We start from the raw sequence: 55,902 nt of genomic DNA, 5'->3' as shown, positions 1-55,902 counted from the left end.
GGTTCTCCGTGGCCGCCGCGGTGGTCGTCGTCGCCGTACACGAGATCGTCAGGCGGCGCGGCCGGGTCCCGCTCGGACTGTGGTTCGGCGCCGCCGTCGCACCCCTCGGCTGGGTGAGTTTCGTGCTGTGGGTGGGCGCCCATATGGGTGATCTGTTCGGCGGCTACTTCACCGTGCAGCGCGCCTGGGACTCCCGCTTCGACTTCGGTGCGGGCTCGCTGCACTTCCTCAAGGGACTGCTGGTGCACGGCGGCCGGGTCGTCTACCCCCTGGCGTTGGTGATCGTCGCGGCGGCCGTCCTGCTGTTCTGCCTGCTGTGCGTCGAGCGGGCGCCGCTGGCGCTGATCGTCTACGCCGGGATGCTGCTCCTGATCACGGTCGGCGGCTCCGGCCCCTACGCGTCGAAGCCGCGTTTCCTGCTGCCCGCGTTCCCGTTGCTGATCCCGCTCGCGCGGGGGCTCGTGCGGACCTGGCGGGTGCGACCGAAACAGGCCTGCCTGCTCGGCATCGCCCTGACCCTGCTCTCCGTGACCTACGGGACGTACCTCATGACGGCCGGGCACACCCCGTTGTGAGCGGGGCACTTCAGGGCCTGACGGCGACCGCACCGAACTGCGGGACCGTGACCGCGGAGGCGGAGACCGCGTCGGGCCGCCAGTGGGCGCACGAGACGAGGCCGGGGGCGAGGATGTCCAGGCCGTCGAAGAAGGACGTGACCTCAGCGCGGGTGCGGGCGGTGATGGGCGGGGTCGCGTTCTCGTTCCAGAACCGCATCGCCTCGACGTTGCCCTGCCCGCCGAGGTCGGCGTCCGTGGTGGGGTGGGTCAAAGCGAGGTAACTGCCGGACGGCACCGCGGACATGAGAGTGCGGACGATCTCCCGTGCCCGGTCGGTGTCGAGGACGAAGTTGAGGATGCCGAGCATCATGACGGCGACGGGACGGGTGAGGTCCAGGGTGGCCGCCGCGCGGCGGACGACGGAGTCCGGGTCGTGCACATCGGCGTCGACGTAGTCGGTGGCTCCCTCGGGGGTGCTGGTCAGCAGCGCGCGGGCGTGGACCAGCACGACGGGATCCTTGTCGACGTACACGATCCGGGACTCGGGCGCGATGCGCTGGGCGATCTCGTGGGTGTTGTCCAGCGTCGGCAGCCCGGTGCCGACGTCCAGGAACTGCCGCACCCCGCACTCGTCGGCCAGGAACCGGACCGCCCGCCCGAGAAAGGCACGGTCCGCGCGGGCCACTTCGCGGATCACCGGGAACATCGACGCGACCTGGTCGCCGACCCTCTGGTCGATCTCGTAGTTGTCCCGGCCGCCGATCCAGTAGTTCCACACCCGGGCGTTGTGGGCCACCTGGGTGTCCACCCTCGTCGGCCCGCCCGACTGGCGCTGGTGCTCGCTCACGTCCGTCTCCCCTCGGCCTCGGCGGCGACGCGCCGCCGGCCGCCATTGTGCCGTCGCCGCGGTGCCTCGGGGGCGGTTCCGCCGCTGTCTGGCCCGTGCAGCGGCGGGTACCCGCAGGGTGTCACGACTCTTTGGGGAGATGACTCGGATGCGCTTCCTCGGAATGCTCCTCCTCGCGGCCACCGCCGCCTTCACCGGGTTGGTGATCGCCGACAATCTGGGCGGCGGCCCGCACTACACCGTGTCGATGTTCGGTCAGAACATCGCCACGATGAACACCCTCGCCATCTTCTGCGCCGGTCTCGCCCTGGCCCTGATCTTCGCGCTGGCCCTGGCCACGGCGGTGAGCGGGGCGACGCACCGGCCTCGGGGCGCGCGCAGGACCCGCCGGACCACCGTGGTCGGCGATCTGGGGGGACCCGACACCCGGCGCTGACGTAAGACCCTCAACGGTTGGGCCGGGCGTTGCCGACGTCCGCCAGAACCGAACGCGGGTCCTCGGCCGCGGCGAGGTCGCCCAGGCTGACGATGCCGACCGGGCAGCCTCCCTTCTCGACGACAGGCAGCCTGCGCACGGCGTGGCGGCGCATCAGGGCGGCCGCGTGGTCGGTGGTGTCGTCGGGCGCGAGCGTCACCACGGGGGGACGGCTGCACACCGAGCCCGCCGTCGTGGTCTCCGGGTCACCGTTCTCGGCGATCATCCGGACCACGATGTCGCGGTCGGTGAGCACCCCGAACAGGTCGCTGTCGTACGTCACCAGAACATCGCCGACGTTCTCGTCGCGCATCAGGCGGGCCGTCCGCGCCACGGAGGTCATCGGCTCGACGGCGACCGTGCCGGGGGACATCACGTCGCGTACCTGCCTGGTCATTGGGATACCTCCTGGTTCGTCGTGTCGGAGTGCGGCTCCCGGTCGGCCGCCCCGGCCTCGGGACCGGCGCGCCAGCCGCTGAAGCGGTGGACGGTGACCACGACCACCGGTCCGTCCGGCGGGCTGTCGCGGTACTGGGGGTACTTCCGCGCCAGCAGGGCGAGCGCGGCCTCGTACTCGCCGCGGTCCTCGTCCTCGGACGCCTCCGGCGGCACGGCCCGGGCGCCTCCGTCCGCCCGTACCCACCACAGCCGCTCCCAGTCCTCGTCGTACGCATCCACCAGCAGGCTCACGGCCGGGTGGACGGCGATGTTGTGCAGCCGCTTCAGATGCCGGGAGCTCTTGGGCTTACGGTCGACGGCCATGACGATCCCGCCGTCGCCGCGCACGGCGAACACGACCGGTACGAGGTGGGGGCGCCCCTCGGCGTCCACCGTCGCCAGCCGCGCCACCCGGGCGTCGGCGAACCGTTGCCGTGCCTCCTCCTCTTGGATCCGCGGCACTCCCGCTCCTCCTCACGGTCGCGTGACACCGCCATGGGACGGCTCTCGGCGGGTACTCCTTCCGGCGCTGGCGGGTACCCGGCGTCCGGCGCTCTCACACGGTCGGCCCTCGGATGCCGCCGTGCGGGAGGCCGGGGCACACTGGAAACCCGGCCCGCGCCCCGGCCTGCCGACCGACCAGGCAAGGAGGCCGTCGTGGAATTCGACGTGATCGTGGAGATCCCGCAGGGATCGCGCAACAAGTACGAGATGGACCACGCCCAGCACCGCATCCGTCTGGACCGGATGCTGTTCACCTCCACCCAGTACCCGGCCGACTACGGCTACATCGACCACACGCTCGGCCGGGACGGCGATCCGCTCGACGCCCTCGTCATCGTCGGCGAGCCCACGTTCCCCGGCTGCGCGATCGAGTGCCGCGCCGTCGGCATGTTCGTCATGAAGGACGAGAAGGGCCCCGACGACAAGATCCTGTGCGTCCCGGCGCACGATCCCCGCTACGCGGGCGTCCAGGACATCGGTGATGTCCCCTCCTTCGACCGGCTGGAGATCACCCACTTCTTCGAGGTGTACAAGGACCTGGAGCCCGGCAAGTCGGTCGAGGGGTCCCACTGGGAGGGGCGGGAGCAGGCGTACGCGGAGATCGAGGCGTCCCGTCGGCGCGCCTCGGAGGGCTGACAGTCGTGCGGAGCTCTCAGCGCCGGACCCGCGCGCGGCCGGGCCGGGTGACGGCGAGCAGGAGCAGGGCGAGAGCCTGGACCACGGCGACGACCGTGATCAGGGCCGGGATCGAGGTCCCGTACAGGGCTCCGGTCAGTGCGCCGCCCACCAGGCTCGCCGCGCCGACCACCCCGGCGAAGATCCCGTACGCGGTCGCCCGCCGCCCGGAGGGCACGAGGTCGGCGACCGTCGCCCGCAGCGTGGACTCCTGCACGCCCATGGCGGCGCCCCACACCAGCGATCCGGCCACGGCGACCGTCACCGTGCGGGTGAACCCGAGCACCGGTACGGCCGCCGACAGCAGCGGCAGCACCACCAGCACCCGGGGCCCGTACCGGTCGTAGGCCCACCCGGTGGCCAGCGCGGCGACCGCGTCGACGGCCATGGCGGCCGCGTACAACAGCGGCACCCATGCCGTGTGCGCCAGGTGCCGTTCGACGAGGTGGTAGGAGAGCAGGCCGAAGGTGGTGAAGCCGGCGGTGGTGGCCGCGGTGAAGGCCGCATAGGTCCAGAACGCGGTGGGCAGGCGGCCGCCGGGGGTCCCGGGTACGGCCGAGGGCGGGGTGATCTCGCGCTCGTACGCCTCCGGGTCGGGCACCCGGGCCCGCAGCCACACCAGCAGCCCGAGCACCGCCGCGCCGGGCAGGGCCAGCACGCCCAGCGCCGGCCCGTAGTCCCCGCCCGTGAGCGCGAGGACCCCGGCGACGGTCAGCGGTCCGACGAGGGCTCCGACCTGGTCCATCGCCTCGTGGACGGCGAAGCCGCGGCCGCGTCCCGTGACCGCGGTGGCGTGCGACAGCAGGGTGTCCTTCGCCGGGGACCGCACCGCCTTGCCGACCCGCTCGGCGATCACCAGCGCGCAGGCCACCCAGAGCGTCCCGACCACGCCGAGCAGGGGTACGGAGACCACCGTGAGCGCGTACCCGGCGACGGCGAGGCCCCAGAACCGGCGCGTGCGGTCGGCGAGCGGTCCGGAGACCAGCCGCAGCCCCAACGCGGCGGCCTCACCCGCGCCGGTGACCACGCCGACGACAAGAGAGGAGGCACCGAGCGACGCCAGCAGCGGACCGGTGACGGAGCGGGCGCCCTCGTACACGAAGTCGGCGAGCAGGCTGACCGTGCCGAACCAGACCACGAACCGCCACGGCCCCATCCTGGCCCGCGCCGGCGCCTGTCGCGCCGATGTCACACCCACTGGGCCTCCCCCGGATCCGGACACCGCCGAGCCGGCGCGGTGTCTCCAACGAGCACGTCGACTGCATTATCGACTACACGTGTGTCGGCGTTGCCCGGGTAAGGTCTCGCTTCCGGGCCGTCGGTGGGCGGGGGCCTCGGCGCTCGTGGTGAAACCGGGCCGCGCGGAGCGCCCGCGGGTGCGCCTGCCCGTTGACGAGCCCGGCGGCGGTGAGCCGTCCGACGAGTGGGTCGCCGCGGAAGCCGGCGGCGCCCGGCCGGGCGTCAGTGGCTGAACCCGCTCGGGTCGAGATCGCGGGGCAGCAGCATGACGCGGTGGAGGTTGCAGGCGGCGGGCGCGTGGGACGCCGGTGGCTGAGAGGTCTGGTGGGCGTGCAGCGCCACGCTCACCAGACTCAGCAGCAGGTCGACGTCCGTGTCGCAGTCCAGACGCACGGTCACCCAGCGTGAGCCGGGCAGGATGCGGATGGCGGTCGACTCCGCGAGGTCGCCGGAGAAGCGGCGGATGGCCCCGGTGGTCAGGTGCAGGTCCGCCACGCGGTCGCCGTGGAAGTGGACGATCTCGCTGTGCGGGGTGCTGAGTGCCCGCCCCGTGCCGCAACTGGCCGGCCCCACCGTGAGGTCGGGCCAGGCGTCGAGCCGCTCCAGAGCGCGCTGGGCCAAAGTCATGCGCCCATCGTCGTCTCCTCACTCCGCCGCCACCAGAGGTTGAGGGTTCTGTAACCGGGCCGTGAGGTTGAGGCTTCGGAACGGGGGTGTCCAGGGTCGTCCCTGACGTGCGTGGCCGTGTGAGGACGGTGTCAAAAAAGCCCGAGCGACCGTCAGGGTCGTATCAAGGCCGGTCCTTTCGGCTCCAGGAGTGTCTAGCGTCGGCCGCATGGAAGGCCGCGACGAGACGCGACGCGAGCTGCACCAGGTCGCCGGCGACAACGCCCCCCAGCCCGGTGAGGTCGTGTACGACCACCGCTGGGCGCGGGAGCTGTACAGCTCGGTCCGCTGCGCGGTCGCGATGCTCGTCATGTTGCTGCTGATCGACTTGGCCTCCGGTGCCGCGACGGTGTGGCGCGCCGTCCTGTGGTGCGCGCTGTCCCTGCTCCTCTTCGTGGTGCTGTGCCCGCCGCGGGTCTTCGCGGGCGAGGGCTGGCTGGCCTCGCGCGGACTGCTGCGCACCCGGCGGGTCCGCACCGACCTTCTGGTGTCGGTCCACTGCGTGGAGGGCGTCTCCAGACGGCTGGTGTTCCGGGACGCCTGCGGCGGCCAGGTCGAGATCGACCCCCGGATGCTGGAGGAGAACCCCGCCCTGTGGTACCGCCTGTCCTACGACATGCACACGTCGGCGGCGCACGGCCCGCCGCTGTTCGACACGACCGCGCTGCACGACCTCGAGGAGAGGATCGACCGCGAGACCGCCCTGGCCGTGTTCAGGGTGTCCGGTCTGGAGTAGCCGGCCGTGAGCCGTCCCCGTCGGCCTCGATGAACACGCCCCGTCGAGTCCGCAGACCTGACCTACCGGCAGTCGCGCCGCCACCTGATCGCCGTGGAAGCGGCGCAACTCCGGCGCCTTACGACGAACACGCCATCAGTGACACGACATGCCGCCGCCTCCAGCGCTCGCTGGACATGGGGCCCGACGTGCCGACGTCTGATCCCGGGGGGCCTTCCGGGCGATCGGCCGTCTGCCGGCCGTTCTTAACGGAAGCTTGACGCCTCGACGCCGGTCATCCGTGGGCCCTGGCGTCACTCCTTGCTTACGCTGGTGCGGCCGTCCGTGTGAGGGCCGATTCCCGCACCAAGCCGCACATCAGGCGCAAGCCGCACAACAGGAGAGCACGCCCATGGCCGCGACCACCGAACACCCACCTGCGAGTCGATTGCGGGCGTGGATGCTCCAGGGGCTGTCCGACATGGGCAAGGGCACCGTGCAGGGCCCGCATGCCCAGCCCGAGCCCCCGCACCAGGGCCAGCGCTGGTGGCGCGTGATGTGCCTGACCGGCGTCGACTACTTCTCCACCCTCGGCTACCAGCCCGGCATCGCCGCCCTCGCCGCCGGCCTGCTCTCCCCCGTCGCCACCGTCGTCCTCGTCGCCGTCACCCTGGCCGGCGCCCTGCCCGTCTACCGCCGTGTCGCCGAGGAGAGCCCGCACGGCGAGGGCTCCATCGCCATGCTGGAGCGCCTGCTCTCCTTCTGGCAGGGCAAGCTCTTCGTCCTCACCCTGCTCGGCTTCGCCGCCACCGACTTCCTGATCACCATCACCCTCTCCGCCGCCGACGCCTCCACCCACCTGATCGAGAACCCGCATCTGACGGGTGTGCTGCACGGGAAGGGGATGATGATCACCCTCTTCCTCGTGGCACTGCTGGGCGCGGTCTTCCTCAAGGGCTTCCTGGAGGCGATCGGTGTCGCGGTCGCCCTGGTGGTGACCTATCTGGGCCTGAACGCCGTCGTGGTGGCCGTCGGCCTGTGGCACGTGGTCACCGCCGGGCATGTGGTGACCGACTGGAGCAACGCCCTGACCACCCAGCACGGCAACGTGATCGCCATGATCGGCGTCTCACTGATCGTCTTCCCCAAGCTGGCGCTCGGCCTGTCCGGCTTCGAGACCGGTGTCGCCGTCATGCCCCACGTCCAGGGCGACCCCGGCGACAGCGAGGACAAGCCCGCAGGCCGGATCCGCGACACCAAGAAGCTCCTCACGGCCGCCGCGCTGATCATGAGCGTCTTCCTGATCGCCACCAGCTTCATCACCACCGTGCTGATCCCGGCGAAGGAGTTCGAGCCGGGCGGCCAGGCCAACGGCCGTGCGCTGGCGTACCTCGCCCACGAGTATCTGGGCGGCGGTTTCGGCACCCTCTACGACATCTCGACGATCGCGATCCTGTGGTTCGCCGGCGCCTCCGCCATGGCCGGGCTGCTCAACCTGATGCCCCGCTACCTGCCCCGCTACGGCATGGCCCCGCACTGGGCCCGCGCCGTGCGCCCCATGGTCATCGTCTTCACCCTGATCGCCTTCCTGGTCACCTGGATCTTCGACGCCAACGTCGACGCCCAGGGCGGCGCCTACGCCACCGGCGTCCTGGTGCTGATGTCGTCCGCGGCGATCGCGGTGACCATCGCCGCGCGCAAGGCGCGTCAGCGGGGCTGGGCCATCGGCTTCGCGGTCGTCTCGACGGTCCTGCTCTACGTCACCGTCGTCAACGTCATCGAGCGGCCGGACGGTGTGAAGATCGGCGCCTGCTTCATCGCCGGGATCATCCTCGTCTCACTGCTGTCCCGGCTCGCCCGCGCCTTCGAGCTCCGTGTGACCAGCGTGACGCTCGATGACATGGCGGAACGTTTCGTCAGGGATATCGCCAGCCGCCGTATCCGCTTCATCGCCAATGAGCCGGACCGGCGGGACGTCGCGGAGTACCGCGAGAAGATCGAGCAGATCCGGGCGGACAACGACGTCACGGCCCAGGAGGACTTCGTCTTCGTGGAGGTGACCGTCGGCGACCCCTCGGAGTTCGAGGCAGGGCTGGTCGTGCGGGGAGAGGTGCTGCACGGCCGCTACCGCGTCCTGACACTGGAGTCGTCCTCGATCCCCAACGCCCTGGCTGCGCTGCTGCTCCACGTCCGTGACAGGACCGGCTGCATTCCGCACATCTACTTCGAGTGGACCGAGGGCGGCCCGTTCGCCAACTTCCTGCGCTTCTTCCTCTTCGGCCAGGGCGAGGTGGCCCCGGTCACCCGGGAGGTCCTGCGGGAGGCGGAGCCGGACCGCACACGGCGGCCGCGGGTCCACGTCGGCTGAGCAGGTGCGCGCCCGCCGACCGGGGCCACGTCGACTGCGCGGGGACGGGCGGCCGTCGGGGCAGAGGGCCTGGGCCGCCAGAGGGCGCGCCGCCGGGTGCGCACTATGAGTGTCGTGAGTGATGACGGCCTGGGCGAATTCTGTGTTCTCCGTCTCCACCGAGGTTCTCCGTCTCCACCGAGCGGTATGAGGCCGATCGGGTGACGATGGACGTGTAATGACGTGACCACGCTGCTGCCAGAAGGAGGCAGGTGTCATGACATCTCCTTCCGATTCCCCGGGCCCCCTCCCCTCACGCGGCACCGAACCGCGACCGCGAGAGACACCGCAGGCACAGGAGACGCCCCTGGCCGGAGGCATGGCCGCCCTGGCGAACATGGGCTGGCAGATCCTGCTCACCATGGGCATCGCCAGCATCGCCCTGGGCGTCGTCGCCTTGGTCTGGCCGGGCGCAACGCTACGCGTCGCCGGCATACTCTTCGGCGTCTATCTGCTGGTCACCGGCGTCTTCGAGCTCGCCGCCGCCTTCGGCGCCCACGTCCCCCGGCACCTTCGCGTACTGCACTTCATCACCGGTGCGGCTTCCATCCTGCTGGGGTTGATCTGCTTCCGGGGCCCCCTGGAGTCGATCCTGCTGCTCGCCCTGTGGGTCGGCTTCAGCTGGGTGCTGCGCGGCACCACGGAGACGGCCGCGGCGGCCTCCGTCCAGGACATGCCGGCGCGCGGCTGGCACGTGGCCTTCGGGATCATCGGTACTCTGGCCGGCATCGTGATGATCATCATGCCGTTCGCCTCGATCGCAACGCTCACCCTGGTCGTGGGCGTCATGGCCATCGTCCTGGGCCTGACCGAGGTGGTCCGCGCCATCAGGACGCGCGTCGACATCAGCCAACTCGCTCCAGGCACCGGCACTCAGCGGCGACCCCTGTTCCACGCCCGTCCGCACCCCCAGCACTGATCGGCGGGGCCGGGTCGGGCGCAGGGCTCGGCACGCCGCCAAGTGGTCACAGGCCCAGGGCGCTCAGCCCCGGGTGGTCGTCTGGTCTGCGTCCCGGTGGCCAGTGGAACAGGCGGTCCTGCTCCTGGATGGGCAGGTCGTTGATGGAGGCGTGTCGCCGGCGCATCAGGCCGTCGTCGTCGAACTCCCAGTTCTCGTTGCCGTAGGAGCGGAACCAGTTGCCCGAGTCGTCGTGGCACTCGTAGGCGAACCGGACCGCGATGCGGTTGCCGTCGGCGGCCCAGAGCTCCTTGATGAGCCGGTAGTCCAGCTCGCGGCGCCACTTGCGGGTGAGGAAGGCGACGATCTCGTCGCGGTCGGTGACGAACTCCGCCCGATTGCGCCAGCGGGAGTCCACCGTGTAGGCGAGTGCGACCCTCTCCGGGTCGCGGGTGTTCCAGGCGTCTTCCGCGAGCCGCACCTTCTCTGTGGCGGTGTCGTGGGTGAACGGCGGGAACGGTGGGCGGGGTGGGTGCGTCATATCGCCTCCGCGAAGGTGAGAACGGTGGTTGCCCACTTCGGGCGACCACGGTACGAGACCACTGCTCCTCCCGCGGCCACGACAGTCCGGACGCATGCGCGACACCCCACCCCGCCCCTTCGCTCTCACACGAGCGGAATGGTCACCTCGTCCTCGACGGGCGGGTCGAGTTCCTCCCGTCGGTTCCCGGTCGCCGCGAAGCAGCGCAGCATGATCGCCTCTGGGGTGACGTCCAGGCGCAGGAAGCTCTTGAAGAACGGCGGGCTGTAGGTGGCCGAACTCGGCGAGAAGAGCTGGGTGTAGATCTTGCGGACGGGCAGCCGGAAACGGGAGGTCCGGTCGGGGCGGCCGCCGGCGCCCAGCAGACTGGCGACCAGGCGGGGGCGCCAGGTGACCCGTGCGGGTGTGGCCCGGGTGCGGGTCGGGGGGATGCCCAGGCGCTCGGCGATGACGGCGGTCGCCTCGGCCTCGGTGAGGGTGAAGAAGCGGCGCAGCCGCAGCCGGCGTCCGTAGAGCCTGCTGTAGAAGGCGAGGGAGTCGCCGCGCAGCGGGTAGCAGCGGAAGTCCTTCTCGGTGACGTTCGCGACGGACACGCGCGGGATGGTGTGGGTGGCGTGCATGAACGCGCCGCCGCCGCCGGAGACCACGTACTGGATGGTGCGGCCGTCCACGTCCACCGGGTAGCGCTGGTAGTTGTGGATGTCGCCGCCGATCGCCGCGACGTAGTGGTGGTCCGGGTCGCGGACGATGTCGTCGACCGTGCCGCCGCCGTCGATGGGGCAGGGGTGGTGCTCGCCGTCCACGTACAGCGGTGAGCCGGTGACGAGGATCTTGGGGCGGGGGCCTCGGGAGACCTCACGCAGCCAGCGGCCCTGTTCGGCGTCGATGGCGCCGAGCAGGCCGGTGTCGATGCCGACGATGCGAACGGGTCCCGCGTCGATGGCCCAGTACGGGCCGGGCTGCACGGCCTGCTGTTCGGGTGCGGAGCGCAACGCGCGTGCTTCGGCGAGGCGTTGTTCGTCCTGTGCGCTCGGGCGGTGCCACAGCAGGGAGCGCAGCCGGGCACGGAGCGGCGGGCGGGGGGCCGGGTCCGGGGCGAGCGGCGGGGCGTCGCAGAAGACGCTCATGAACCCGTACAGGTCCTCGTACCAGTCATGGTTGCCGGGTATGGCGTAGATGGGTGCCCGGTAGTCCTGGTAGGGGCGGAAGAACTTGGTCCCGTAGTCGGCGGTCGCGCCGACCGGGTAGATCACGTCGCTGGCTATGACGGCGAAACTGGTGTCCTGACCCACCTTCAGGAAGCCCGGCACCACGGCGTACTGAGGGGCGTCCCCCTCGCCGGTGTCGCCGAGGACCATGAAGGAGAAGTGGTCCTGGTCGTCGCGCCGGATCACCCTGTCCGCCGGAGCGCCCGCCGCCTGGCACTGTTCTGCCCACCGGCTCCGGGTAAGACCGGTGGGGTCGCCGAACCAGGAGGCCAGCACGCCGTTGCGTGCCGCCCAGAGAGTCCTCGGGTTCAGCCAGGAGAGCTTTTCGACATGACCCGGCATCAAGTCCCGGTAACTGCCGCGTTCCAGGGCGCCCCAGCCGGCGCCCTCGGCGGTATCGCGTGAGGATTCGGACACCGGTGCACCGTAGCAATGATCGACGGCGCACCGGAGCGGCGAGGGTGCCTCACAGGTGCGCGTGCGGGTCCGGTTGCGCACGCTCCGGGAGTCCGACGGCTCGCTGGGCGGCCAGGGTGAGGGCGCGGCGGTCCGGCGCGCCGCCCGGCGCCAGCACCGGCATGACTCGGACCTCGGCGACGAGGCCGCGTGCCGTCAGGACCCGCCACACGGACGTCAGCAGGGAGTCGCTGCCCACGAACGCGGGCGCGGTGCTCGCCGGGCCCCCGTCGTACCGGTAGTGGAGCCGTACCGGCTGGACGGGCGCGCCCGCGTCCAGTGCCGCCTGGAAGGCGGCGCGCCGGAAGCGGCCCTGGGCCCTGCCGCACCAGGTGCTCCCCTCGGGGAACACCACGACCGCCGAACCACCGCGCAGGCCGTCCGCGATCCGGGCGACCGTGTCGGGCAGCGCCCGCAGCCGGTCGCGGTCGATGAAGAGGGCACCGCTGAGCGCGGTCAGGGGGCCCGCCACCGGCCACTGCCGGATGTCGGACTTGGCGAGCATCCGGCCTGGCCGCACGGCGGCGAGCAGCGGGATGTCCAGCCAGGAGATGTGGTTGGCGACCATCAGCAGGCCGCCGTCCGGCGGGGCGGCCCCGGTGATCCGCGCCCGGACGCCCGTGGCGCGCACGACCGACCGGCACCAGGCCCGGACGGCCCGTTCGCGCGGTGCGACGGGCATCCGGCGGACGACCGGGAAGAGCGCGAGCCCGGCGACCGTCAACGCCAGTACGGCCGCGAACCGCAGGACGGCGCGCGGTACGGCGGCCGCCGACGCCATGGCGTCCACGCAGGACTGCGGCGAACAGGGGGCGCTGGGCATCCAGGGGCTCGCCGGGGCGGGCGCCGGCACATGCACCTCGACGCGTCGCGGCCTGGGCATCGCCACCAAGGCCGACAGCGCCGTCGTGCTCGCGAGCGGGGTGCCGCGGCGCGGTCGCAGGGCAGAGCCGAGACGGGACACGTTCGTCACTCCGGTCCGGGGGGTGTTCATCACGCCGGGACGAGCGAGAGGAAGTGCCGCAGATAGCGCGCGTTGATCCGGCGCATCGACAGCAGCACGTACAGGTCGGCGACGCCGAAGTCCGGGTCGTGCGCGGGCTCCCCGCAGACCCAGGCGCCCAGGCGGAGGTAACCCCGCAGCAACGGGGGCAGCTCGGCGTGCCCTTCCGGGGCCGGCGTCTCGGGGCGCCAGGGCAGCAGCGGCCGTACCCGGTACTCCTCGGGCGCCAGGTACTTGGCCCGTACCCGCTCCCAGGTGGCCGCGGCGAGGGCCCCGCCGTCGGCGAGCGGCAGGGAGCAGCAGCCGGCCAGCCACTCGTGGCCGCCGTCCACCATGTAGCGGGCTATGCCGGCCCAGATCAGCCCGATGACCGTGCCGTCGCGGTGGTCGGGGTGGACGCAGGAGCGGCCCACCTCGACGAGTCCGGAGCGGATCGGTGCGAGCGGACCGAGGTCGAACTCGCCCTCCGAGTACAGCCGCCCGGCGATCGCGGCCCGCTCGGGCGGCAGCAGCCGGTAGGTGCCCACGACCTGGCCGGTCACCGTGTCCGTCACGAGCAGGTGGTCGCAGTACGCGTCGAAGGGGTCGATGTCCAGGCCGGGCTGCGGGGTGGACAGGAGGGCGCCCATCTCCCCGGCGAAGACGTCGTGGCGCAGCCGCTGCGCGGCCCGGACGTCGGCCTCGTCACGGGCGAGGGAGACGGTGTAGCGGGTGGGCGCCAGCGGCGGTGGGGGGCTGGCGAGGGTGGAAACGCCGGTCATGGCTCTCTCCTGGTCACGGGCCGGTTCGGCGGTGGGGCCGCAGACCTGAGCGGTTCGGTCTGCGCGCTCCTGTTCTTCCGATACCGGTTGGCCTGCGCGTGACCCACGAAGGGAGAACGGGTGTGAGGTTGTTGAATGCCAGGGGTGCCCGGACGGTGCCTGGCGGGACCGGATCTTGAGCACCACACCCGGTCCCGCCCGTCCGCACCCTGCCGGCGAACGTTTCCTGTATGGGCGGCCCTACCGCTTGGCCGCCTTGCGGGTGGCTCGCAGCCACTCCTTGTTCATGTTCGTGATGGAGACCAGCGGGATGCCCTTCGGGCACGCGGTGGCGCACTCGCCGGTGAGGGTGCAGCCGCCGAAGCCCTCCTCGTCCATCTGGGCCACCATGTCCAGTACGCGGGTCTCACGCTCGGGCGCGCCCTGCGGCAGGACGTTGAGGTGGTTGATCTTGGCCGAGGTGAACAGCATCGCCGCACCGTTGGGGCAGGCGGCCACGCAGGCGCCGCAGCCGATGCACTCGGCGTGCTCGAAGGCGTAGTCGGCGTCCGCCTTGGGCACGGGGGTGGAGTGGGCCTCGGGCGCGGAACCGGTCGGGGCGGTGATGTAGCCGCCGGCCTGGATGATCCGGTCGAAGGCCGAGCGGTCCACGACCAGGTCCTTGACCACGGGGAAGGCGGCGGCCCGCCAGGGCTCGATGTCGATGGTGTCGCCGTCCTTGAAGGACCGCATGTGCAGCTGGCAGGTGGTGGTGCGCTCGGGGCCGTGCGCGTCACCGTTGATCATCAGGCTGCACGCGCCGCAGATGCCCTCGCGGCAGTCGTGGTCGAAGGCGACGGGGTCCTCGCCGGAGAGGATGAGCTGTTCGTTGAGGACGTCCAGCATCTCCAGGAAGGACATGTCGGGCGAGATGCCGTCCACCTCGTAGGTGGACATGGCGCCGTCGGCGTCGGCGTTCTTCTGCCGCCAGACGCGCAGGGTGAGCTTCATGCGTAGCTCCGCTGGGTGGGGTGGACGTACTCGAAGACCAGGTCTTCCTTGTGGAGGACGGGGGCAGAGCCCGCACTTGTGAACTCCCAGGCGGCCGCATAGGAGAACTCGTCGTCCTTGCGGGCGGCCTCGCCGTCCGGGGTCTGGGACTCTTCACGGAAGTGGCCGCCGCAGGACTCGGTGCGATGCAGCGCGTCGAGGCACATGAGCTCGGCGAGCTCCAGGTAGTCGATGACGCGGTTGGCCTTCTCCAGCGACTGGTTCAGCTCCTCGCCGCTGCCGGGCACCTTGATCCGCCGCCAGAACTCCTCACGGATCTGCGGGATCCGCTCCAGGGCCTTGCGCAGTCCGGCGTCGCTGCGCGCCATGCCGCAGAACTCCCACATCAGTTCGCCGAGTTCGCGGTGGAAGGAGTCCGGGGTGCGGTCGCCGTCGACGGAGAGCAGCAGGTTCAGCCGGTCCTCGGTCTCGGCCAGCACCTCCTGCACGGCGGGGTGATCGGCCGTGACGGCGTCTTCATCGGCCCGGCGCGGGTTGCGGGCCAGGTAGTCGTTGATGGTCGCCGGGAGGACGAAGTAGCCGTCGGCCAGGCCCTGCATCAGCGCGGAGGCGCCGAGGCGGTTGGCGCCGTGGTCGGAGAAGTTGGCCTCGCCGATCGCGAACAGGCCCGGGACGGTGGTCTGCAGGTCGTAGTCGACCCACAGACCGCCCATGGTGTAGTGCACGGCCGGGTAGATCCGCATCGGCACCTCGTACGGATCCTCGTCGGTGATCCGCTGGTACATGTCGAAGAGGTTGCCGTACTTGGCCTCGACGGCCTTGCGGCCCATGCGCTCAATCGCGTCGGCGAAGTCGAGGTAGACGCCCTGCCCGCCGGGCCCGACGCCGCGGCCCTCGTCGCAGACGTTCTTCGCGGCGCGGGAGGCGATGTCCCGCGGGACCAGGTTGCCGAAGGACGGGTAGATGCGCTCCAGGTAGTAGTCGCGCTCGTCCTCGGGGATCTCGTTCGGCGGGCGGTTGTCGCCCTTGGCCTTGGGCACCCAGATCCGCCCGTCGTTGCGCAGCGACTCGCTCATCAGGGTGAGCTTGGACTGGTGGTCGCCGGTGCGCGGGATACAGGTCGGGTGGATCTGGGTGAAGCAGGGGTTGGCGAAGTAGGCGCCGCGCCGGTGCGCCCGCCAGATGGCGGTCGCGTTGGAGTTCATGGCGTTCGTCGACAGGTAGAAGACGTTGCCGTAGCCGCCGCTCGCCAGGACGACGGCGTCCGCGAAGTACGTGTCGATCTTGCCGGTGATCAGGTCACGGGCGACGATGCCGCGGGCCCGGCCGTCGATGACGATCAGGTCGAGCATCTCGGTGCGCGGGTGCATCTCGACGTTCCCGGCGGCGATCTGCCGCGACAGCGCCTGGTAGGCGCCGAGGAGGAGCTGCTGGCCCGTCTGGCCGCGGGCGTAGAAGGTGCGGGAGACCTGGACGCCGCCGAAGGAGCGGGTGTCGAGCAGGCCGCCGTACTCGCGGGCGAAGGGCACGCCCTGCGCCACGCACTGGTCGATGATCTCCACAGAGATCTGCGCCAGGCGGTGGACGTTGGACTCGCGAGCGCGGAAGTCACCGCCCTTGACGGTGTCGTAGAACAGCCGGTGGATCGAGTCGCCGTCGTTGCGGTAGTTCTTCGCCGCGTTGATGCCGCCCTGCGCGGCGATCGAGTGGGCGCGGCGCGGGGAGTCCTGGTAGCAGAACTGGACGACGTGGTAGCCCTGTTCGGCGAGGGTGGCGCCCGCGGAGCCGCCGGCGAGGCCGGTGCCGACGACGATGACCGTGTGCTTGCGGCGGTTGGCGGGGTTGACCAGCTTGGCCTCGAAACGGCGCTTGTCCCAGCGCTCGTGGATGGGGCCGGAGGGGGCCTTGTCGTCGACGAGCGGGTCGCCGGAGGTGTAGTTCACGTAGTCGGTCATGTCAGCTCACCACTCCGGTCATGACGCCCACGGGAATGGAGATGAATCCGGCCGTGAGCAGCAGCGCGAGGACGTTGGCGATGGTCTTCAGGGCGCGGTCGCGGGCGCGGCTGCCGACGCCGAGGGTCTGGGCGGCGCTCCAGAAGCCGTGCCGGATGTGCAGGCCGAGCGCCAGCATCGCGACGATGTAGATGACGTTGCCGTACCAGGTGGAGAAGGTGTCGACGATGTTCTCGTACGGGTGGACGTCCTGGAAGCCGCCGGGGTGCACGGTGCCGGTGGTCAGGTCGAGGATGTGCCAGACGATGAACAGCCCGAGGATGACCCCGCCCCAGCGCATGGTGCGGGTGGCGTAGGTCGCCCGCGGCTTCTTGTGCACGTACTTGCTGGGGCGGGCCTTGATGTCGCGCCGGCTGAGCTGGTACGCGGAGACGGCGTGGGCCACGACGGCGACCACCAGCACGGCACGCACCAGCCAGAGCGTCCACATGTGGGGCATGAACGGCTGCCCGACGTCACGGAGCCAGACGGCGTAGTCGTCGATCGCCTGGAGCCCGAAGAACACCTTCAGGTTCCCGTACAGATGGACGACCAGATACAGCAGCATGATCACGCCACTGACCGCCATCACCGTCTTCTTGCCGACGGTCGAGTCCCACACGGTGCGCGCCATGGACGGCCGTCGGTCCGTCCGCGTTGCCAGAGCCATGCCCATGACGCTAGGCCCGACGCTCCTCATCGGTCCAAGACATGGTCCGGCTTGTTTCGATAGGCCGCAGCTATGATGGACGGGTGCAGTTCCAGCAGCTCCAGTACTTCGTGGCCGTCGCCGAGACCCGGCACTTCACCCGGGCCGCGGAGCTGGTCCATGTCGCCCAGCCCTCGCTGTCGCAGCAGATCAGGGCGCTGGAGCGGGAGCTGGGAGCGGATCTGTTCCTGCGGGCGCGGGGCAACATCACGCTCACCGACGCCGGGGAGGCGCTGCTGCCGCTGGCCCGACGGATCCTGGCCGACGCGGACACGGCCCGGCACGAGGTGCAGGAGCTGGTGCAGCTGCGCAGCGGGCGGATCCGCCTGGGCGCCACCCCGAGCCTGTGCACCGGCCTGCTGCCGGATGTGCTGCGCGCCTTCCACGACCGCTACCCCGGCATCCGGCTGCTGATCGAGGAGGGCGGCTCCCACGACCTCGTACGGGAGCTCGCGCGCGGCGCCCTCGACCTCGCGCTGATCGTGCTGCCGCTGCCCACCCCCTCCCCCGCCCTGACCACGGTGGAGCTGCTGCGCGAGGACCTGGTGGTGGTGTCCTCCCCGGACGCGCCACGGCCCGGCGGCGGTCGGCGCACGGTCCGGATCGCGGATCTGGAGGGCGAGCGCCTGGTGATGTTCCGGCACGGCTACGACCTGAGGGAACTCACCGTGGCGGCGTGCCGCGCCGAGGGCTTCGAGCCGGTCTTCGCGGTGGAGGGCGGCGAGATGGACGCGGTGCTGGGCTTCGTGCGGGCGGGCCTGGGCGTGGCCGTGGTCCCGCGGATGGTCGCCACCCGTTCCGGGCGCGGGCTGCGGGTGACTCCGCTGGCCCGGCCCGGACTGTACCGGACGATCGCCCTGGCCCACCGCAGCGATGTGGCGCCCCCGCGGGCCGCGAGGGAGATGCAGCGCATGCTGCTGGAGCGGTGAGGCGGGACCGGCTCAGCCGAGCACGGCCGGCTTGAGCACCTCCTCGCACCACTGGCGGAAGGAGGTGGGCGCGGTGTCGGGGGTGCTCGGCTCGGCGGCGCCGTAGAAGCCCTGGTCTTCGAGTGCTCGCACCATGTCGGCCAGGCCCTGCGCCCAGGCTTCGGTCGCGCCGTGACGCAGGAGGATCGCCTTGTGGTCCTCGGCGCTGATCCGCTGGAAGCGGACGGGCCTGCCCAGCACCTCGGACACGATCCGTGCCATGCCTTCGGGGGTCAGTTCGTCGGGGCCGACCAGCGGAACATCCGCCTGGCCGGTCCAGGAGGCGTCGAGCAGCAGCCGCGCCGCGGTGGCGCCGACGTCACTGGTGGTGCAGGTGCGCAGCACCCGGTCGCCGTACGCCGCCATGGAGATCACACCACTGCTGCGGATCGCCTCGACGTGGTGGAGCAGGTTCTCCATGAGGAACGGCGGGCACAGCGCCCGGTGGTGGACGCCCGTGGCCCGGATCCGGTCGTCCATGGCCAGCGAGGCCGAGATCTGCCCGGCCTTCTCGGCGACCCCGCGGCCCAGGGTGGACACCGCGACGACGCGCCCTACGCCCTGGTTCTCGATCGCCTCGACGAGCGGCCGGGTGAAGTCGCGGAAGTGGCCCTCGACGCTGTCGGCGGTGGGTGTGGGGGGCACCAGCCAGAACACCCGGTCGACGCCCGCGCACGCCTTGGCGGCGACGTCGGGGTCGGCGTGGGATCCCCGGACGACCTCCACGCGGTCGCGGACGCGCGGGGTAAGGCGCGCGGGATCGCGGACGGTCACCCGGATCGGCCCGGCCGTGTCCCCTGCGTCGAGGAGGGCGTCGAGGACCCGGCTGCCGATCTGTCCGGTCGGGGTGGTGACGAGAATCATGGGAATCTCCTGGAAGTACGGGTTCGGAAGACGTGATCGAGACTGCTCCCCGGCCCACCGGAACTGAAGGACCGGTTCGCTCCCGGTTGTTACCCTCAAGGCAATACCGGGAGGGGGGAACCGTGGAGTCCCGTCCGCTGCGCTACTTCGTCGCCGTCGCCGAGGAACTCAACTTCGCCCGCGCGGCCGAGCGGCTGGGCATCTCCCCGCCGCCCCTGTCCCGTGCGATCCGGCGCCTGGAGGCGGAGCTCGGCGTCACCCTGTTCGAGCGGACCACGCACAGCGTCGCTCTGACGCCGGCCGGTGAAGTGCTCCTCACCGAGGCGCGGATCGCGCTGGACGCCCTGCAGGCCGCAGCTCGACGGGCGCAGCGCGCGGCCGCCCAGGAGAGGAAGCTGGTCCTGGCCGTCAAGGCCGACGGCGATGCCGGACTGCTGGAGCCGATCCTGGAGCTCGTCGCGGCCGAACCCGGAGCCGTACCCGTCACGGTCCGGCTGTGCGGATGGCAGGAACAGCCGCGGCTGCTGCGCCTGGGCGAGGCCGACGCTGCCCTGGTCTACGAGCCGTTCGACCGCACCGGCCTGGACGTCGAGACGCTGCTCGCCGAGCCGCGCGTCGCCGTCCTCTCCGCGGCGCACCCGCTGGCCTCCAAGGACCGGCTCGGCCTCGCCGACCTCGGCCTGCGCCCCGGCGACCTGCACCAATTCCTCGACCGGATACGGCGGGAGGGCCGCGATCTCGCCCAACTGCTCACGCTGATCCCACTGGGCGACCTGGTCGCCCTGCTACCCGCCTCCGTCGCCGCCCGCTACCCGCGCCCGGGTGTCGCCTACCGCCCCGTCGAGGACGCGCCGCCCGCGGTCCTGGCCATCGCCTGGCCGCAGCAGTCCCGTTCGACGGCCACCGCGGCGCTGGTCCGGGCCGCCGCCTCGGTGGCCGAGGCCGTGCGGGCACGCGTCGGGGGCGCACAGGCCGTACGACCGTGACGACTCAGCCGGTCGCGTCGACCAGGGCCAGTTCGTGCAGCCGCTCCGGTGGGCCGGGGCGGGCGTAGTACCAGCCCTGGGCCGTGTCGCAGCCCATCATCCGCAGCTGTTCGGCCTGGGCGCCGGTCTCCACGCCCTCCACCGTGACCGCGAGGTCGAGGCTGTGGGCCAGGGAGACGATCCCCTCGACGATCTTCAGGTCGACCGGGTCCGCCGGGTACTGCTGCATGCTCTGGGTGAAGGAACGGTCCAGCTTGAGGACCCGCACCGGCAGCCGGCGCAGGTTGGCGAGGTTCGAGTAGCCGGTGCCGAAGTCGTCGAGGGCGATGTCCACCCCCATCTCGGCCAGCCGGCGCAGCGGCTTGAGCAGATCGTCGTCCGCGCCGATGAGCGCCGACTCCGTGACCTCCAGGCAGAGCGCGTCCGGCTCGAGGCCGGCCCGCTCCAGGATCTCCACGGTGTCGGAGACCAGTCCCGGATGGGTGAGCTGACAGGGCGAGAGGTTGACGTTGATGCGCAGCGGGCCGGGCTGGTCCTGCTTCTCCTGCCAGGCGCGGGCCTGCCGTACCGCCTCCTGGAGCACCCAGCGGCCCAGCGGCACGATCAGCCCGGTGCGCTCGGCGAGCGGGATGAAACGGTCGGGGCCGAGCACCCCGTGCTGCGGGTGCAGCCAGCGCACCAGCGCCTCGGCGCCGCGCACCTTGCCGTCGCCGAGGTGCACCAGTGGCTGGTACTCGATGAAGAACTCCCCGCGGTTCAGGGCCGTGGGCAGCGCAGTGGTCAGTCCGTGCCGGGTGATGGTGCGGGCGTCGGCCTCGGGGTCGGCGAGCTCGTAGCGGTTGCCGCCCGCCGACTTCGCCCGGTACATGGTGATGTCCGCGCTGCGCAGCACCTCCGCCGGGCCGCGCTCCCCGACCGGGCCCTCGACGATGCCGATGCTGCCGCGCACGGTCAGCTCCCGCCCGTCGACGCTGATGGGGGTGACCAGCGCGTTCATGATGCGCCCGGCGAGTTCGTCGACCCCGCGCTCGGTGTCGGGCCCGGTGGTCAGCGCCACGAACTCGTCGCCGCCGAGGCGCGCGACCATCTCGCCGGGGCCGGTCGCGCAGGCCTGCAGCCGGTCGGCGACCTCGACGAGCAGCCGGTCCCCGGCCGCGTGCCCGAGGCTGTCGTTGATCGTCTTGAAGCCGTCCAGGTCGAGGTAGCACAGGCCGAACCGCCGGCCCTCCCCCGCTGCCAGGGTTTTCTCCAGCCGCTCGAAGAACAGGGTCCGGTTGGGCAGGCCGGTGAGCGCGTCGTGCGTGGCCTCGTACCGCAGCCGGAGGTTCAGCAGCCGCCGCTCGGTGGTGTCCTCCATGAGGGCGAGCTGGTACTGCGGGTTGCCGTCGGCGTCCCGCAGCAGGGACACCGTGAGGTTGGTCCACAGGACCGTTCCGTCAGGCCGGTAGAAGGCCTTCTCCACGTGGTAGTGGTCCCGCTCGCCGCGCACCAGCTCGTCGTACAGGCGCCAGACCTGCGGTGCGTCGTCGGGATGGGTCCACTCGGCGACGTTGCGGCCGCGCACCAGTTGCTCGGAGCCGCCGAACATGCGCAGCAGGGCGCCGTTGACCTGGAGGACGTTGCCGTCGAGGTCGGCGATCCCGATGCCGATGGCGGCGCCCTCGAAGACCGCGCGGAAGCGGGCCTCCGTGGCGTGCAGGGCCTCGGCCACCTCGCCCTGGGCCGTGAGGGCGGCCTGTGCGATGGCCTCCTGTTCGGCCAGCGTGCGCTCCTTGAGCGCCGCCGCGAACCCGGCGGCCATCGCGTGCTGCAACCGTGAGCAGCGGGTGCGCCGGGCCTCCTGCGCCTCGGCGGAGGCGTCCGGGTCGCCGCAGTAGAGCACGAGGTAGGCGTCGACGCAGTCGAGGGTGCGGCTGAGGGCCTCCGGGTCCGTGCAGTGCGCGTCGATGAGCGCCGCGCCGATCCCCTTGGCCGCCGCGGCGTCGAACACCCTGGCCCGCAGCGCCTCGCTCAACTGCCGGGCCAGCGGCAGCAGTCGCTCCTCGAACTCCGGCCGGGTCAGCGACGTCGAGGTCACCGGGTAGACGGCCCGGCTCCAGATCGTCGCGAACCTGCGCAGTCTGTCCTCCGGTCCACCCGGTCCCGCCCTCACGCCGAGCGCCCCACGCCGGCGAACCCCGCGAACGAATAGGGGTCCTCGTCCTCGGGTGCCGTGTCGGGCCGCCACTTCGGCATCGGCACCAGCCCGGGTTCCACCATGTCGTACCCCTCGAAGAACCGCGCGATCTCGTCGCGCGAGCGCATGATCAGCGGATTGCGGATGGTGTTGTACACGTCGACCGCGCCGTCGGCCCGCTCCTTCGGCAGCGGGATCCCCTCGTACGAGGCGTGCGTGAGAACGAGCAGGCTGCCCGGCGCGAGCGCGTCGCGCAGCTCGGCCACCGCACCGTAGGGGTCGTCCGTGTCCTCCACGAAGTGCAGTATGGCAACGAGAAGGAGCGCGACTGGCCGGTTCCGGTCTATCAGTCGCTCCACCTGAGGGCTCGCCAGGATCTCGTGGGGCTTGCGGAGGTCGGCCGCGACGACGTCCGCGCGCTCGTTGCCCTGCAGGACGGCGCGGCTGTGCGCGACCGCCACCGGGTCGTGGTCGACGTACACCACGTGCGCGCCCGGGTGCGCCTGCTGCGCCACCTCGTGGACGTTGCCGAAGGTCGGGATGCCGGAGCCGATGTCGACGAACTGGGTGATGCCCTCCGCGACGGCGAAGCGCACGGCGCGGCGCATGAACGCCCGGTTCGCCTGCATGATCTTGGGAAGCCCCGGCATGTACTCCATGGCCCTGCGCGCCGCTTCGCGGTCGACCTCGAAGTTGTGGGAGCCGCCCAGGTAGAAGTCGTACATACGGGCGACACTCGGCACGGAGATGTCGATGCTCCGAGGGGCCCAGGCGGGGCGCTCCATGCAGCTCTCCAAGGCGTTGACGACGGTGTAGGCGATCCGGTGTTCGAGCTGAGGCTACTGATCGTCCGCCAACGGAGCGAGTGAAAACGGAAATTGACCGTCCGTTCCCGGTCACGACGTGGTGTTTCCGTGGAGGCCCGGGACCCGCGCCGCCCGCGCCAAAGGGCCCACCCCCTCCGTGCGGTGCGGAGGGGGTGGACCCGGCCGTGCGCGCCTGTGTCCCGTTCGTCCGGCTTGTGTGTCCACTCCCTTCCGCGTTCCGTCGCTGACTGGGTGAGGCGGTCGATCAACCCTGGGGAGGTGTGATCTCTACTTCGGCGCGCCGACCGGCTTTCCGTCGGGCGAGACGGCGTACCAGGTGCCGCCCACACCCTGACCGTTGGTGTCTCCGGGGGCCTTGTCGCCGGAGAAGGTGTAGATCGGCCAGCAGTTGACGGTCATCTGCTTGGCGCCGTCGGGGCGGGTGAAGCCCATGAGGCCCTTCTTCTTGACACCCTTGGTGTCGTCGGCCGAGACGGGGGCGACGACGGGCCACTTCTCCAGGCAGGCGCCGGTGCAGTTCGACACCGGCTCGGGCCAGGCCTTGTCCTTCAGGAAGCGGTAGACCGTCATGCCGTTCTTGTCGACGACGATCGGGCCGAGCTTGGGGTCGTTGCGGACCGACAGGCCGGGCAGGGCGGCACCGGCCTTCTTGCCGGTGGGCGCCGTCGCGAACCAGGTGCCCTTGACGCCCTGGCCGTTGACGTCACCGGCCTTGGTGTCCTTCGCGTACCGGTACATCGGCCAGCCGGCGATGGTGAGCTGCTTGGTGCCGTCGGAGCGGGTGACCTCGCCCAGCAGGGAGGTGTCGATACCGGAGGCGACGGTGGCTCCTTCGGCGGGGACCGGCGGCCACGTCTTCGCGCAGTCGCCGTCACAGGAGGACTTCGGCGGCTCGGCCGTGTCCTGGTCGAAGCGGTAGAGGGTGAAGCCGGCGCCGTCCGTGACGATCTTGCCGAGCTTCGCGTTGTCGACGACGGCCAGCTGACCCGCGGACTGCCCGCCCGCGGAGGCGGAGGCGCTCGGCGCGGCGGTGGAGTCGGCGCCGTAGCCGTTTCCGGGGAGGGAGGGGCTGGAACCCAGGCCGCCCGGGAGGGCGGTGGCCCCCACGTTCTGGCTGCCCGCCGCCTGGGTGCCGTTCTGCGAACCGCACGCCGTCGTGAGCGCCAGCACGGCGGCAGCGGTCGCCACGAGGGAGGCGCTCCGCCAGGTTGTCTTCATTCTCAACTCCCGCTGTCAGCTTCGGTGTTGCAGCGTCCTCTGTGCGCCGCTGTGTGGCCATGAGTACGGGCGGGAGTGCCCGGTGTGTTCAATCGGGCCGGGAATTTCTTTCCGGAACCTGTGACGCGTTTCCGGCCACCGTCCCCCGCCCCACCCTCGGCACCCCTCGCACGGATGTGCCCAACTCGGCACGGATCGGGCATGGTTGCTGAAACGCCACGAAGACGGATCTCCCTCCTTCGAGGCAATTCGCCGGGGCCCGGGCGTGCGGGGGCGCGGCGAAGCCGATGATCTCGGTCGTGCAACGACCCCAACGGCCCCGAACGGCCCTCCTCGCCCGGGGGTTGACCCTGGTGACGCTGGCGTGGTTCCTCGTCGGCGTTCCCGCCGGGGCGGCGTCGGCCGACGCGTGCGCGTACGCCTCGACCGGCCCGGGCGGCACGGAGGCGGTGGCGGTCGCGGGCGGCGACCTCTGGCCCACGCCGCCGTGCTCCGCACCGAGCCCGAGCCCCACGCCGCCACCCAGCCCCACACCGACCCCGATTCCGACGCCCGCCCCCAAGCCGCCGCCCGAGCCCCCGCCGCCCCCGCGGCCGGACCCGACACCGAAGCCCGTCCCGCCGCCGCGCGCCCTGCCGCCGGCCCCGCGGCCGGTGCCGAGACCCGCCCCGGTCCCCGTCCGCATCCCCTCCCTCGCACCGACGCCGTCCCCGACGCCCCCGCCCGGGCCGCGCCCGCACCCCGCACCGACCCCGGTGCGCTATCCGGCCCACCTCCCCGTCTCCCACCCACGGCCGCCCCATGACGGGCCGTCGCCGCTCACGTTCACCCTGCTCATCGTCGCGCCCGCGGTGTTCGCCATCGCCGCGCTGCGTCCGCGCTGATCTCTGGAGGCACCTGTTGTCGGAATGGCTTGTTCTCACCCTCGCGATGGCAGCCGCGTGCGCCGTCGTGATCGTGGTGACCCTGGTCCGGGCCCGTACGGCCGCTGTGGACGAGGACCCGTCCGAGACCCCGGACGTGATCGAGTACATGACGATGTGGATCGGCGTGGTGTACGCCATCGTGCTGGGCCTGGCCATCGCCGGGGTGTGGGAGGCGCGCAGCGCCGCCCAGGACCATGTGCAGGCCGAGGCACAGGCGCTGCACGAGATCTCGCAGCGCGTCCGCGTCTATCCGGCCGACGTCCGCGACCGTGTCCGCGCCGACGTCAACGCCTATGTCGGTCATGTCGTCACCACCGAGTGGAAGGCCATGGCCGATCACGGCGAGGTGACCGCCCGCGGCCAGGAGCTGTTCCAGCGGATCCGTCAGGACGTCACCGACTACCACCCGAAGACGGACTACGAGGCGCAGGCCTACCAGCCGCTCGTGGACCAGGTGACGGCGGCAGACGCGGCGCGCAACGCGCGCGCCGGAGCCACCGGCTCGACGATGCCGCCGGTGGTGTGGTTCGGGCTGATCGCGGGGGCGGTGGTCACCATCGGGATGGTGTTCGCGCTGCAGATCCGGCGCACGGCCCGTGAACTCCTCCTGGCGGGGCTCTTCTCGGCACTGATCGCCTTCCTGCTCTTCCTGATCTGGGACTTCGACGCGCCCTACAGCCGGGGCGTCTCGGCCTCCGCGGAGCCGTTCCTGGCGTTGTTCCCGCAGCTGCACGGCTGACGGGGTCCCGAGCTCTCAAGGGGGCGGGCGCCCTCCGCGCCCGCCCCCTGCACCGCCGCGCCTCCCCTGTGCGGCATACACCCGTACCCCATTCGCCTTACTGCGATCGCGCTCAGCCACCTCTTTTCTTAGCGTTTCAGGCAACGAGGTGCATTTCCGACGCAAGCGGAACAGGTCCGCGGCACGGCTCCTCGGAGACCTGGAGGCTCACCATGCGCGCGATTCGCCTCGCCTCGGCCGCAATGCTGGGCGTCAGTGCCCTGGCGCTCACGGCGTGTACGACGGCCGTCGCCCGAGGCGGGGAGGCCGGCGCCGGCCACTCGGGTTTCTCCTACAACCTGGAACCGGCCGCGGTCGCCCCCGGCGGGCGTATCAACCTGCCGGTGCGGGGCTGCAACGGAGACGCCAAGGTCTTCTCGGGCGCCTTCGACGACGTCACCATCCCCCGGGGCCGGAACTCGGCCACGGTCACGGCCGGCCGGAACGCACTGCCGGGCACCACGTTCGACGTGCTGTTCCAGTGCGGCCACCAGGCCGGACACCAGCAGCTCGTCATGACCGCCGGACGCGACGACCGCGACGAGGAGTCGCGGGACGAGGGCTCAGGCCGTGGGAACGGGCGCGGCGATGCGGAGCGGCCACAGCACGGCGTGCACGCCGGTGAGGGCGGAAGCATCGGCGGCTTCGACCTGAAGAAGATCGGCCTCGGTGCCGCCCTCGTCCTGGTCTCGGTCGGCACGGCCTGGCACCTCACGCGCCGCCGCGCCCGCGGCAGCACCTCCTGACCGTCACTGCGTGAACGGCGCGGCGAGACGGCGGCGCCGGGAGGGGATGGCGAATGTCTGCGTCCGGGCCGGCCGAAGGAGAAGAGGGGCACCAGCGCAAGCGCGCCCCGTGGGGCGTGATCGCGCTGGTGCTGCTGACGGGTCTCGCCCTGGTGCGGAACGGTTCGGGCGAGTCCCTTGTGGGCCCGCCCCAGCCCGCGAAGGCGGCGGCGCCCGACTCCCGCTCGGGCTCGGGCACCGGCTCGGGCTCCAGCGCCTCTGAGACGCCCGATCCGCTGCCGTACTCCGCGGTCGAGCGCGTCCGCATCCCGGCACTCCAGATCGACGCCCCCGTCATACCGGTGGGCCTGGACACGTCCGGCTGGGTGGCCGCTCCGCCGCCGGAGGATCCGAACCTGGTGGGCTGGTTCACCGGCGCGGTCTCACCCGGCGAGAAGGGCACGGCCGTGATCGTGGGCCATGTCGACAACCGTGAGGGACCGGCCGTGTTCTACGGGCTCGGCGCCCTGGGGAAGGGCCATCACATCGAGGTCCGGCGCCAGGACGGCAGGATCGCCGTGTTCGAGGTCTACGGCAACGAGGTCTTCGACAAGGCCCATTTCCCCGGTGACCACGTCTACGGGAACAAGGGAGCCCCGGAACTACGGGTCATCACCTGCGGGGGAGAGTTCGTCGACGGGAACTACGCGGGGAACGTGGTGGTGTTCGCCCGGATGGTCGCCGTGCGTTGAGCGCGGGCCGACCTTCGTGCCCGGCAGTGTTTGCCGTTCCTGCTGGACGCCGGCTACCACCTCACCGTGCCCAGGAGGCGGTCCCGCCCCGGCCGCGCCCAGGACGGCGGTTACGGCCAGCAGCAGGTGGCGCCGCGAGAGCGGCTGATCCTTTTTCATGATTCATCAGTCGCGCGGATCGGTGCGCCCGCGGCCGCGCAACACCGACCACGGCGGCGGAAATCACCCCATGGGACCCACGTACCCGGATGTACGGACCTGAGCGGACGTCCGGCCCGTGATCCCCGGCCGCAACGACCCGGACCTGCGCGTTCCGATAGCCTCGCCCATGTGACGGAACAGCACTCGCACCAGTTCGAGCGGGGCACGGACGGGCCCAAGGTCATCCTCGTCGGGGTGGACGGCTCCGACTCGTCGCTGCGGGCCGCGGCCTACGCCGGCGGTCTCGCCCGGCGGCAGCACGCGCTCCTCGCGGTCGTGTACGTACAGCCGGTGATGGCGGCCGGGGCGGCGCTCGGGGTTCCGGTGGCGGAGACGACCGACCAGATCGCCGAGGAACTGGTCGCCCAGATCCGTGAGGCCGCCGAGCGGCTGAAGGGCATATTCGACGTGCGCTGGGAGTTCCACACCTTCCGCGGCGACCCGTACAACAGCCTGGTCAAGGCCGCCGAGGAGCTGAAGGCGGACGCCGTCGTGGTCGGCGCCTCCGAGCAGGCCGGCCACCGCATCATCGGCTCGGTGGCGATCCGCCTGGTGAAGGCGGGCCGCTGGCCCGTGACCGTCGTACCGTAGGGACGTCGCCGTCTTCCCTCCCCGGCGGGGCTGCGCCGCCATGATCCGGCCAGTGCATTGCCGTCCGCGAAGAGGTCCGCGAGGAGGTGAGGCTCATGGCCGGACTCCGTAAGGGCGAGGGAATTCTCCGCCGCAAACCCATCGAGCACATCGACGAGACGGAAGTCGGCGAGGGCACCCGGCTCGAGCGCTCGCTCGGCCTGTGGCAGCTGACCGCGATCGGCGTCGGCGGGATCATCGGCGCGGGCATCTTCACCCTCGCCGGCACGGTCGCGAACGGCACCGCCGGGCCCGCGGTCCTGGTGTCGTTCCTGATCGCGGGCCTGGCGAGCGCGACCGCCGCCCTGTCGTACGCCGAGTTCGCCGGGCTCATCCCGAAGGCGGGATCGGCCTACACGTACGGCTACGCGGTGCTCGGCGAGTACGCCGGCTGGTTCATCGGCTGGGACCTGCTGCTGGAGTACACGGCGATCGTGGCGGTGGTCGCCATCGGCATCTCCGGCTACTTCGGCTTCCTCGTGGGCGAGATGGGCGCGCACCTGCCGGCGTGGATGCTGGGTGCGCCGGGCACGGGCGCCGGACACCGGGTGGACCTGTTCGCGCTGGTGCTGTGCCTGCTGATCGCCTACCTGCTGAACCTCGGTATCCGCAACGCGGCCCGTTTCGAGACGTTCGTCGTGGCGCTGAAGATCCTCGTCGTGCTGCTGGTGATCGGTGTCGGCGTCTTCCACATCGACAGCGGCAACTACCATCCGTTCTTCCCCTTCGGTGTCGGCGGCGCGTTCACCGGTGCGGCGACCGTGTTCTTCGCGGTCTTCGGCTACGACGCCATGTCGACCGCCGCGGAGGAGTCCAAGGACGCTCAGCGCCACATGCCGAAGGCGATCGTCTACTCGCTGGCGATCTCCATGGTGCTGTACGTGGCGGCGTGCCTGGTCCTGACGGGCATGCAGAAGTACCAGCACATCGACAAGGAGAGCGGCTTCTCCAGCGCGTTCAAGGCGGTCGGCCTCAGCGGGCTCGCGGACGTGATCGCGGTCGGGGCCGTCATCGGCATTCTCACCGTCATGTTCACGTTCATGCTGGGCGTCACCCGGGTGTGGTTCTCCATGTCGCGCGACGGACTGCTGCCCTCGTGGTTCGCCAAAACACATCCCACGCGTCACGTCCCGACCCGTGTGACATGGATCGTCGGGATCGCCTCGGCCCTCATCGCCGGGTTCCTGCCGATCGCGCAGGTGGCCGAACTGACCAACATCGGGATCCTGTTGGCGTTCGTCGTGGTGTGCACGGCGGTGATCGTGCTGCGCTACCGACAGCCGGACCTGCCGCGCACCTTCCGCACGCCGTGGATGCCGTTCCTCCCCGCGACGGGCGTGGTCTTCTCGCTCTGGCTGATCACGTTCCTGCGGTGGGAGACATGGGTGCGGTTCGCGGGGTGGTTCCTGATCGGCCAGATCGTCTACTTCGGTTACTCCTACCGGCGCTCCGAGCTGGCCAAGGCCCCGCACAGCCCCTGAGCCGGCTCCGGGAGGCCCCGCACGCCTGTCCGGTCGACCGCTCACCGCACCGTTCACCGACGAACAGCGACCGCCCACCGCACCGCGCCGTCCCGGCCCTGTCCCGGCGGGCGACGGCGCGTTGCCATACGCCCATGACGGCCGGAAGCACCACCCCCGCCACCGGGACGACCGCCGAGCACGAGCTGGCCGAGCTGCAGCGCGAGCACGGCCGTCCCCTCTTCGCGCTGCTGCTCAGGCTCTCGGACGGTGACCGTCAGCGCGCCGAGGATCTCCTGCAGGAGACGTTCGTACGCGCCTGGCAACACCCCGAAGCGCTGCGCGCGCCCGATTTCGACTCCGTGCGCCCCTGGCTGCTCACCGTCGGCCGGCGGCTCGCCATCGACGCCAGGCGGGCGCGTCAGGCCCGGCCCGCCGAGGTCGGGGACGCCGTCCCCGAGAACGCCCGCGTGATCGCCGACCACGCCGAACGGGCCGCCGCGACGCTCGACGTACGGCAGGCTGTGAAGACACTCACTCCCGAGCACAGGGAAGTCCTGGTGCAGGTGTACTTCCACGGGGCCAGTGTGGCGGAGGCCGCCCGAACCCTGGGGATTCCGCCCGGTACTGTGAAGTCCCGTGCGTACTACGCCCTGCGCGCCCTGCGCCGGGTCCTTCCGGGATACGCGGCGGACCTGCGGTGAAACCGAAGCCAGAGTCAAGCCTTCGTAAAGCGCCTTGCTGCGGACCATGGTTGAGCAATGGGCTTGCCTCATCCGTGTTGCGGACTGGGGCCCGAGTCTCGGGCGACGCGCACGCACCGGAGGAAGGCAGGAAGGGATGCTGCACAGAGGCCACGAGAGCACGGACGGCACCGACGGCGGTGAACTGACCGTCCCCATGGCATGGCTCTACGCCGAGTACATCGCGGACGAACTGCTGCGGACCGGCGACCTGATGCCGCCGACGTCCTTCGAGTTCCGCGCCGGGCGCGACGCCCTGGCGCTGACGATCTTCCTGTCCGACACCGGTGGCGAGCTCTCCCACATCCGGGTCGTCTCACAGCTGGAGACCTGGCTTTCGCTGACGGCGTACGACCAGCCCTGGCAGGACTGGGTGTGCGAACGGATGGCGGAGCTGTCCGCGGAAGCGGCCCGGTCAGGCGGCCCGGCACCAGACCTGGAGCTGGCCACGGCGGCCTGGCGCTGGCTGGAGGAGACCGAGCTGCTCGCCCCCGACCTGGACGCGGTGCCCGGCGGCGGGCCGGTGGTCGGCGAGGACGACGGTCCCAAGGTGTGGACGCCGGCCTGGCAGCTGGGGCTTCCCCTCGGGCACCTCGCCATCCACCTCTTCTGAGAAAAATTTCCCCGGACGACCAATCCGCCGGCCCGGCGGCTCCGAATGTCCTTCTCGGCCGCGATTCGGTAACGGCCTTGAGTGATTCGGCCGCCTGGTCCGTACCGGTGGGCAACAGCAGCACCACCCCCACCCCGCCCACCGGCCTGAGGATTTGGTATGAGGTCCCTGGAACGCCACCGCGACGTCGGCGCCTACGCGCTGGGCGTGCTGGACGAGGCGGAAGCCTTCCGCTTCGAGGACCACCTCATGGAGTGCCCGTCGTGCGCGGCGCACGTGACGGAGTTCCGCCCCGCCGCGCGTCAGTTGATGCTCTACCGGAGGGCGACCCCGCGGTCCTTGCACCCCTTCGCGGCGCCGGGGCCCCGGCTGCTGGAGCGGCTGCTCGACGAGGTGGCGACCAAGCACCGCAGCGGGCGCAGGCGGTGGCTGTATGCGGTCGCGGCGGCCGTGGTGTTCGCGGTCGGAGGGCCGACGACGGCGTTCGTCGCCGGGCACGGCTCGACGTCCACCACCGCGACGGCCATGACCGCGACCGACCCGGACACGGGCGTGTGGGCGCGGGTCACCGCGCACGACGAGGTCTGGGGCAGCCAGATCGACGTGACGGTCAAGGACAGGTCGGGGCCGCATCCCTGCCGGCTCGTCGCGGTCGGCAAGGACGGTTCGGAGCAGACGGTGGCGAGCTGGATGGATCCCGCGGAGGACGGGGAGCCGACCACGCTCCAGGGCGGCACGGGGATGCGGTCGGACCAGATCGACCACTTCGATGTGCGCACCAAGGGCGGACAGCGCCTGGTCACGCTGAAGGCCCGCTGAGCGGCCGCCCGGCGGACCGCCCGTCTACTTGAGAAGCCGGGACAGTCTGCGGTCCGCCAGCGGCTTGCCGCCCGTCTGGCAGGTCGGGCAGTACTGCAGCGAGGAGTCGCTGAATGACACCTCGCGGATCGTGTCGCCGCAGACCGGGCAGGGCTCCCCGGTGCGGCCGTGGACCCTCAGGCCCGTCTTCTTCTCCGCCTTCAGGCGTCCGGCGGCCAGGCCGCGCGAACGCTCGACCGCCTCGCAAAGCGTCGTGCGCAGTGCGTCGTGCAGGCGGTGCACATCCTCCGGCGACAACGAGGAGGCCAGCTTGAACGGGGACATACGGGCGGCGTGCAGGATTTCGTCGCTGTAGGCGTTGCCGATGCCCGCGATCAGGCTCTGGTCGCGCAGCGCGCCCTTGATCTGGCGCCGCTCGCCCGCGAGGAGCTCGCCCAGGCGCTGCTCGTCGAAGCCGTCGGCCAGCGGGTCGGGCCCCAGGCGGGCGATGCCCGGCACCTGGAGCGGATCACTGACGACGTACACCGCGAGCCGCTTCTGGGTGCCCGCCTCCGTTAGATCGAAGCCCTCCCCGCTCTCCAGCGCGACCCGCAGCGCGAGCGGGCCCTTGCCGGGTCGGGGTGCGCCGTCGGGCAGGCGGTCCTTCCACTGGAGCCAGCCGGCCCGGGCCAGGTGCGTCACCAAGTGCAGTCCGCCGGCGTCCAGGTCCAGGAACTTGCCGTACCGGGCGACGGCGGTGACCTCGCGTCCCTCGAGGGCGGTGACCGGTGGGTCGTACGTCTTCAGGACACTGATCGCGACGGGCAGCACCCGGACCACCTCGTGGCCGACGAGACGGTCGGCGAGGAAGTCCCTGAGCGCTTCGACCTCGGGCAGTTCCGGCATGTGTCCAGAGTGCCACCCGCCACCGGCGTCGCCACCCGTCGCGTCCGTCAGCCGCGTTCCTGGACGGTGAACTCCCCCCATACGACCTTGCCGCCGCCGCGGGCCTCCACGCCCCACACGTCGGCGAGCCGGTCGACGAGCAGCAGGCCCCGGCCGGAGACCTCCGACTCGCCCGCGTCGCGGCGGCGGGGCAGGGCGCTGGAGGCGTCCTCGACCTCGACGCGGAAGCGGCGGGCGTGGCCGGTGAGGACCCGCAGGGTGACGACGGCGGTGGCCTCGGTGTGCACGAGGACGTTGGTGATCAGCTCGTCGGCGACCAGTTCGATCTCGTCGGAGCGCTCGCCGGCGCCCCATGTGCGGACGGCGGCGCGGATCATGTGGCGGGCGGTGGTGAGGGCTTCCGGGTCACCGGGCGGGACGTGCTGCCGGAGGCGGTCGCCGGACCGCTGGGCGAGCCCCAGGCGCCGCAGAAGGAGCAGAGCCACGTCGTCGTCGCCGCCCCGCTCCTCGGCCACGTCGATGAGCCGGTCGGCGAGATCGCGCACATCGCCCGGGCCGCTGCAGACCAGCTCCTGAAGGTTGTGCACGCCCTCGTCGAGGTCGGCGCCCGGCACTTCGATCAGGCCGTCGGTGCACAGCACCAGGGTCTGGCCGGGGTCCAGCTCCACCGTGGTGACCGGGTACTCCAGGCGGTCGAACTCGGCGGACAGCCCGAGCGGCAGGCCTCCCTCGACGGGCAGCCGTCGGCAGGCGCCGTCGGACAGCCTGAGCAGCGGGTCGATATGGCCGGCTCGGACCAGTTGCACCACTCCGGTGGCCAGGTCGGCCTCGGCGTACAGGCACGTCGCGAAGCGTTCGGTGTCCAGCTCCTTGAGGAAGACGGAGGCGCGGGCCATCACGGTGGCGGGCGGGTGGCCCTCGGCGGCGTAGGCGCGCAGGACGATGCGCAGCTGGCCCATGACGGCGGCCGCGTGGGTGTCGTGGCCCTGTACGTCACCGATGACGGCGCCGACCCGGTCCCCGGGCAGCGGGATGAGGTCGTACCAGTCGCCGCCGATGTCCCGGCCGAGGGACGCCGAGCGGTAGCGGACGGCGACGTCGGCGCCGGGCACGCGGGGGATGGAACGCGGCAGCATCGCCTGCTGGAGGCCCTGGGCGAGGTCCTTCTCCTGTTCGTAGAGCATGGCGCGTTGCAGGCTCTGCGCGATGCTGCTGCCGAGCGCGACGAGGACGTTGCGCTCGTCGGGGGTGAAGCCGCGCCGGTCGTCGTAGAGCAGGCCCATGGCGCCGATCGGGCGGGCCTGCGCGACGAGCGGCAGATAGGCGGCGGAGGTGACGCGCAGGTCCGTCAGGTGCGGCCACAGGACGGGGTAGCGCTCGGCGAACTCCTCCGGCGACTCGATGAACCGCGGCCGGAGGGTCCGTACCACCTCGCTCATCGGGTAGGCCTCGTCGACGCGGGTGACCCGGGTGCCGGGCACCGAGCTGCCCTCGGGGCCCTCGGCGACGATCCGGATGCGGCCCGCCTCCACCAGGCCCATGACGAGGCTGGCCGCGCCCAGGTGGGTGAGGCCGTGGCTGTCCTTGAGGACGTCGATGACGTCTTGGACGGTGCGGGCGTGGGCGAGCGCGGCGGTGGTGGACTCGACGATGTTCGTCTGCCGGCGCAGCGCCTCGTCCTGGGCCAGCTGCTCCCTGCGGGCCAGGCCGTCGCGCAGTTCCTGGGTGGCGTCGCGCACGATGCCGATGATCCGGCGCGGGCGGCCCGTCTCGTCGCGCCGGATGTATCCCTGGGTGTGGGTCCAGCGCAGGGTGCCGTCGCGGCAGCGGACGCGGAAGTAGGTGCCGTAGTTCTCGCTGCCGTCCTTGATGGCCCGGGCCACCAGGGCGTCGACACGGCGGCCCTCGGACGGCGGAACGCTCGACCGCAGGCTCTCGGGGCGGCCGTCGTATTCCTCGGGGCGTACGTCGAAGATCTCGTGGGCCCGGGCGTCCATGTGGAACAGCCCGGTGTCCAGGTCCCAGTCGAAGCTGCCCATGCGGTTGAGCGCCAGGATCGGATCCGGGTGGGCGGGCCAGTCCTTTGGGAGTGACAGGGTGCTCCCTCCCCGATCAACCATGGGGCCACCATGCCAGGGATTGCCGGATTCTTCGACTTCTGCCGGCCCGGCCGTCCCGGACCCCGGCCCGGTGGCCCGGTACGGCCGAGCGGGCCGGGCCGGGCCGGGCTGGGCCGCCGCCGTCGGCGGGTTACGCAACCCGGGCCGAGGTGTACACGGTGTGACGGGCTGACCGGTTCGGCCGGGGGTACCGGGTGACACTGGAGGGAGAGGAGCGGTTGCCGTGGACTGGTTCGTCGCACCGGAGTACTGGCTGAGCCGACTGGTCTTCCAGCGGGCTCTGGCGGTGGTGTACCTCGTCGCCTTCCTGACCGCCGCTCTGCAGTTCCGGGCGCTGATCGGGGAGCGCGGCATGCTGCCGGTGCCGCGGTACGTCGCCCGGGTGCCGTTCAAACTGGCGCCCAGCGTCTTCCACTTCCACTACTCGGACCGCTTCTTCGCCGCCTGGTCGTGGGCGGGATGCGCGGTGTCGGCGGCGCTGGTCGCCGGGGCCGACTCGCTGGTGCCGTTGTGGGCGGGGATGGCGCTGTGGCTTATCCCCTGGCTGCTGTACCTGTCGATCGTCAACGTCGGCCAGACCTGGTACTCCTTCGGCTGGGAGTCGCTGCTGCTGGAGGTCGGCTTCCTGGCGGTGTTCCTGGGCAACGACGAGGTGGCGCCGCCGATCGTGGTGCTGTTCCTGCTGCGCTGGATCCTGTTCCGTCTGGAGTTCGGCGCCGGGCTGATCAAGATGCGCGGGGACGCCTGCTGGCGGAAGCTGACCTGCCTGGACTACCACCACGAGACGCAGCCGATGCCGGGCCCGCTGAGCTGGTTCTTCCACCATCTGCCGAAGCCGCTGCACCGAGTGGAGGTGGCGGCCAACCACGTCACCCAACTGGTCGTGCCGGTCCTGCTGTTCACCCCGCAGCCGGTCGCGACGGCCGCCGCGTCCCTGATGATCGTGACGCAGCTGTGGCTGGTCCTTTCGGGCAACTTCTCCTGGCTGAACTGGATCACGATCGTGCTGGGCCTGTCGGCGGTCCTGTTCCCCACCACTGCCCCGAAGGTCTCCGCTGCTCCCCTGTGGTACGAGGTCCTGGTCCTGGCGGTCGGCGCGGGCCTGCTCGCCCTCGGCTACCACCCGGTACGCAACATGATCTCCCGCGGCCAGATCATGAACCGCTCCTTCGACCCGCTGCACCTCGTCAACACCTACGGCGCCTTCGGCAGCGTCAGCCGGATCCGCTACGAGGTGGTGGTGGAGGGCACGGCGGACGACGTGCCGCGGGAGGACTCCGAGTGGCGGGAGTACGAGTTCAAGGGCAAACCGGGCGATCCACGACACTGGCCGCGCCAGTTCGCCCCCTACCACCTGCGGCTCGACTGGCTGATGTGGTTCGCGGCGCTGTCCCCCGCGTACGCGGGATCCTGGTTCGGCGGCCTGGTGGAACGTCTCCTGGAGAACGACCGCGACACCCTGAGGCTCCTGCGCCGCTCCCCTTTCCCCCCGGACGAGCCGCCGCGCTACATCCGGGCCCGCCTCTTCCGCTACCGGTACACGACGTGGCGTGAACTGCGGGAGACGGGGGCCTGCTGGCACCGCACCTACGTCCGCGAGTTCATGCCACCGACCCGGCTGGCCGCGCCGGTGGCTCAGAGGCGGTAGACCCGGGTGGCCGTGCTCTCGAGGATCTGGTGGCGGTCGTCGTCGCCGAGCTCCTGCGTCAGCGCTGCCGCCGTGTCCGACACGTCCGCGTACGACGCCGCCAGCGTGCACACCGGCCAGTCCGAGCCGAACATCAGCCGGGACGGGCCGAAGGCGTCCAGGACCGTGTCCGTGTAGGGGCGCAGGTCCTTGACCCGCCAGGTCTTCCAGTCCGCCTCCGTCACCATGCCCGACAGCTTGCAGACCGTGTTCGGCAGGGCGGCGAGGGCGCGGATGTGGGATGCCCAGGGCTCCAGGGTTCCGGAGGCGATCGGGGGTTTGCCCAAGTGGTCCAGGACGAAGATGAGTTCGGGGAGCGACTGAGCCGCCTTGACGCACGCCGGGAGCTGGTGGGGCAGCACCAGCAGGTCGTAGACCAGGTCGGCGTCCGCGACAGCGGCGAGGCCCCGGCGTACGTCGGGGCGCAGCAGCCACTCGGGGTCCGCTTCGCCCTGGACCTGGTGGCGGATGCCGCGCAGATACGACCCCCCGGACAGCTCCCGCAGGCGGGTCAGCGTGTCCGCCACGCCGGGGCTCGTCAGGTCCGTCCAGCCGACGACGCCCGCGACGATCTCGTTGCGTTCCGCCAGGGCCAGGAACTCAGGTGTCTCCTCGGCCACGGTGACCGTCTGCACCAGTACGGTGCGGTCCACGCCGACCGGGCGGGCCTGACGTTCCAGGTCCGCGATCGTGAAGCTGCGACGGATCGGCTCGAGTTCCGGGCCCCTGATCCAGTCCTGGTCGCGGACGGAGAGGTCCCACACGTGGTGGTGCGCATCCACGGTCACGGCAGCTCCCAGACCAGCGGCAGGCCCGCGTCCGCGCCCTCGGCCGAGTAGTCGTGCACCACGTCGAGCAGCTCCGCCATCCGTGCCTGCCAGGCGACGTTGCCGGGCAGCTTCTCCAGCTCGGCCAGCAGACGCCCGTAGTCCTCGCACTCCAGCGCGTGGAAGAGGTCGGTCCCTCCCCCGAGCTCTCGGCTTCGCTCGAGCAAGGGGTACCCCCATCGCCAGATGGTCCAGGAGGTCGCTCCGGCGGAACGGATCGCGTCCGTGAGCTCCTTCGGCACCTCCCGGTGGGCGGCCTCGTACTCCTCGATGCGGTCGGCACGGACCTCGGTGTGCAGGGCTACTCTCATCACGGCTCCTCGGTGGGCACGGGGGCGTGCGGGGGCAGAAGGCCGGCTTCTCGCAGCTCCTGCCAGAATCCGGCCGGTACGGTCGCCGCGAACTGCTCGGCGCAGTCGCGCACCTCGCCGGCCGAACGAGCGCCCACCAGCACGCTCGCCACGGCCGGGTGCGCGCAGCAGAACGCCAGGGCCGCGGCCCGCAGCGTGGTGCCGTGGCGTTCCGCCAGTGTCTTCAGGCGCAGAGCGCGGTCGAGCAGTTCCTCGGGTGCCGTGGCGTAGTTGAACGTGGCGCCCGGCCGCGGGTCGGCCAGCAGACCGGAGTTGAAGGCGCCGCCGACGACGACCGACACCCCGCGTTCGGCCGCCGCGGGCAGCAGCTCGGTCAGGGCGCGCTGGTCGAGCAGGGTGTACCGGCCCGCGCACAGCACCACGTCCACGTCCGTCTCGCGCACGAACCGGGTCAGCATCCCGGCCTGGTTCATGCCGGCGCCGATCGCCCCCACCAGGCCCTCGGAGCGCAGCTTCTCCAGCGCCGGGTAGCCCTCGCGGAACGCCTGCTCGGCGTGGTCGTCCGGGTCGTGCAGGTAGACCACGTCGACACGGTCCAGGCCGAGCCGGTCGAGGCTGGCCTCGAGACCGCGTCGTACGCCGTCCGCGCTGAAGTCCCAGACGCGGCGGTGGGTGGCGGGGACCGCGAAACCGTTCGCGAGGTCGTCGCCGTCCTCGTCCGTGGGCTCAAGCAGGCGGCCCACCTTGGTGGAGACCGTGTACGCCGTGCGGGGGTGCTCGCGCAGGGCCGCGCCGAGGCGGCGTTCGGACACGCCGAGGCCGTAGTGCGGGGCGGTGTCGAAGTAGCGGATCCCGCTCTGCCAGGCGGCGTGGACCGCGTCGTACGCCTGCTCCTCGCTCACCTCGGTGTAGAGGTTGCCGATGCCGGCGGCGCCGAAGGCCAGCGGACTGACCTCGACGCCGCTCCCGCCGAGCGCGCTCACCGGCCCACCGGCCGCAGCCTGAGGCCCTGCATGCCGCCGTCCACGGCGAGCGCCGTGCCCGTGGTCGCGCCGGACAGGGGGCTCGCCAAGTAGGCGATGGCGCCCGCCACTTCGGTGGTCGTGACCAGGCGGCCGGCGGGCTGGCGGGCCTCCAGCGCCGCCCGTTCGGCGGCCGGGTCCGGGGCCGCGTCGAGGAGGCGGCCGACCCACGGCGTGTCGACCGTGCCGGGGTTGACGCAGTTGACGCGGATGCCCTCGCGGACGTGGTCGGCGGCCATGGCGAGGGTCAGCGAGTACACGGCACCCTTGCTGGCGCTGTACAGGGCCCGCTGCGGCAGGCCCGCCGTGGCGGCGATGGAGCAGGTGTTGACGATCGCCGCGTGGGCGGACTTCCTCAGGTGCGGCAGCGCGGCGCGGGTCGTCCGGACGATGCCGAGCACGTTGACGTCGAACACCCGCAGCCACTGCTCGTCGTCGTTGTCCTCGACCGTGCCCTGGGCGCCGATGCCCGCGTTGTTGACCAGCACGTCCAGACCGCCGAGGTCGGTGGCGGCGGCGGCCACGGCGGCCCGTACGGACGCGTCGTCGGCGACGTCCGCCCGGTGGGCGAGCAGCGGCTTGCCCACCTGCGAGGGGTCGAGGTCCAGGACGGCCACCTGGGCCCCGCGCTCCGCCAGCAGCTCCGCGGTGGCCCGCCCGATACCGGAGGCCCCGCCGGTCACCAGGGCCCTGAGGCCCTCGAAGTCGCTCATGCGACCTGCCCCTTCCTGCCCTCGAGGTCGGCGGCCCAGAAGGTGCCGCCCGGGAACGTGTACTCCGCGATGGACTCGGGCCGCATCGCGGCGGAGAAGCCCGGCGCGGCGGGTGCCGTGTAGTGGCCCTCCCGGATCACCACCGGGTCGAGGAAGTGCTCGTGCAGATGGTCCACGTACTCGATCATCCGGTCCTCGGTCGTGCCGGAGAGCGCGACGAAGTCGAACATCGACAGGTGCTGGACCAGCTCGCACAGCCCGACGCCGCCCGCGTGCGGGCACACCGGCACCCCGAACTTGGCGGCCAGCAGCAGGATCGCGAGGTTCTCGTTGACGCCGCCGACGCGGGCCGCGTCGATCTGGAGCACGTCGATCGCCCCGGCCTGGAGGAGCTGTTTGAAGATGATGCGGTTCTGCACGTGTTCGCCGGTGGCGACCCTCACCGGGGCCACGGCCCTGCGGATCGCCGCGTGGCCCAGGACGTCGTCGGGGCTGGTCGGCTCCTCGATCCAGTACGGGTCGAACTCGGCGAGCGCCTTGGTCCAGGTGATCGCCTCGTCCACGTCCCAGCGCTGGTTGGCGTCGATGGCGATCCGCACGTCCGGGCCGACGACGGAGCGGGCTACCCGGCAGCGGCGTACGTCGTCGGCGAGGTCCGCGCCGACCTTCAGTTTGATCTGCCGGAAGCCGTCGGCGACGGCCTGCGCGGCGAGACGGGTGAGCTTGTCGTCGGCGTAACCGAGCCAGCCGGCGGAGGTGGTGTAGGCGGGGTACCCCCGGGCCAGCAGGTGGGCGGTGCGCTCCTCGGCGCCCTGCTTGCCGCGCCGCAGCAGCTCCAGCGCCTCCTCGGGGGTGAGCGCGTCGGTGAGGTAGCGGAAGTCGATCTGGCGGATCAGCCACTCGGGGTCGGCCTCGGCGAGCAGCCGCCACAGCGGCTTGCCGGCGCGCTGGGCGGCCAGGTCCCAGACGGCGTTGACGACCGCGCCGATCGCCATGTGCATCACGCCCTTCTCGGGGCCCAGCCAGCGGAGCTGGCTGTCGCCGATCAGGGCGTGGAACACCGAGCCGGGATCGGCGCACACCTCGTCCACGCTCCGCCCGACCACGTGTCCGCGCAGCGCCTCGATCGCGGCGACCTGCACCTCGTTGCCCCGCCCGATGGTGAACGTGAGCCCGTGCCCCTCCAGGCCGTCGGCGGCGTCCGTGCGCAGCACCAGGTAGGCGGCCGAGTAGTCGGGGTCGGGGTTCATCGCGTCGGAGCCGTCGAGCTCGCGCGATGTGGGGAAACGGATGTCGAAGGTGTCGATCCCGGTGATACGGGCGGCAGTTGGGGACACGGGAGGCCTTTCGGTCCGGGACACAAGGTCGTACACGAGGGCGTACGTCGTACGGCGCTGTACGACAACGAAGCAGGTCAGTCCTGGGCACGGCCTGTCGTCACCCGGGCGATCACCAGGGCGACGAGGATGATTCCGCCGTAGATGGCCTGGATCCAGAACGACGGCACCTGGGCGAGGGTGAGCAGGTTCTGCACGACACCGAGGAGGAGCACACCGGTGAGGGCGCCCAGCATGGTGCCCTTGCCGCCGTCCAGGCTGATGCCGCCGATGACGGCCGCCGCGAACACCGTGAAGATCATGTTCTGGCCCTGGTTGGCGCTGATCGCGCCGACGTACCCGGTCTGCATGATCCCGCCGACGGACGCGAGGAGGCCCGCGACCACGAAGACGCCCAGCATCACCCGCTCGACGCGGATGCCGGCCGCGCGGGCCGCGTCCGCGTTGCCGCCGATCGCGTAGAGGGCGCGTCCCACACGGTGGTAGCGCAGGACGAGCCCGGTGACCGCGAAGGCGACCGCGGCCAGCCACACGGACATCGGGACGCGCAGGAAGGTCGTGGTGGCCAGGGTGAAGAAGGCGTCGGGCATGCCGAACAGCGTCTTGCCCTTGGTCGCGCCGACCAGCAGACCGCGCAGGACGATCAGCATCGCGAGGGTGACGATGAACGCGTTGAGCTTGAACTTGACCACCAGGATGCCGTTGAACGCACCGATGGCAGCGCCGACGACGAGGATCGCGACCAGGGCGAGGGCGGCGGGCCACTGGGTGCCCCAGCCGGACTGGGCGGCGGGCAGGACGAGCAGGGCGCCCACCGCCGGGGCGATGCCGACCACGGATTCCAGGGACAGGTCGAACTTGCCGGTGATCAGGACGAGCGACTCGGCGAGCACGACCATCGCGAGGGCAGCGGACGCGCCGAGAATGGAGATGATGTTGCGTTCGGTGAGGAAGGAGTCGTTGACGAACGCGCCGAGCACCATCAGCAGCACCAGGGCCGGGAGCAGGGCGAGCTCACGGGCCCGGCGGAGCAGGACGGCCTTGGCCGAGCGGGCGTCCGGGACCGGGAGGGGCGTGAGCGGCGGGGCCTTGGTGTCAGCCATGGTCCACTCCTTCGATGGAGGCGATCAGCTCGTGGTCGTGCCAGCCCGCCGGGTGCTCGGCGGCGATTCGGCCGTGGAAGAGGACGAGGACGCGGTCGCAGCGGCGCAGGTCGTCGAGTTCGTCGGAGACGACGAGCACGGCGGTGCCGTCCTCGCGGGCGCTGTCCACCCGGGACAGCAGGGACTCCTTGGACTTGACGTCGACACCCGCGGTGGGGTTTATCAGCACCAGCAGGCGCGGGTCGGAGGCCAGGGCGCGGGCCATGACCACCTTCTGCGCGTTGCCGCCGGACAGGTCGGAGACGGGCTGGTCGGGTCCCTCGGCGTGGATGTCGAGGCGGTCGATGAGGCCGGTGGCGAAGCCGCGTCTGCGCCGGGTGCCGACGAACCCGTGGCGGCCGAGGCGCTCCAGGACACTCATGGTGGCGTTGTCGCCCACCGACATGCCGGGCACGAGGCCCTGTTCGTGGCGGTCGCGGGGTACGCAGCCGACGCCGGCCTTGAGCGCGGCCTGGACGTCTCCGAACGGCAGTGGCCGGCCGTCGAGCCGGGCCGTGCCGCCGCCCGGGGTGTGCAGTCCGGCCAGGGTCTCGGCGAGTTCGACCTTGCCGCTGCCACTGGAGCCGGCGAGTCCGACGACCTCTCCGTGGCGGACGGTGAGGTCGATGTCCCGGTAAGCCTGGCCGGTGAGCCCCTGGGCTTCGAGAGCGACCGGCGCGTCCTTGGCGACCGCGTCCCGCACGGCCGCCGCGCGTTCGGCGACGGGCTCCCCGGCCATGGCCTCCACCAGGGCCGCGCGCGGCAGGTCGGCGACCGGGGCGGTGGTGATCCAGCGGGCGTCGCGCAGGACCGTGACGGTCTGGCAGACCTTGTAGACCTCCTGGAGGTGGTGGGAGATGAACAGGAAGGTGACACCGGAGTCCTGGAGCGCGCGCATCCGCGTGAACAGGCGGTCGATCTCCCGGTTGTCGAGCTGGGCGGTCGGTTCGTCGAGGATGATGAACCGGGCACCGAAGCTGAGGGCCCGGGCGATCTCCACCATCTGCCGGTCCTCGACCTTGAGGTCGGCGGTGCGGGCCTCAGGGTCGACGTGCACGTCCCAGGTGGCGAGGACCTCGGCGGCCTCTGCCTTCAGCCTCCGCCAGCTGATGAGGCCGCCGCGCCCGGTGGGCTGCCGGTTGATGAGCAGGTTCTCGGCGACCGTCAGTTCGGGGACGACCGTGGGCTTCTGGTACACGCAGGCGACCTTGCGGCGCCAGGCGTCGCGGTCGGCGAGCGGGGGTGCGGGCTCGCCGTCGAAGCGGACCGTGCCCTCGTCGGGTGCCTGGAGTCCGGTGAGGACGTTGACCAGTGTGGACTTGCCGGCGCCGTTGCGGCCGACGAGGGCGTGGGACTCGCCGGGGAGCACGGTGAGCTGTCCGTCCTGTAGGGCGACCGTGGGGCCGTACCGCTTGACGATGCCCCTCGCCTGGACCAGTGGGGTGCTCATTTGACCGTGTTGCCCCAGAGACTGGGGTCGTCGACGTTGTCCTTGGTGACCAGAGGGGCGGGCAGCTGGTCCTCCAGGATGCCGTTCGGCAGCTTGACGATGGTGGAGTCGTGGTCGGTGGGGCCGGGCTGGAACGCCTTCCCCTCCATCGCGGCCTTGATGTAGTACATGCCGTACTTGGCGTACGCGTCCGCGGGCTGCGAGACGGTGGCGTCGATCTCGCCCTTGCGGATGGCGTCGAACTCCTGCGGGATGCCGTCGTTGGACACGATGACGATGTGGCCGTTCTGACCCGCCGCCTTCAGCATGTTCTTGGACTTCAGGGTCTGCAGGGTGGGAGCGAGGTAGACGCCGCCCGCCTGCAGGTAGATGCCCTTGATGTCGGGGTTGGCGTTCAGCAGGGTGTCCAGCTTGGAGGCCGCGGTGTCGGACTCCCACTTCGCGGGGATCTCCAGGACCTTCAGCTTGGGGTACTTCTTCTTGACGCAGGAGCGGAACGCCTCGGACCGGTCGCGGCCGTTGACGGACGCGAGGTCGCCCATGATCTGCACGACCTTGCCGCTGGTGATGTGCTGTCCGAGGTAGTCGCACGCCTTCTCGCCGTACGCGACGTTGTCGGCGCGCACCACCATCGCGACCTTGCCCTTGTCGGGCGCCACGTCGACGGCCACCACGGGGACGCCCTTGCGTTCCGCCTGGTCGAGGCCCGCCTCGATGGCGGCGCTGTCCAGCGGGGCGACGACCAGGCCCTTGACGCCCTGGTTGAGCTCGTTGTTGATGTCGGTGATCTGCTGCGAGGGGTCGCTGTTGGAGTTGACGGTCTTGAGGGCGTCGACCCCCTCGGACTTCGCCGTCTTGGGCACGTAGTCGTTGTAGGACTGCCAGAACGGCGAGGTCAGCAGGGGCAGGATCACCCCGACCTTGCCGGTGCCGTCGCCGCCGGCGCTGGCGGCGCCGGTGTCCATGGTGCTGCCGCATGCGGCGAGCACGAGTGAGGCGCCGACGGCGAGGGCCGCCGCGCCGATGATCCGGGGCCTGTTCCGCTTCCTCAGTGTTCTGCCGGGCATCTGGCAGCTCCTCGTTGAGCGTGTTCGAGCAGATGCCCGCATACTTATCAGACCACTTCCCCGCCAGAACACCCCTTGACGGCACATTTTCGCGCTGTCGAGCCATAGTGGTCTGACCACCTTGGCGGTTAGACTGCGGCGCACCCGGTGACTGGAGGAGCGGCGTGGACGAGACAGCCCCGTACAAGGGCACCGTGACGCAGCGCGCCATCGAGCAGATCAAGGCGATGATCGCCCAGGGCCGGCTCGAGCCGGGCCAGCGCCTGCCGACGGAGCGCGACCTGGCGGCACAGCTCGGGATCTCGCGCAGTTCGATGCGGGAGGCGATCCGCGCGCTCACGGTCCTCGGCGTACTGGAGGCCCGGCACGGCTCGGGCATCTACGTCACCCAGCTCGAGGCCGGGGACCTCTTGGAGACCTTCGGCGTGGTGGCCGATCTCTCGCGCGGGCAGCGCCTGGTGGAGCTGCTGGAGGTGCGCCGGGTCCTGGAGTCGACGGCGACGGCGCTGGCGGCCGCCCGCATCACGGACGACCAACTCGCCGAGGTGGAGAAGCACTTGGCGGCGATGAACGCGACGGACGATCCGGAGGAGATCCTCGCGCACGACCTCGCCTTCCATCGGGAGATCGCTGTCGCGGCGGGCAACGAGACGATGGCGGCGATCCTGGAGGGCCTGTCCTCGCGGACGTTCCGCGCCCGTGTGTGGCGCGGCTATCAGGAAGAGGGCGCCTTCGCACGCACCCGCCGCGAGCACGCGGCGATCCACCGCGCCCTGGCCGCGCACGACCCGGAGGCGGCCCGGGCGGCGGCAGCCGCGCACGTCGGCGAGGTGGAGGAGTGGCTGCGCAGCCAGCTGCCCTCCTGAACGGCACGTTTCCGGCGACGCTGTCTAGTGCTGTGGCTCCGGCGGCTCGTGGTCGAGCCCCAGATCGGTCTCGACGTCGTAGCCGACGGCGCCATGACCCACCGTGGGATGCGCCATGTCGGCGCCCAGGTCGAAGCCGGCGTCTTCCGCGGCACGCTCCAGCTCTTCCTCCTCGCGACGCCGGGCGGCGTCCCTGTGGTGCTCGTTCATCCGTTGGACAAGACCCCGGACGCCGTGGTGGTCCTCGGGGGCATCGGCTTCGCTCATGGCCCACATGTTCGGCGCGCGCACGGCGTCCCGGCAACGGCCTGCCAACGGCGAGCGGTGAACTCTGCACGCTCAGGACAGGATTGTGCAGTCCTGGAACACTGCCCCTGCTCGAATTCTGCGAGAAAGACAGCACGCACATGGAAGGAGCGCACGTGACCGACGCAGCGATGGGCGACGAGGTCTACCAGCCGGACGGTTCCGAGGTGCAGGACGACGCCGGGCTGCTGGACGCGTCCGACACCCTGGACTACCGGGCCGGTGACCAGGTGCTGGACGAGGGGTACTCTCCCCCGGAGCGGCCCTGGGGCGTGCGGCACACGGGCGTCACGGCGTCGGAGCGGCAGCGGGGGGAGAGTCTGGAGGAGCGCCTTGCCGAGGAGGTACCGGACATCGGTGTCCCGGACGGCGACGGTATCGGGGACGCCTGGGACACGGACGGCGAGCTCATCGACGACGAGGTCGGCGAAGTGCGTGCCGGACGGCTGCTCGCGCCCGACGAGGGCAGCCACGAGAACACCGAGTCCGACCTGGTCGCTTTCGACGTCGGGCTGGACGGCGCCGGCGCGTCGGCCGAGGAGGCCGCGATGCATGTGGTCCCCGACTCCGACACCTACTGACGCACCGCAGGCGCCGGGGTCGCCTACTTGAGGGGAGCGAAGACGCGCTGCGCCGCGACCGCGGCACCGCCCCGCGCCCACTCCTCGAAGGGCAGCGGCCGGACCACGAGATCGCAGTCCGCGGCGGCGCCGAAGGCGTGATCGGCGAAGGTCTGCCGGATCTGGTCGGCGAACAGGTCGTAGGACGCCACGCCCTCACCGGAGATGATGATCCGTTCCGGGCCGATGAGGTTGGCGACCGAGGCCAGCGCCAGGCCCACGGCATGTCCGGCGCGGGCGAAGACGGCCCGGACGGTGGGGTCGCCGGCATGGGCGAGCCGGACCGCCTTGTCCATGGTCAACTCCGGGTCACCGGTGGCCTGGCGGGTCTGCTCGGTGATCGCGTGGGTGGAGGCGACCGCTTCGACGCAGCCGGTGTTGCCGCAGGTGCAGGTGCGGTCGGTGCCGCCCACCGGGAGGTGGCCGATCTCGCCCGCCACGCCGTGCGCCCCCGAGACCACGCGGCCGCCGATGGAGAGACCGGCGCCGATGCCGGCACCGACGGTGACCAGAGCGAACGACGACAGGCCGGCACCGGCGCCGAACCACTGCTCGGCCACGGTCAGGGCCCGGACGTCGTTCTCGATGACCGTCGGAGTGCCGGTGGCCGACTCGACCAGCTGAGCCAGCGCCACCCGGCGCCAGTTCAGGAAGGGTGAGTACTGCACGGTGCCGGTCTGGCCGTCCACGTCGCCGGAAATGGCGACCCCGATGCTGTGGATCCCGTCGGGCCCCGCCGCGCCTGCCGCCGCCCGCAGCTGATCCACCAGGCGGGCGATCGCCGCCACCACGGTGCCCACGTCCCGCGAGCCGAGAGCGGCCCGCCGGGACGCCAGCGGCTGAGCGGTCAGGTCGGCCAGCACACCGATGAGTTCGTCCCCGGTGACCTTGACTCCGATGAACCGGGCGCGTTCGGCCCGGACCGCGATCAACGTCGCCGGACGGCCGTTGGCCCGCTCCACCGTGGGCCGGCCCACCTCGGCGATCCAGCCGTCGTCGATCAGCGGAGTGGCCACCTTGGTGACGGCTCCCGCTGACAGCCCGGTCCGCCGCCCGATCTCGGCACGGCTCAGCGGGCCGTGCTGGAGCAGGGTCTGGAAGACCAGGGCGGCAGCGGGGGGCTGGTCGGCGAGGCTCATGAAGCGACCATACATTTCCCAAAGAAACTAAATCAACGACTGACTCATCCCACCTGGTCGCCCCCTGCGCCGACCAGAGGACCAACTTGGCATAGCGACCTTGGACTTCCCTCAAGGGTTATCGGATTTCTATGAGCCGACTATGTTGACGCTGGAAGGAAACCCTGGCTACATTCGCCGCACTCCTCGTCGGAGCGGACGGGACGGATCCGTGCCGAGGAGGGGCGTGGCCACACCTTCCCCGTTGGTCCTCAGTTGTTCTTCCCTCGGTGGCGCTCCGGGACGACCACCACCGAGGGAACTCTCACCACCCTCGATCCCCCAGGCGGAAGACCGCTTGCGCTCGCGCCGAGATGGAGTACATCCATGGCTCGTCCAGCTCGACCCGCACGCCTCAGAACACTCACCTGTGCCACCGCGCTGGCGGTGGCCCTCGCCGCGCCCACCGCGTGGGCCACCACCCCGTCAGGTGCCTCCGGCGCCCAGGCCTCCGAAGCGACGGCCGCCTCGTCCGTGGCCGCCAAGCCGTACATGGGCTACAGCACGTGGAGCCTGGAGTCCACCAACTTCCCCGGCTACGGCGGGGAGAAGTGGCTCACCGAGTCCCATGTGCTGCAGCAGGCCGACGTCCTGGCCTCGAAGCTGAGGTCCCACGGCTACGAGTACGTCAACGTGGACGCCGGCTGGAACGTCGACAACGGCAAGAACGTCGCCGACGGCTACGCCCGCCCGACCGCCGACCTGAAGAAGTTCCCGCACGGCATGAAGTACGTCGGGGACTACCTGCACCGGAAGGGGCTGAAGTTCGGTCTCTACCTGGCGGTCGGCCTCTACATGGACTACTACGACGACGGCAGGACGCCGATCCACAACGCGCCCGGCTGCACCACCAAGGACATCGTCTACCCGGACCTGCGCAAGACCAGCGGCTGGGACAACGTCTCCTACCAGCTGAACTTCGCCAGCCCCTGCACCACCAAGTACATCCAGTCCGTCGCCGACGAACTGGCCGACTGGGGCGTGGACTTCCTCAAGATCGACGGAGTGGGCCCCGGTTCCTTCCAGGGCGACGACGCGCACAACAACGTCCCCGACATCCAGGCGTGGCACACCGCGCTGCAGAACACCGGCCGCCCCATCCAGTTCGTCCTGTCCTGGTCGCTCAGCCACAACCAGGCCGACGTCTGGAAGACCAACTCCAACGGGTGGCGGGTCGACACGGACGTCGAGTGCTACTGCGACACGCTGGTGACCTGGAACAACTCGGTCAAGCAGCGCTGGAACGACGTCGTCCAGTGGATACCCGACGCCGGTCCCGGCCACTGGAACAACCTCGACTCCCTCGACGTGGGCGTCGGTGCCATGGACGGCATCAACGATGTCGAGCGGCAGAGCTACATGACGCTGTGGGCCATCGAGTCCGCGCCGCTGTACATCGGTGACGACCTCACCAAGCTCGACTCCTACGGTCTGAAGCTGCTCACCAACGACGAGGTCATCGCGGTCGACCAGGCGGGCCGCCCGGCCAAGCCGGTCAGCCAGGACACACCCCAGCAGGTCTGGTACGCCCGCAACCCGGACGGCAGTTACACCGTGGCGCTGTTCAACCTCGGCAGCGGCTATGCGGACGTGACCGCGAACTGGAGCGATCTGGGCATCGGCGGCAAGGCGGCGGTCCGCGACCTGTGGAGCCACAAGAACCTGGGACCGGTCGGCGGTTCCTTCACCGACAACCTGCCGCCGCACGGCTCACGCCTGCTGCGCCTGACGCCGAGCAGCACCGGCACCCACCCCGGAGTCCCGCTCGCCGTGCACGGCACCGCCTCCACGGCCACCAGCGTCTCGCTCGCCTGGGACGCGGTGAACTCCGGTACCGCAACCACGGGTTACGACGTCTACGCGAACGGGACGAAGGCCGCCACCGTCACCGGCACCTCCGCCACCGTGAGCGGTCTGGGCGCCGCCACCGGCTACTCCTTCACCGTGGTCGCCCACGACGCCAGGGGCCGCGTCTCCACGCCGAGCAAGGCGGTGGCCGTCACCACGCCTGCGGCCGGCGGGCCGGTCTCCTACGAGGCCGAGGCACCGGGCAACACCCGCAGCGGCAACGCGAGCATCGCGGACTGTTCCGAGTGCTCCGGCGGCAAGAAGGTCGGCAACCTCGGCTACGGCGGATCGGTCGCCATCACCGACGTGACCGCGCCCAAGGACGGCACGTACCTGATGAAGCTGGACTACACGGACGGCTCCTCCGGCCGCACGGTCGTCGTCACCGCCGGCGGGACCTCCTTCCAGCTGCCGCTGCCCGGTACCAACGACAACAACTGGGGCCACCCGCAGTCGATCACCGTGCCGGTTCAGCTGAAGGCGGGCACGAACACGATCAGCTTCGGCAACCCCTCGGACTACGTGTCCGACGTGGACCGGATCACGCTCTGATCCCCCGTCCGCCGTCCGCCGTCCGTCGGCGGTCCACCCGCCTGAACACGTAAGGAGAGTGCCGTGGTGGTCACATCACAGGGCAACCCCGCGACGCCGGTCCCACCGCCGTCCGCCACGGTGGCCACCACGGCCACCCGAACGGGCGAGCCCCGCACGGTCCGCAAGCCGGGCCGCCACACTCCGACCAGGTCGGCGGCGGCCCGCCGCCGGGACCTGCCGGCCGCCCTGCTGCTGATCCTCCCCGCCGTGGCCGGCTTCGCCGTCTTCTTCGCCTATCCGACCCTGCGCGGCATCTACCTCAGCTTCACCGACTTCCACGTCCTCACCCCGCCGCACTGGGTGGGACTGGCCAACTTCCGGGAGATGTCCGGTGACGACGTCTTCTGGCACTCCCTGCTCGTCACCGTCTACTTCGTCGTCCTGTCCGTGTGCTTCGGCACCCTGATCTCCCTGGTGACGGCGGTGGTGCTGCACCGGGTGGCCCGGTCGTCCGTCCTGCGCGGCGTGATCCTGCTGCCGTTCCTGATCTCCAACGTCATCGCCGCCCTGGTCTGGCAGTGGATGCTCGACCCGCAACTCGGCGTCGTCAACATCGTGCTCAGGCACCTGACCGGCCACTCGATCCTCTTCTTCGGCAGCGGAGGATGGGCGATCCCCTCACTCGCCGCGATCAGCGTCTGGAAGTGGATGGGCTACTACGCCCTGCTGATCTTCGCCGGCCTGCAGACCATCCCGCCGACCATCTACGAGGCGGGCCGGGTCGACGGCGCGAGCGAGGTGCAGATGTTCCGCCGGCTGACGGTGCCCCTGCTGCGGCCGATCCTCGTCATGGTGGTCGTCCTCACGGTGATCAACTCCTTCCAGGTGTTCGACATCGTCCAGGTCACCACCAGGGGCGGCCCGGCCAACGCCTCGAACGTGCTGCAGATGTACATCTTCGACAAGGCCTTCCGGCAGTTCGACTTCGGTTACGCCGCCACCCTGTCGCTGGCGCTGTTCGCCCTGCTCATCACGGTCACCTTCACCCAGTTGCGGCTCGCCCGCGCGGGCGAGTCCGACCTCAGCTGAAGGAGGCCGACGTGGCCGTCACCCTCGCGCCCGGCCGGACGTCCGTCCCGCGCCGGCCCCGCCAGGACACCCGCAGGTTCTCACCCGGCCAGATCGCGGCCTGGCTCTACCTCGGCGTCATCGTCGTGGCCACCCTCTTCCCGTTCTACTGGATCCTGCGCACCGCCCTGTCGAACAACTACAAGCTGGCCACCAACCCCTCCTCCCCGCTGCCGGTCGGCTTCACCTGGGGCGCGTTCGAGCGGGCCCTCGGCATCGCCTCCACCGCCGAGGCGCAGGCCCAGGGCGGCTCCGGCGCCTCCCTCGACATCGCGTTGTACCTGCGCAACTCGCTGATCTACGCGTCCGTGCAGACGGCGCTGATCGTGCTGTTCTCCGCGTGCGCCGCCTACGCCTTCTCCCGGCTGCACTGGCGCGGCCGCAACCTGGTGTTCAACGTCCTGATCAGCGCCCTGATGGTGCCCGGCGTGTTCACGCTGCTGCCCAACTTCGTCCTCGTGAAGGACCTCGGGCTCACCAACACCTTCGCCGGGCTGATCCTGCCCGGCGGCCTCTTCCAGGCGTTCACGCTGTTCTTCCTGCGGCAGTTCATGCTGGGCCTGAGCAACGAGGTCGAGGAGGCCGCCATCATCGACGGCGCCGGACCGCTGCGGATCTTCTTGCGGATCATCCTGCCGATGTCGTCCGCACCGCTCGCCACCGTGTCGCTGCTGATGTTCGTCAACGCCTGGAACGACTACTTCTGGCCGCTGCTGATCACCAACGGGCAGAACGTGCAGCCGCTGACCCTCGCGCTCGGGGTCTTCAAGCAGTCCTCGCCGCAGGCCGCACCGGACTGGGCGGGGCTGATGGCCGCCGCGCTCATCGCGGCGCTGCCGATGCTGCTGCTCTTCATCGCCTTCGGCAAGCGCGTCGTCAACTCCATCGGCTTCTCCGGCCTGAAGTGACCGGCTCCCCACCTCGATTGGACGGCTCAGCCATGCACTCTTCCGACCTGGTGCTGCGATGGCCCGCGCCCGCGGCCGAGTGGACCGAGGCCGCGCCCGTCGGCAACGGCCGGCTCGGCGCGATGGTCTTCGGCGGCGCCCACCGGGCCCGGATCCAGCTCAACGACTCCACCGTGTGGTCCGGAACCCCCGGCGGCCCGGCCGCCGCCCTCGCCGCGGTCCGCGCGGCCGGCGCCGGACCGCGGCGGCTCGAGGAGGTCCGCGCCGCGCTCCGCTCCGGCGACCAGGACCGGGCTGAGGCGCTGCTGATGGCCTTCGAGGGGCCGTACAGCCAGGAGTACCTGCCCTACGCCGACCTGTGGCTGACCGTGTCCGGCGGCGAGCGGGCCGCCTACCGCGGTCGGACCCTCAACCTCGACACCGCGGTGGCCGAGGAACGCTTCGACCTCGACGGCACGGCGGTGCAGCGCCGGGTCTGGGCCGACGCCACGACGGGCACCCTGTGCGCGACGGTGGACGCGGCGGGCGGCACCGTGGATCTGCGCGTCGAACTGTCCACCCCGCTGCGGGAGGCGCACCGGTCGGCCACCGTCCGCGGGCTCACCCTGGGCGTGGAGATACCGGTGGACGGCGCGCCCGCCCACGAACCCGATGTCGCCGAACCCCTGCGATACGCCGACGGACCCGTCGACGGCTACGACCCCTTCGGCGCGCTCGCCCTCGCCCTGAGCACCGACGGCGAGGTGACCGTGGCGGACGGCAGCCTGCTCGTCTCGGGCGCGTCGCACGTCCTGGTCACCCTCGCCAGTTCCACCAACGCCGCCTGCCACTGGCACGCACAGCCCACCGCGGACCGCGCCACCCACCTTCGGACCGCTGCGCGGACGGCCACGGGCGCCGCCGTCCAGGGCGCCGAGGATCTGCTCAAGGCCCACGAAGCCGATCTGCGCGGCCTCCTCGGCGGCACCGCCCTGCGCATCGGCGGCCGGCGCGGCGGCACCCACGACGTGGCGCGCGACATCCTCAGCGGGGACGACGAACGCCTCACCGCCACCGTGCTGTTCCAGCTCGGCCGGTATCTGCTGGCCACCGCCTCCCGCCCGCACGCCGGTCCCCCGGCCAACCTCCAGGGCATCTGGAACGCCGACCCGCGCCCCGCCTGGTCGTCCAACTACACCCTCAACATCAACACCCAGATGAACTACTGGGGTGCGGAAGCCGCCGGCCTCGCCGCCTGCCACGAGCCGCTGTTCGACCTGCTCGACCGGCTCGCCGCCCAGGGCAGCGAGGTGGCGCGGCAGCTGTACGGCGCCCGAGGCTGGGTGGCGCACCACAACAGCGACGCCTGGGGCTGGGCGCTGCCGGTCGGCATGGGTCACGGCAACCCCTCGTGGGCGATCTGGATGATGGGCGGCGCCTGGCTGTCCCAGCACCTGTGGGACCACTACGACTTCACCCGCGACCTGGACTTCCTGCGAGAGCGGGCCTGGCCGCTGCTCAGCGGCTGCGCCGAGTTCCTGCTCGACTGGCTGGTCGACGACGGCACCGGACACCTCGACACCCTCCCCTCGACCTCCCCCGAGAACCTCTTCCTGGACGCGGACGGCACCCCCAGGTCACTGACCCGCTCGTCGGCGTTGGACATGGCGCTGACCCGGGCCACCTTCGAGCGCGCCCTGAAGGCGGCCGACATCCTCGGCGTGGACACCCCGTTGGCCGTCGAGATCCGCGCCGCGCTGCCCAGGCTGCGTCCGCCGCGGATCTCCGCCGACGGCCGGCTCCAGGAGTGGGCCGAGGACCTGCCGGAGGCCGACCCGCACCACCGTCACCTCTCCCATCTGTCCGTCGTGTACCCGCTCGGTCTCATCGATCCCGACACCACCCCCGAACCGGCCGAGGCCGCACTGAGGTCCCTGGACCGCCGAGGCCCGGGCGCCATGGGCTGGTCCTGGGCGTGGAAGATCGCTCTGCGGGCCCGGCTGCGCGACGCCGGCACCGCACGCGGCCTTCTGCTGGAGGCGAGCCGCCCGCTCGGCGGCGACCCCGGCGCCGACGCCCCGGTCGACGGATCACGTTGGGGCGGACTGCTGCCCAACCTCTTCTCCACCCATCCGCCCTTCCAGATCGACGGCAACTTCGGCTTCACGGCCGCCCTCACCGAGATGGTGCTGCAGAGCCACACCGGCACTCTCCACCTGCTGCCGGCCCTGCCCGCCGAGTGGCCGGACGGCGAGGCCAGGGACCTGCGCTGCCGCGGTGGCCTCGCGGCCGACTTCGCCTGGAGCGGCGGCGCGCTGACCTCGGTCACGGTGCGCCGGCTCGCCGGCGACGACGCCGAGCCGGTCCGGGTCCGCCACCGGGACCGCGGCGTCATCGTGCGCGTCCCGGCCAGAACGCAGGTCACCCTCGACGCGGACCTGTGCCCGCGGGGGGAGCCGGTGCCGTGCTGACCGAGCAGGATCTGCCCGAGTTGTTCTCCTACCGCAGCGCCTACCGGGAGCCCGCCGACTTCGACGTCTTCTGGGAGGACACCCTCGCCGAGGCCCGTGCCCGGCAGGAGGCCGCGCTGGACCTCACGCCGGTGCCGACCGGTCTTAAGACCGTGGACGTCTTCGACGCCGTCTTCCCGGGCTTCGACGGGCACCCGGTCCGCGGCTGGCTGCGCATGCCCCGGCGGCGGACCGGCCCCCTGCCCGCCGTCGTGCAGTTCCACGGCTACGGCAGCGGGCGCGGCGCGCCCATCGACGACCTGCTGTGGGCGTCGGCCGGATACGCCCATCTGCTGGTGGACGCCCGCGGTCAGGGCGGCGCCTGGGCGGGCGGCGGCGGCACGCCCGACCCGGTCGGCAGCGGCCCGGCGTATCCGGGCTTCCTCACCCGCGGCATCGAGGACCGGACCACCTACGTCTACCGGCGCGTCTTCACCGATGCCGTCCGCGCCGTGGAGGCACTGCGCGGCCGGGCCGATCTGGTGGACCCGGCCGAAGTCGCCGTCGTCGGCCCCAGCCAGGGCGGCGGAATCGCACTCGCGGTCGCCGGACTCGTACCCGGCCTCGCGGCCGCCCACTTCCAGGCGCCCTTCCTGTGCGACATCCGGCAGGCCACCCGGCTCACCGACGCGGAGCCCTATGCCGAGATCGTCGGCTATCTCGCCGCCCGCCGGAACCTGGTCGAGCAGACCTTCGAGACGCTCGGCTACTTCGACGGGCTCGCCTTCGCCCGCCGGGCCACGGCCCCCGCCTGGTTCTCCGCCGGGCTGCGCGACGAGGTGTGCCCACCGGTCACGGCGATCGCCGCGTACCACGCCTACGCCGGGCCCAAGCAGCTGCGGCTGTGGGAGTTCAACGGCCATGACGCCGGCGGCCCCGAGGACCTTGCCACCGCACTGAGCGCGTTCGGCGCGCTCCTGAAGACGTCGTCCCGTCCGCCAGGGGTGCCGTCCCCCGCCCCTGTGTCCTGAAGGAAAGAAGGAACGATGAGAAAAGTGCCGCGACTGCGCAGGGCCGTCGCGCTGGGCGCCACGGTCACCCTCGCCGCAGTGGTCTCCGCCTGCTCCTCCGGCTCATCCGCCGGCGGCGGTTCCAGGACCGTCAACTGGTGGACATGGGACGACAAGCAGGCCGCCGCGTACCAGGTGTGCGCCACTGACTTCGAGAAGGCCCATCCCGGTGTCACGGTGAAGATCTCCCAGTACAACGTGGCGGACTACTTCACCAAGCTGACCGCCGGGTTCGTGGCCGGCAGCGCGCCCGACGCCTTCCAGAACAGCGTCCAGTTCTTCCAGGCGTACGCGTCCCAGCACCAGCTGATGCCGTTGGACGACTTCATCGCCAAGGACAAGTTCGACCTGTCCCGCTTCTCGGTCGGCGTGGAGGCCTGGAAGTTCACCGACGGCAAGCAGTACGCGCTGCCACTGGACTGGGCGGCGACCGGCGTCTACTACAACGCGGACGCGCTGGTCAAGGCCGGGTACAGCAAGAAGGACGTCGAGTCGCTGACCTGGAACCCCGACGACGGCGGCACGCTGGGCAGGATGATCGCCCACCTGACGATCGACGCCAAGGGGCGCCGTGGCGACCAGCCGGGCTTCGACAAGGCGCACGTCAAGACCTACGGCTACGGGCAGGTCGCGGCCAAGGACTTCATCGGCCAGACCACCTGGAGCCCGCTGGTGGACACCACGG

At 71.3% G+C, this 55,902-nt stretch carries 54 protein-coding genes (2 of these 54 only partly in view); 26 read left to right on the top strand and 28 right to left on the bottom strand.

The features are described from left to right. Positions 1-575: the final stretch of a hypothetical protein gene (locus ACZ7L1_RS27395; RefSeq protein WP_471440675.1), read on the top strand. Its footprint begins 625 nt before the window's first position; only the last 575 of its 1,200 coding nucleotides appear in the window; its start codon lies off the left edge, out of view; the stop codon is at positions 573-575. Between the two features lie 10 nt (positions 576-585). On the opposite strand, the gene ACZ7L1_RS27390 is transcribed toward ACZ7L1_RS27395, so the two are convergent. After that, on the bottom strand, positions 586-1,404 hold the full coding sequence (locus tag ACZ7L1_RS27390; RefSeq protein WP_471440674.1) for an SAM-dependent methyltransferase: 819 nt from the start codon (positions 1,402-1,404) through the stop codon (positions 586-588). Between the two features lie 148 nt (positions 1,405-1,552). Here ACZ7L1_RS27390 and ACZ7L1_RS27385 point away from each other — a divergent pair, with 148 nt between their 5' ends. After that, the gene (locus ACZ7L1_RS27385; RefSeq protein ID WP_471440673.1) at positions 1,553-1,840 is read left to right on the top strand and encodes a hypothetical protein; all 288 of its coding nucleotides are present in this window, start codon (positions 1,553-1,555) and stop codon (positions 1,838-1,840) included. A 10-nt stretch (positions 1,841-1,850) separates the two neighbouring features. On the opposite strand, the gene ACZ7L1_RS27380 is transcribed toward ACZ7L1_RS27385, so the two are convergent. Both ACZ7L1_RS27380 and ACZ7L1_RS27375 read right to left on the bottom strand, forming a co-directional pair. Then, positions 1,851-2,276, bottom strand: a complete 426-nt coding sequence (locus ACZ7L1_RS27380) for a CBS domain-containing protein (RefSeq protein ID WP_471440672.1) — start codon at positions 2,274-2,276, stop codon at positions 1,851-1,853. Next, positions 2,273-2,779, bottom strand: coding sequence for a TIGR03668 family PPOX class F420-dependent oxidoreductase (locus ACZ7L1_RS27375; protein ID WP_471440671.1), 507 nt, complete (start codon positions 2,777-2,779; stop codon positions 2,273-2,275). Before ACZ7L1_RS27375 ends, ACZ7L1_RS27380 begins: the two co-directional genes overlap by 4 nt. Before the next feature lie 195 nt (positions 2,780-2,974). Between ACZ7L1_RS27375 and ACZ7L1_RS27370 the strand changes: the two genes are divergently transcribed. Beyond that, positions 2,975-3,457 (top strand): inorganic diphosphatase, encoded by a 483-nt coding sequence (locus ACZ7L1_RS27370; RefSeq protein WP_471440670.1) that lies wholly within the window; start codon positions 2,975-2,977, stop codon positions 3,455-3,457. Between the two features lie 16 nt (positions 3,458-3,473). Here ACZ7L1_RS27370 and ACZ7L1_RS27365 read toward each other — a convergent pair whose 3' ends face one another. Next, the gene (locus tag ACZ7L1_RS27365) at positions 3,474-4,688 is read right to left on the bottom strand and encodes an MFS transporter (protein WP_471440669.1); all 1,215 of its coding nucleotides are present in this window, start codon (positions 4,686-4,688) and stop codon (positions 3,474-3,476) included. A gap of 269 nt (positions 4,689-4,957) precedes the next feature. After that, positions 4,958-5,362, bottom strand: coding sequence for a luciferase domain-containing protein (locus ACZ7L1_RS27360; RefSeq protein WP_471440668.1), 405 nt, complete (start codon positions 5,360-5,362; stop codon positions 4,958-4,960). Between the two features lie 208 nt (positions 5,363-5,570). Between ACZ7L1_RS27360 and ACZ7L1_RS27355 the strand changes: the two genes are divergently transcribed. The 3 genes from ACZ7L1_RS27355 (at position 5,571) to ACZ7L1_RS27345 (ending at position 9,442) form a co-directional block, all read left to right on the top strand. Continuing rightward, entirely contained in the window at positions 5,571-6,137 is a 567-nt protein-coding gene (locus ACZ7L1_RS27355; protein WP_471440667.1) for a hypothetical protein, read from the top strand. 391 nt (positions 6,138-6,528) lie between these two features. Beyond that, positions 6,529-8,484 (top strand): APC family permease, encoded by a 1,956-nt coding sequence (locus ACZ7L1_RS27350; RefSeq protein ID WP_471440666.1) that lies wholly within the window; start codon positions 6,529-6,531, stop codon positions 8,482-8,484. A gap of 256 nt (positions 8,485-8,740) precedes the next feature. Next, positions 8,741-9,442, top strand: coding sequence for an HdeD family acid-resistance protein (locus tag ACZ7L1_RS27345; RefSeq protein ID WP_471440665.1), 702 nt, complete (start codon positions 8,741-8,743; stop codon positions 9,440-9,442). A 46-nt stretch (positions 9,443-9,488) separates the two neighbouring features. Here the strand turns inward: ACZ7L1_RS27345 and ACZ7L1_RS27340 are convergent, their stop codons facing one another. The 7 genes from ACZ7L1_RS27340 to ACZ7L1_RS27310 all read right to left on the bottom strand — a co-directional run bounded on the left by ACZ7L1_RS27340 (position 9,489) and on the right by ACZ7L1_RS27310 (position 17,008). Continuing rightward, positions 9,489-9,962 carry a nuclear transport factor 2 family protein gene (locus ACZ7L1_RS27340; protein WP_471440664.1) on the bottom strand — a complete coding sequence of 158 codons (474 nt, stop codon included), beginning with the start codon at positions 9,960-9,962 and terminating at the stop codon, positions 9,489-9,491. Positions 9,963-10,087: 125 nt separating this feature from the next. After that, positions 10,088-11,587, bottom strand: a complete 1,500-nt coding sequence (locus ACZ7L1_RS27335; RefSeq protein ID WP_471440663.1) for a metallophosphoesterase family protein — start codon at positions 11,585-11,587, stop codon at positions 10,088-10,090. 49 nt (positions 11,588-11,636) lie between these two features. Beyond that, positions 11,637-12,509, bottom strand: coding sequence for a lysophospholipid acyltransferase family protein (locus ACZ7L1_RS27330; protein ID WP_471440688.1), 873 nt, complete (start codon positions 12,507-12,509; stop codon positions 11,637-11,639). A gap of 110 nt (positions 12,510-12,619) precedes the next feature. After that, positions 12,620-13,390 carry a GNAT family N-acetyltransferase gene (locus tag ACZ7L1_RS27325; protein WP_471440662.1) on the bottom strand — a complete coding sequence of 257 codons (771 nt, stop codon included), beginning with the start codon at positions 13,388-13,390 and terminating at the stop codon, positions 12,620-12,622. Positions 13,391-13,630: 240 nt separating this feature from the next. Next, positions 13,631-14,380, bottom strand: coding sequence for a succinate dehydrogenase/fumarate reductase iron-sulfur subunit (locus ACZ7L1_RS27320; RefSeq protein ID WP_471440661.1), 750 nt, complete (start codon positions 14,378-14,380; stop codon positions 13,631-13,633). Next, the gene (locus ACZ7L1_RS27315) at positions 14,377-16,335 is read right to left on the bottom strand and encodes a fumarate reductase/succinate dehydrogenase flavoprotein subunit (RefSeq protein WP_471440660.1); all 1,959 of its coding nucleotides are present in this window, start codon (positions 16,333-16,335) and stop codon (positions 14,377-14,379) included. Before ACZ7L1_RS27315 ends, ACZ7L1_RS27320 begins: the two co-directional genes overlap by 4 nt. A gap of 1 nt (position 16,336) precedes the next feature. Next, on the bottom strand, positions 16,337-17,008 hold the full coding sequence (locus ACZ7L1_RS27310) for a succinate dehydrogenase (protein WP_471440687.1): 672 nt from the start codon (positions 17,006-17,008) through the stop codon (positions 16,337-16,339). A 119-nt stretch (positions 17,009-17,127) separates the two neighbouring features. On the opposite strand from ACZ7L1_RS27310, the gene ACZ7L1_RS27305 reads away from it, so the two are divergent. Continuing rightward, the gene (locus tag ACZ7L1_RS27305; protein ID WP_471440659.1) at positions 17,128-18,012 is read left to right on the top strand and encodes a LysR family transcriptional regulator; all 885 of its coding nucleotides are present in this window, start codon (positions 17,128-17,130) and stop codon (positions 18,010-18,012) included. 12 nt (positions 18,013-18,024) lie between these two features. Here the strand turns inward: ACZ7L1_RS27305 and ACZ7L1_RS27300 are convergent, their stop codons facing one another. Then, positions 18,025-18,915, bottom strand: coding sequence for an NAD(P)H-binding protein (locus tag ACZ7L1_RS27300; RefSeq protein ID WP_471440658.1), 891 nt, complete (start codon positions 18,913-18,915; stop codon positions 18,025-18,027). 122 nt (positions 18,916-19,037) lie between these two features. Between ACZ7L1_RS27300 and ACZ7L1_RS27295 the strand changes: the two genes are divergently transcribed. After that, positions 19,038-19,901: a LysR family transcriptional regulator gene (locus ACZ7L1_RS27295; protein ID WP_471440657.1), complete on the top strand. Its 864-nt coding sequence runs from the start codon at positions 19,038-19,040 to the stop codon at positions 19,899-19,901. A 4-nt stretch (positions 19,902-19,905) separates the two neighbouring features. Here ACZ7L1_RS27295 and ACZ7L1_RS27290 read toward each other — a convergent pair whose 3' ends face one another. From ACZ7L1_RS27290 to ACZ7L1_RS27280, 3 genes are all read right to left on the bottom strand, one after another. Continuing rightward, on the bottom strand, positions 19,906-22,053 hold the full coding sequence (locus ACZ7L1_RS27290) for a putative bifunctional diguanylate cyclase/phosphodiesterase (RefSeq protein WP_471440656.1): 2,148 nt from the start codon (positions 22,051-22,053) through the stop codon (positions 19,906-19,908). Further along, a complete protein-coding gene (locus tag ACZ7L1_RS27285; RefSeq protein WP_471440655.1) occupies positions 22,050-22,862 on the bottom strand; it encodes an SAM-dependent methyltransferase in 813 nt (270 codons plus the stop codon). Before ACZ7L1_RS27285 ends, ACZ7L1_RS27290 begins: the two co-directional genes overlap by 4 nt. Positions 22,863-23,171: 309 nt before the next feature. After that, on the bottom strand, positions 23,172-24,122 hold the full coding sequence (locus ACZ7L1_RS27280) for an SCO0930 family lipoprotein (RefSeq protein WP_471440654.1): 951 nt from the start codon (positions 24,120-24,122) through the stop codon (positions 23,172-23,174). 299 nt (positions 24,123-24,421) lie between these two features. Here ACZ7L1_RS27280 and ACZ7L1_RS27275 point away from each other — a divergent pair, with 299 nt between their 5' ends. From ACZ7L1_RS27275 to ACZ7L1_RS27235, 9 genes are all read left to right on the top strand, one after another. After that, positions 24,422-25,006: a hypothetical protein gene (locus ACZ7L1_RS27275; RefSeq protein WP_471440653.1), complete on the top strand. Its 585-nt coding sequence runs from the start codon at positions 24,422-24,424 to the stop codon at positions 25,004-25,006. 16 nt (positions 25,007-25,022) lie between these two features. Then, positions 25,023-25,787, top strand: coding sequence for a bestrophin-like domain (locus ACZ7L1_RS27270; protein WP_471440652.1), 765 nt, complete (start codon positions 25,023-25,025; stop codon positions 25,785-25,787). Positions 25,788-25,999: 212 nt separating this feature from the next. Further along, positions 26,000-26,572 carry a hypothetical protein gene (locus ACZ7L1_RS27265; protein ID WP_471440651.1) on the top strand — a complete coding sequence of 191 codons (573 nt, stop codon included), beginning with the start codon at positions 26,000-26,002 and terminating at the stop codon, positions 26,570-26,572. Positions 26,573-26,625: 53 nt separating this feature from the next. Next, positions 26,626-27,303, top strand: a complete 678-nt coding sequence (locus tag ACZ7L1_RS27260; protein WP_471440650.1) for a class F sortase — start codon at positions 26,626-26,628, stop codon at positions 27,301-27,303. 330 nt (positions 27,304-27,633) lie between these two features. Next, entirely contained in the window at positions 27,634-28,095 is a 462-nt protein-coding gene (locus ACZ7L1_RS27255) for a universal stress protein (RefSeq protein ID WP_471440649.1), read from the top strand. A 95-nt stretch (positions 28,096-28,190) separates the two neighbouring features. Continuing rightward, complete coding sequence (locus tag ACZ7L1_RS27250) at positions 28,191-29,615, top strand: amino acid permease (protein WP_471440648.1); 1,425 nt, start codon at positions 28,191-28,193, stop codon at positions 29,613-29,615. Positions 29,616-29,749: 134 nt separating this feature from the next. Then, positions 29,750-30,298, top strand: a complete 549-nt coding sequence (locus tag ACZ7L1_RS27245) for a sigma-70 family RNA polymerase sigma factor (protein WP_471440647.1) — start codon at positions 29,750-29,752, stop codon at positions 30,296-30,298. A gap of 136 nt (positions 30,299-30,434) precedes the next feature. Next, on the top strand, positions 30,435-30,950 hold the full coding sequence (locus ACZ7L1_RS27240) for a hypothetical protein (protein ID WP_471440646.1): 516 nt from the start codon (positions 30,435-30,437) through the stop codon (positions 30,948-30,950). A 159-nt stretch (positions 30,951-31,109) separates the two neighbouring features. Further along, positions 31,110-31,769, top strand: a complete 660-nt coding sequence (locus tag ACZ7L1_RS27235; RefSeq protein WP_471440645.1) for a zf-HC2 domain-containing protein — start codon at positions 31,110-31,112, stop codon at positions 31,767-31,769. A 24-nt stretch (positions 31,770-31,793) separates the two neighbouring features. Here ACZ7L1_RS27235 and ACZ7L1_RS27230 read toward each other — a convergent pair whose 3' ends face one another. Both ACZ7L1_RS27230 and ACZ7L1_RS27225 read right to left on the bottom strand, forming a co-directional pair. After that, entirely contained in the window at positions 31,794-32,654 is an 861-nt protein-coding gene (locus tag ACZ7L1_RS27230; protein WP_471440644.1) for an Fpg/Nei family DNA glycosylase, read from the bottom strand. Between the two features lie 47 nt (positions 32,655-32,701). Beyond that, on the bottom strand, positions 32,702-34,774 hold the full coding sequence (locus ACZ7L1_RS27225; RefSeq protein WP_471440643.1) for a SpoIIE family protein phosphatase: 2,073 nt from the start codon (positions 34,772-34,774) through the stop codon (positions 32,702-32,704). Positions 34,775-34,997: 223 nt separating this feature from the next. Here ACZ7L1_RS27225 and ACZ7L1_RS27220 point away from each other — a divergent pair, with 223 nt between their 5' ends. Continuing rightward, on the top strand, positions 34,998-36,422 hold the full coding sequence (locus tag ACZ7L1_RS27220) for a lipase maturation factor family protein (protein WP_471440642.1): 1,425 nt from the start codon (positions 34,998-35,000) through the stop codon (positions 36,420-36,422). Here the strand turns inward: ACZ7L1_RS27220 and ACZ7L1_RS27215 are convergent. The 8 genes from ACZ7L1_RS27215 to ACZ7L1_RS27180 form a co-directional block, all read right to left on the bottom strand. Continuing rightward, positions 36,410-37,249 (bottom strand): amidohydrolase family protein, encoded by an 840-nt coding sequence (locus ACZ7L1_RS27215; RefSeq protein ID WP_471440641.1) that lies wholly within the window; start codon positions 37,247-37,249, stop codon positions 36,410-36,412. The genes ACZ7L1_RS27220 and ACZ7L1_RS27215 overlap by 13 nt on opposite strands. Continuing rightward, on the bottom strand, positions 37,246-37,599 hold the full coding sequence (locus tag ACZ7L1_RS27210; protein ID WP_471440640.1) for an L-rhamnose mutarotase: 354 nt from the start codon (positions 37,597-37,599) through the stop codon (positions 37,246-37,248). The genes ACZ7L1_RS27215 and ACZ7L1_RS27210 overlap by 4 nt, the downstream gene beginning before the upstream one ends. Beyond that, positions 37,599-38,582, bottom strand: a complete 984-nt coding sequence (locus ACZ7L1_RS27205; protein ID WP_471440639.1) for an aldo/keto reductase — start codon at positions 38,580-38,582, stop codon at positions 37,599-37,601. Before ACZ7L1_RS27205 ends, ACZ7L1_RS27210 begins: the two co-directional genes overlap by 1 nt. Beyond that, positions 38,579-39,334: an SDR family NAD(P)-dependent oxidoreductase gene (locus ACZ7L1_RS27200; RefSeq protein ID WP_471440638.1), complete on the bottom strand. Its 756-nt coding sequence runs from the start codon at positions 39,332-39,334 to the stop codon at positions 38,579-38,581. The genes ACZ7L1_RS27205 and ACZ7L1_RS27200 overlap by 4 nt, the downstream gene beginning before the upstream one ends. After that, complete coding sequence (locus ACZ7L1_RS27195) at positions 39,331-40,671, bottom strand: L-fuconate dehydratase (protein WP_471440637.1); 1,341 nt, start codon at positions 40,669-40,671, stop codon at positions 39,331-39,333. Before ACZ7L1_RS27195 ends, ACZ7L1_RS27200 begins: the two co-directional genes overlap by 4 nt. A 77-nt stretch (positions 40,672-40,748) precedes the next feature. Further along, entirely contained in the window at positions 40,749-41,774 is a 1,026-nt protein-coding gene (locus ACZ7L1_RS27190; RefSeq protein WP_471440636.1) for an ABC transporter permease, read from the bottom strand. Then, complete coding sequence (locus ACZ7L1_RS27185) at positions 41,767-43,263, bottom strand: sugar ABC transporter ATP-binding protein (RefSeq protein ID WP_471440635.1); 1,497 nt, start codon at positions 43,261-43,263, stop codon at positions 41,767-41,769. The genes ACZ7L1_RS27190 and ACZ7L1_RS27185 overlap by 8 nt, the downstream gene beginning before the upstream one ends. Continuing rightward, positions 43,260-44,330 carry a sugar ABC transporter substrate-binding protein gene (locus ACZ7L1_RS27180; RefSeq protein ID WP_471440634.1) on the bottom strand — a complete coding sequence of 357 codons (1,071 nt, stop codon included), beginning with the start codon at positions 44,328-44,330 and terminating at the stop codon, positions 43,260-43,262. Before ACZ7L1_RS27180 ends, ACZ7L1_RS27185 begins: the two co-directional genes overlap by 4 nt. Positions 44,331-44,494: 164 nt before the next feature. On the opposite strand from ACZ7L1_RS27180, the gene ACZ7L1_RS27175 reads away from it, so the two are divergent. After that, positions 44,495-45,196 (top strand): FadR/GntR family transcriptional regulator, encoded by a 702-nt coding sequence (locus tag ACZ7L1_RS27175; protein WP_471440633.1) that lies wholly within the window; start codon positions 44,495-44,497, stop codon positions 45,194-45,196. Positions 45,197-45,220: 24 nt separating this feature from the next. Here the strand turns inward: ACZ7L1_RS27175 and ACZ7L1_RS27170 are convergent, their stop codons facing one another. Beyond that, positions 45,221-45,463: a hypothetical protein gene (locus ACZ7L1_RS27170; RefSeq protein ID WP_471440632.1), complete on the bottom strand. Its 243-nt coding sequence runs from the start codon at positions 45,461-45,463 to the stop codon at positions 45,221-45,223. 170 nt (positions 45,464-45,633) lie between these two features. Here ACZ7L1_RS27170 and ACZ7L1_RS27165 point away from each other — a divergent pair, with 170 nt between their 5' ends. Further along, positions 45,634-46,083, top strand: a complete 450-nt coding sequence (locus tag ACZ7L1_RS27165; protein WP_471440686.1) for a DUF5709 domain-containing protein — start codon at positions 45,634-45,636, stop codon at positions 46,081-46,083. 23 nt (positions 46,084-46,106) lie between these two features. Here ACZ7L1_RS27165 and ACZ7L1_RS27160 read toward each other — a convergent pair whose 3' ends face one another. Continuing rightward, positions 46,107-47,261, bottom strand: coding sequence for an ROK family protein (locus tag ACZ7L1_RS27160; protein ID WP_471440631.1), 1,155 nt, complete (start codon positions 47,259-47,261; stop codon positions 46,107-46,109). Between the two features lie 366 nt (positions 47,262-47,627). On the opposite strand from ACZ7L1_RS27160, the gene ACZ7L1_RS27155 reads away from it, so the two are divergent. The 6 genes from ACZ7L1_RS27155 to ACZ7L1_RS27130 form a co-directional block, all read left to right on the top strand. Then, positions 47,628-49,700: a fibronectin type III domain-containing protein gene (locus ACZ7L1_RS27155; RefSeq protein ID WP_471440630.1), complete on the top strand. Its 2,073-nt coding sequence runs from the start codon at positions 47,628-47,630 to the stop codon at positions 49,698-49,700. 63 nt (positions 49,701-49,763) lie between these two features. After that, entirely contained in the window at positions 49,764-50,771 is a 1,008-nt protein-coding gene (locus ACZ7L1_RS27150; RefSeq protein ID WP_471440629.1) for a carbohydrate ABC transporter permease, read from the top strand. Between the two features lie 11 nt (positions 50,772-50,782). Further along, positions 50,783-51,718, top strand: a complete 936-nt coding sequence (locus tag ACZ7L1_RS27145) for a carbohydrate ABC transporter permease (protein WP_471440628.1) — start codon at positions 50,783-50,785, stop codon at positions 51,716-51,718. Positions 51,719-51,750: 32 nt separating this feature from the next. Then, complete coding sequence (locus ACZ7L1_RS27140; RefSeq protein ID WP_471440627.1) at positions 51,751-54,168, top strand: glycosyl hydrolase family 95 catalytic domain-containing protein; 2,418 nt, start codon at positions 51,751-51,753, stop codon at positions 54,166-54,168. After that, positions 54,162-55,178 (top strand): acetylxylan esterase, encoded by a 1,017-nt coding sequence (locus ACZ7L1_RS27135; RefSeq protein WP_471440626.1) that lies wholly within the window; start codon positions 54,162-54,164, stop codon positions 55,176-55,178. Before ACZ7L1_RS27140 ends, ACZ7L1_RS27135 begins: the two co-directional genes overlap by 7 nt. A gap of 15 nt (positions 55,179-55,193) precedes the next feature. After that, a protein-coding gene (locus tag ACZ7L1_RS27130) for an ABC transporter substrate-binding protein (protein WP_471440625.1) crosses the window boundary here: on the top strand, positions 55,194-55,902 show its 5' portion. The gene runs 653 nt beyond the window's last position; only the first 709 of its 1,362 coding nucleotides appear in the window; it begins with the start codon at positions 55,194-55,196; its stop codon lies off the right edge, out of view.

The sequence above is a fragment of the Streptomyces sp. NPDC107546 genome, assembly GCF_055639175.1.
The sequence above is the reverse complement of the archived record's forward strand: the minus strand, read 5'-3'. Positions and strand labels throughout refer to the sequence as shown.

What these genes read in the sequence shown, in the direction of transcription:
- ACZ7L1_RS27385 (WP_471440673.1), top strand. Translation starts at nt 1,553, where the DNA reads ATGCGCTTCCTCGGAATGCTCCTCCTCGCGGCCACCGCCGCCTTCACC.
- ACZ7L1_RS27380 (WP_471440672.1), bottom strand. Translation starts at nt 2,276, where the DNA reads ATGACCAGGCAGGTACGCGACGTGATGTCCCCCGGCACGGTCGCCGTC.
- ACZ7L1_RS27360 (WP_471440668.1), bottom strand. Translation starts at nt 5,362, where the DNA reads ATGACTTTGGCCCAGCGCGCTCTGGAGCGGCTCGACGCCTGGCCCGAC.
- ACZ7L1_RS27355 (WP_471440667.1), top strand. Translation starts at nt 5,571, where the DNA reads ATGGAAGGCCGCGACGAGACGCGACGCGAGCTGCACCAGGTCGCCGGC.
- ACZ7L1_RS27350 (WP_471440666.1), top strand. Translation starts at nt 6,529, where the DNA reads ATGGCCGCGACCACCGAACACCCACCTGCGAGTCGATTGCGGGCGTGG.
- ACZ7L1_RS27345 (WP_471440665.1), top strand. Translation starts at nt 8,741, where the DNA reads ATGACATCTCCTTCCGATTCCCCGGGCCCCCTCCCCTCACGCGGCACC.
- ACZ7L1_RS27340 (WP_471440664.1), bottom strand. Translation starts at nt 9,962, where the DNA reads ATGACGCACCCACCCCGCCCACCGTTCCCGCCGTTCACCCACGACACC.
- ACZ7L1_RS27330 (WP_471440688.1), bottom strand. Translation starts at nt 12,509, where the DNA reads ATGCCCAGGCCGCGACGCGTCGAGGTGCATGTGCCGGCGCCCGCCCCG.
- ACZ7L1_RS27325 (WP_471440662.1), bottom strand. Translation starts at nt 13,390, where the DNA reads ATGACCGGCGTTTCCACCCTCGCCAGCCCCCCACCGCCGCTGGCGCCC.
- ACZ7L1_RS27320 (WP_471440661.1), bottom strand. Translation starts at nt 14,380, where the DNA reads ATGAAGCTCACCCTGCGCGTCTGGCGGCAGAAGAACGCCGACGCCGAC.
- ACZ7L1_RS27315 (WP_471440660.1), bottom strand. Translation starts at nt 16,335, where the DNA reads ATGACCGACTACGTGAACTACACCTCCGGCGACCCGCTCGTCGACGAC.
- ACZ7L1_RS27310 (WP_471440687.1), bottom strand. Translation starts at nt 17,008, where the DNA reads ATGGCGCGCACCGTGTGGGACTCGACCGTCGGCAAGAAGACGGTGATG.
- ACZ7L1_RS27300 (WP_471440658.1), bottom strand. Translation starts at nt 18,915, where the DNA reads ATGATTCTCGTCACCACCCCGACCGGACAGATCGGCAGCCGGGTCCTC.
- ACZ7L1_RS27285 (WP_471440655.1), bottom strand. Translation starts at nt 22,862, where the DNA reads ATGGAGCGCCCCGCCTGGGCCCCTCGGAGCATCGACATCTCCGTGCCG.
- ACZ7L1_RS27280 (WP_471440654.1), bottom strand. Translation starts at nt 24,122, where the DNA reads ATGAAGACAACCTGGCGGAGCGCCTCCCTCGTGGCGACCGCTGCCGCC.
- ACZ7L1_RS27265 (WP_471440651.1), top strand. Translation starts at nt 26,000, where the DNA reads ATGCGCGCGATTCGCCTCGCCTCGGCCGCAATGCTGGGCGTCAGTGCC.
- ACZ7L1_RS27260 (WP_471440650.1), top strand. Translation starts at nt 26,626, where the DNA reads ATGTCTGCGTCCGGGCCGGCCGAAGGAGAAGAGGGGCACCAGCGCAAG.
- ACZ7L1_RS27250 (WP_471440648.1), top strand. Translation starts at nt 28,191, where the DNA reads ATGGCCGGACTCCGTAAGGGCGAGGGAATTCTCCGCCGCAAACCCATC.
- ACZ7L1_RS27245 (WP_471440647.1), top strand. Translation starts at nt 29,750, where the DNA reads ATGACGGCCGGAAGCACCACCCCCGCCACCGGGACGACCGCCGAGCAC.
- ACZ7L1_RS27240 (WP_471440646.1), top strand. Translation starts at nt 30,435, where the DNA reads ATGCTGCACAGAGGCCACGAGAGCACGGACGGCACCGACGGCGGTGAA.
- ACZ7L1_RS27235 (WP_471440645.1), top strand. Translation starts at nt 31,110, where the DNA reads ATGAGGTCCCTGGAACGCCACCGCGACGTCGGCGCCTACGCGCTGGGC.
- ACZ7L1_RS27230 (WP_471440644.1), bottom strand. Translation starts at nt 32,654, where the DNA reads ATGCCGGAACTGCCCGAGGTCGAAGCGCTCAGGGACTTCCTCGCCGAC.
- ACZ7L1_RS27225 (WP_471440643.1), bottom strand. Translation starts at nt 34,774, where the DNA reads ATGGTTGATCGGGGAGGGAGCACCCTGTCACTCCCAAAGGACTGGCCC.
- ACZ7L1_RS27210 (WP_471440640.1), bottom strand. Translation starts at nt 37,599, where the DNA reads ATGAGAGTAGCCCTGCACACCGAGGTCCGTGCCGACCGCATCGAGGAG.
- ACZ7L1_RS27200 (WP_471440638.1), bottom strand. Translation starts at nt 39,334, where the DNA reads ATGAGCGACTTCGAGGGCCTCAGGGCCCTGGTGACCGGCGGGGCCTCC.
- ACZ7L1_RS27190 (WP_471440636.1), bottom strand. Translation starts at nt 41,774, where the DNA reads ATGGCTGACACCAAGGCCCCGCCGCTCACGCCCCTCCCGGTCCCGGAC.
- ACZ7L1_RS27185 (WP_471440635.1), bottom strand. Translation starts at nt 43,263, where the DNA reads ATGAGCACCCCACTGGTCCAGGCGAGGGGCATCGTCAAGCGGTACGGC.
- ACZ7L1_RS27180 (WP_471440634.1), bottom strand. Translation starts at nt 44,330, where the DNA reads ATGCCCGGCAGAACACTGAGGAAGCGGAACAGGCCCCGGATCATCGGC.
- ACZ7L1_RS27170 (WP_471440632.1), bottom strand. Translation starts at nt 45,463, where the DNA reads ATGAGCGAAGCCGATGCCCCCGAGGACCACCACGGCGTCCGGGGTCTT.
- ACZ7L1_RS27165 (WP_471440686.1), top strand. Translation starts at nt 45,634, where the DNA reads ATGGGCGACGAGGTCTACCAGCCGGACGGTTCCGAGGTGCAGGACGAC.
- ACZ7L1_RS27160 (WP_471440631.1), bottom strand. Translation starts at nt 47,261, where the DNA reads ATGAGCCTCGCCGACCAGCCCCCCGCTGCCGCCCTGGTCTTCCAGACC.
- ACZ7L1_RS27155 (WP_471440630.1), top strand. Translation starts at nt 47,628, where the DNA reads ATGGCTCGTCCAGCTCGACCCGCACGCCTCAGAACACTCACCTGTGCC.
- ACZ7L1_RS27140 (WP_471440627.1), top strand. Translation starts at nt 51,751, where the DNA reads ATGCACTCTTCCGACCTGGTGCTGCGATGGCCCGCGCCCGCGGCCGAG.